This is a genomic window from Pseudomonas sp. 05L36, from assembly GCF_056398125.1.
Genome location: NZ_JBFTOU010000004.1, coordinates 1 through 55,500, shown reverse-complemented (window position 1 = coordinate 55,500; position 55,500 = coordinate 1). Strand labels below are relative to the sequence as shown.

The 55,500-nt window shown below is 60.1% G+C and carries 55 protein-coding genes and 1 pseudogene (1 of these 56 only partly in view); 32 read left to right on the top strand and 24 right to left on the bottom strand.

Annotated features, from left to right (window positions below; all coding sequences use genetic code 11):
- Positions 1 to 1,031 carry the 5' portion of a bifunctional phosphopantothenoylcysteine decarboxylase/phosphopantothenate--cysteine ligase CoaBC gene (gene coaBC, locus AC1DKH_RS05825; RefSeq protein WP_102700099.1) on the bottom strand. 178 nt of this gene lie to the left of the window's left edge, so only the first 1,031 of its 1,209 coding nucleotides appear in the window; the start codon lies at positions 1,029 to 1,031; its stop codon lies off the left edge, out of view.
- 135 nt (positions 1,032 to 1,166) lie between these two features.
- On the opposite strand from coaBC, the gene radC reads away from it, so the two are divergent.
- On the top strand, positions 1,167 to 1,841 hold the full coding sequence (gene radC / locus AC1DKH_RS05820; RefSeq protein WP_477763039.1) for a RadC family protein: 675 nt from the start codon (positions 1,167 to 1,169) through the stop codon (positions 1,839 to 1,841).
- 144 nt (positions 1,842 to 1,985) lie between these two features.
- Here the strand turns inward: radC and AC1DKH_RS05815 are convergent, their stop codons facing one another.
- Entirely contained in the window at positions 1,986 to 3,572 is a 1,587-nt protein-coding gene (locus tag AC1DKH_RS05815; protein ID WP_477797698.1) for an ABC transporter substrate-binding protein, read from the bottom strand.
- Positions 3,573 to 4,018: 446 nt separating this feature from the next.
- Here AC1DKH_RS05815 and rpmB point away from each other — a divergent pair, with 446 nt between their 5' ends.
- The gene (gene rpmB / locus AC1DKH_RS05810) at positions 4,019 to 4,252 is read left to right on the top strand and encodes a 50S ribosomal protein L28 (RefSeq protein WP_007975166.1); all 234 of its coding nucleotides are present in this window, start codon (positions 4,019 to 4,021) and stop codon (positions 4,250 to 4,252) included.
- Between the two features lie 11 nt (positions 4,253 to 4,263).
- On the top strand, positions 4,264 to 4,419 hold the full coding sequence (gene rpmG, locus AC1DKH_RS05805; protein WP_003177274.1) for a 50S ribosomal protein L33: 156 nt from the start codon (positions 4,264 to 4,266) through the stop codon (positions 4,417 to 4,419).
- A 116-nt stretch (positions 4,420 to 4,535) separates the two neighbouring features.
- On the opposite strand, the gene AC1DKH_RS05800 is transcribed toward rpmG, so the two are convergent.
- Complete coding sequence (locus AC1DKH_RS05800; RefSeq protein ID WP_108217231.1) at positions 4,536 to 4,898, bottom strand: cupin domain-containing protein; 363 nt, start codon at positions 4,896 to 4,898, stop codon at positions 4,536 to 4,538.
- 235 nt (positions 4,899 to 5,133) lie between these two features.
- Here AC1DKH_RS05800 and AC1DKH_RS05795 point away from each other — a divergent pair, with 235 nt between their 5' ends.
- Positions 5,134 to 6,627: an aldehyde dehydrogenase gene (locus AC1DKH_RS05795; RefSeq protein ID WP_007996504.1), complete on the top strand. Its 1,494-nt coding sequence runs from the start codon at positions 5,134 to 5,136 to the stop codon at positions 6,625 to 6,627.
- Between the two features lie 190 nt (positions 6,628 to 6,817).
- Positions 6,818 to 7,960 (top strand): MFS transporter, encoded by a 1,143-nt coding sequence (locus AC1DKH_RS05790; protein ID WP_477752269.1) that lies wholly within the window; start codon positions 6,818 to 6,820, stop codon positions 7,958 to 7,960.
- Between the two features lie 22 nt (positions 7,961 to 7,982).
- Here the strand turns inward: AC1DKH_RS05790 and AC1DKH_RS05785 are convergent, their stop codons facing one another.
- Entirely contained in the window at positions 7,983 to 9,557 is a 1,575-nt protein-coding gene (locus AC1DKH_RS05785; protein ID WP_477797697.1) for a phospholipase D-like domain-containing protein, read from the bottom strand.
- A 60-nt stretch (positions 9,558 to 9,617) separates the two neighbouring features.
- Entirely contained in the window at positions 9,618 to 11,051 is a 1,434-nt protein-coding gene (locus AC1DKH_RS05780) for an aminotransferase-like domain-containing protein (RefSeq protein WP_477797696.1), read from the bottom strand.
- 179 nt (positions 11,052 to 11,230) lie between these two features.
- Between AC1DKH_RS05780 and AC1DKH_RS05775 the strand changes: the two genes are divergently transcribed.
- The gene (locus tag AC1DKH_RS05775) at positions 11,231 to 11,476 is read left to right on the top strand and encodes a DUF1127 domain-containing protein (RefSeq protein ID WP_477787146.1); all 246 of its coding nucleotides are present in this window, start codon (positions 11,231 to 11,233) and stop codon (positions 11,474 to 11,476) included.
- Positions 11,477 to 11,508: 32 nt separating this feature from the next.
- Here the strand turns inward: AC1DKH_RS05775 and AC1DKH_RS05770 are convergent, their stop codons facing one another.
- Positions 11,509 to 12,816: an NAD(P)/FAD-dependent oxidoreductase gene (locus AC1DKH_RS05770; RefSeq protein ID WP_477797695.1), complete on the bottom strand. Its 1,308-nt coding sequence runs from the start codon at positions 12,814 to 12,816 to the stop codon at positions 11,509 to 11,511.
- 147 nt (positions 12,817 to 12,963) lie between these two features.
- Here AC1DKH_RS05770 and AC1DKH_RS05765 point away from each other — a divergent pair, with 147 nt between their 5' ends.
- Positions 12,964 to 13,317 carry a YkgJ family cysteine cluster protein gene (locus AC1DKH_RS05765; RefSeq protein WP_477752274.1) on the top strand — a complete coding sequence of 118 codons (354 nt, stop codon included), beginning with the start codon at positions 12,964 to 12,966 and terminating at the stop codon, positions 13,315 to 13,317.
- An 80-nt stretch (positions 13,318 to 13,397) separates the two neighbouring features.
- On the opposite strand, the gene AC1DKH_RS05760 is transcribed toward AC1DKH_RS05765, so the two are convergent.
- Positions 13,398 to 13,886, bottom strand: coding sequence for an Lrp/AsnC ligand binding domain-containing protein (locus AC1DKH_RS05760; protein ID WP_007975155.1), 489 nt, complete (start codon positions 13,884 to 13,886; stop codon positions 13,398 to 13,400).
- A gap of 157 nt (positions 13,887 to 14,043) precedes the next feature.
- Between AC1DKH_RS05760 and dadA the strand changes: the two genes are divergently transcribed.
- From dadA to AC1DKH_RS05730, 6 genes are all read left to right on the top strand, one after another.
- Positions 14,044 to 15,348 carry a D-amino acid dehydrogenase gene (gene dadA / locus AC1DKH_RS05755; protein WP_477752275.1) on the top strand — a complete coding sequence of 435 codons (1,305 nt, stop codon included), beginning with the start codon at positions 14,044 to 14,046 and terminating at the stop codon, positions 15,346 to 15,348.
- Positions 15,320 to 15,673 (top strand): RidA family protein, encoded by a 354-nt coding sequence (locus AC1DKH_RS05750; RefSeq protein WP_477763032.1) that lies wholly within the window; start codon positions 15,320 to 15,322, stop codon positions 15,671 to 15,673. Before dadA ends, AC1DKH_RS05750 begins: the two co-directional genes overlap by 29 nt.
- A 97-nt stretch (positions 15,674 to 15,770) precedes the next feature.
- The gene (gene alr, locus AC1DKH_RS05745; RefSeq protein ID WP_477797694.1) at positions 15,771 to 16,844 is read left to right on the top strand and encodes an alanine racemase; all 1,074 of its coding nucleotides are present in this window, start codon (positions 15,771 to 15,773) and stop codon (positions 16,842 to 16,844) included.
- Positions 16,845 to 16,972: 128 nt separating this feature from the next.
- Complete coding sequence (locus tag AC1DKH_RS05740) at positions 16,973 to 17,521, top strand: cupin domain-containing protein (RefSeq protein WP_008023455.1); 549 nt, start codon at positions 16,973 to 16,975, stop codon at positions 17,519 to 17,521.
- Positions 17,522 to 17,703: 182 nt separating this feature from the next.
- Positions 17,704 to 18,126, top strand: coding sequence for a c-type cytochrome (locus tag AC1DKH_RS05735; RefSeq protein WP_477752300.1), 423 nt, complete (start codon positions 17,704 to 17,706; stop codon positions 18,124 to 18,126).
- Positions 18,127 to 18,405: 279 nt separating this feature from the next.
- The gene (locus AC1DKH_RS05730; protein WP_477797693.1) at positions 18,406 to 20,337 is read left to right on the top strand and encodes an acetyl-CoA hydrolase/transferase C-terminal domain-containing protein; all 1,932 of its coding nucleotides are present in this window, start codon (positions 18,406 to 18,408) and stop codon (positions 20,335 to 20,337) included.
- Positions 20,338 to 20,442: 105 nt separating this feature from the next.
- Here AC1DKH_RS05730 and AC1DKH_RS05725 read toward each other — a convergent pair whose 3' ends face one another.
- Positions 20,443 to 21,015, bottom strand: coding sequence for a xanthine phosphoribosyltransferase (locus AC1DKH_RS05725; RefSeq protein ID WP_217829247.1), 573 nt, complete (start codon positions 21,013 to 21,015; stop codon positions 20,443 to 20,445).
- A 55-nt stretch (positions 21,016 to 21,070) separates the two neighbouring features.
- Positions 21,071 to 23,080, bottom strand: a complete 2,010-nt coding sequence (gene rep / locus AC1DKH_RS05720) for a DNA helicase Rep (protein ID WP_108217218.1) — start codon at positions 23,078 to 23,080, stop codon at positions 21,071 to 21,073.
- A gap of 264 nt (positions 23,081 to 23,344) precedes the next feature.
- Between rep and AC1DKH_RS05715 the strand changes: the two genes are divergently transcribed.
- Positions 23,345 to 25,018, top strand: a complete 1,674-nt coding sequence (locus AC1DKH_RS05715) for a putative bifunctional diguanylate cyclase/phosphodiesterase (RefSeq protein WP_477797692.1) — start codon at positions 23,345 to 23,347, stop codon at positions 25,016 to 25,018.
- A gap of 131 nt (positions 25,019 to 25,149) precedes the next feature.
- Here AC1DKH_RS05715 and AC1DKH_RS05710 read toward each other — a convergent pair whose 3' ends face one another.
- Positions 25,150 to 26,547 carry a NorM family multidrug efflux MATE transporter gene (locus AC1DKH_RS05710; protein WP_477797691.1) on the bottom strand — a complete coding sequence of 466 codons (1,398 nt, stop codon included), beginning with the start codon at positions 26,545 to 26,547 and terminating at the stop codon, positions 25,150 to 25,152.
- Positions 26,548 to 26,704: 157 nt separating this feature from the next.
- Here AC1DKH_RS05710 and AC1DKH_RS05705 point away from each other — a divergent pair, with 157 nt between their 5' ends.
- Positions 26,705 to 27,625 (top strand): LysR substrate-binding domain-containing protein, encoded by a 921-nt coding sequence (locus AC1DKH_RS05705; protein ID WP_477752281.1) that lies wholly within the window; start codon positions 26,705 to 26,707, stop codon positions 27,623 to 27,625.
- A gap of 150 nt (positions 27,626 to 27,775) precedes the next feature.
- The gene (locus tag AC1DKH_RS05700) at positions 27,776 to 28,990 is read left to right on the top strand and encodes an aldose 1-epimerase family protein (protein ID WP_477752282.1); all 1,215 of its coding nucleotides are present in this window, start codon (positions 27,776 to 27,778) and stop codon (positions 28,988 to 28,990) included.
- 6 nt (positions 28,991 to 28,996) lie between these two features.
- Here AC1DKH_RS05700 and AC1DKH_RS05695 read toward each other — a convergent pair whose 3' ends face one another.
- The 4 genes from AC1DKH_RS05695 to AC1DKH_RS05680 form a co-directional block, all read right to left on the bottom strand.
- Positions 28,997 to 30,490, bottom strand: a complete 1,494-nt coding sequence (locus tag AC1DKH_RS05695; protein WP_477752283.1) for a YifB family Mg chelatase-like AAA ATPase — start codon at positions 30,488 to 30,490, stop codon at positions 28,997 to 28,999.
- 272 nt (positions 30,491 to 30,762) lie between these two features.
- Positions 30,763 to 31,563 (bottom strand): hypothetical protein, encoded by an 801-nt coding sequence (locus tag AC1DKH_RS05690; RefSeq protein ID WP_477797690.1) that lies wholly within the window; start codon positions 31,561 to 31,563, stop codon positions 30,763 to 30,765.
- Positions 31,564 to 31,665: 102 nt separating this feature from the next.
- Entirely contained in the window at positions 31,666 to 32,112 is a 447-nt protein-coding gene (locus AC1DKH_RS05685) for a hypothetical protein (RefSeq protein ID WP_477787150.1), read from the bottom strand.
- A gap of 436 nt (positions 32,113 to 32,548) precedes the next feature.
- Positions 32,549 to 32,809 (bottom strand): accessory factor UbiK family protein, encoded by a 261-nt coding sequence (locus AC1DKH_RS05680; RefSeq protein ID WP_046038993.1) that lies wholly within the window; start codon positions 32,807 to 32,809, stop codon positions 32,549 to 32,551.
- A gap of 420 nt (positions 32,810 to 33,229) precedes the next feature.
- Between AC1DKH_RS05680 and glnK the strand changes: the two genes are divergently transcribed.
- The 4 genes from glnK (at position 33,230) to sutA (ending at position 36,003) form a co-directional block, all read left to right on the top strand.
- The gene (gene glnK / locus AC1DKH_RS05675; RefSeq protein ID WP_002555808.1) at positions 33,230 to 33,568 is read left to right on the top strand and encodes a P-II family nitrogen regulator; all 339 of its coding nucleotides are present in this window, start codon (positions 33,230 to 33,232) and stop codon (positions 33,566 to 33,568) included.
- A gap of 35 nt (positions 33,569 to 33,603) precedes the next feature.
- Positions 33,604 to 34,941 carry an ammonium transporter gene (locus AC1DKH_RS05670; RefSeq protein WP_477759735.1) on the top strand — a complete coding sequence of 446 codons (1,338 nt, stop codon included), beginning with the start codon at positions 33,604 to 33,606 and terminating at the stop codon, positions 34,939 to 34,941.
- A gap of 214 nt (positions 34,942 to 35,155) precedes the next feature.
- Positions 35,156 to 35,581 carry a secondary thiamine-phosphate synthase enzyme YjbQ gene (locus tag AC1DKH_RS05665; protein ID WP_477797689.1) on the top strand — a complete coding sequence of 142 codons (426 nt, stop codon included), beginning with the start codon at positions 35,156 to 35,158 and terminating at the stop codon, positions 35,579 to 35,581.
- Positions 35,582 to 35,682: 101 nt separating this feature from the next.
- Entirely contained in the window at positions 35,683 to 36,003 is a 321-nt protein-coding gene (gene sutA / locus AC1DKH_RS05660; protein ID WP_108217207.1) for a transcriptional regulator SutA, read from the top strand.
- A gap of 159 nt (positions 36,004 to 36,162) precedes the next feature.
- On the opposite strand, the gene AC1DKH_RS05655 is transcribed toward sutA, so the two are convergent.
- The 6 genes from AC1DKH_RS05655 to lptM are packed head-to-tail and all read right to left on the bottom strand — an operon-like array spanning position 36,163 to position 40,770.
- The gene (locus AC1DKH_RS05655) at positions 36,163 to 36,864 is read right to left on the bottom strand and encodes an HAD family hydrolase (RefSeq protein ID WP_477797688.1); all 702 of its coding nucleotides are present in this window, start codon (positions 36,862 to 36,864) and stop codon (positions 36,163 to 36,165) included.
- A complete protein-coding gene (gene xerC / locus AC1DKH_RS05650) occupies positions 36,861 to 37,760 on the bottom strand; it encodes a tyrosine recombinase XerC (RefSeq protein WP_477797687.1) in 900 nt (299 codons plus the stop codon). Before xerC ends, AC1DKH_RS05655 begins: the two co-directional genes overlap by 4 nt.
- Positions 37,761 to 37,762: 2 nt before the next feature.
- Positions 37,763 to 38,488 carry a DUF484 family protein gene (locus AC1DKH_RS05645; RefSeq protein WP_477752292.1) on the bottom strand — a complete coding sequence of 242 codons (726 nt, stop codon included), beginning with the start codon at positions 38,486 to 38,488 and terminating at the stop codon, positions 37,763 to 37,765.
- A 13-nt stretch (positions 38,489 to 38,501) separates the two neighbouring features.
- Positions 38,502 to 39,332, bottom strand: coding sequence for a diaminopimelate epimerase (dapF, locus tag AC1DKH_RS05640; protein ID WP_150671962.1), 831 nt, complete (start codon positions 39,330 to 39,332; stop codon positions 38,502 to 38,504).
- Between the two features lie 4 nt (positions 39,333 to 39,336).
- Positions 39,337 to 40,584 carry a diaminopimelate decarboxylase gene (gene lysA, locus AC1DKH_RS05635; RefSeq protein ID WP_477763021.1) on the bottom strand — a complete coding sequence of 416 codons (1,248 nt, stop codon included), beginning with the start codon at positions 40,582 to 40,584 and terminating at the stop codon, positions 39,337 to 39,339.
- A gap of 9 nt (positions 40,585 to 40,593) precedes the next feature.
- Positions 40,594 to 40,770 (bottom strand): LPS translocon maturation chaperone LptM, encoded by a 177-nt coding sequence (gene lptM, locus AC1DKH_RS05630; RefSeq protein ID WP_477752294.1) that lies wholly within the window; start codon positions 40,768 to 40,770, stop codon positions 40,594 to 40,596.
- A gap of 296 nt (positions 40,771 to 41,066) precedes the next feature.
- Here lptM and cyaY point away from each other — a divergent pair, with 296 nt between their 5' ends.
- The 3 genes from cyaY (at position 41,067) to rnk (ending at position 42,263) form a co-directional block, all read left to right on the top strand.
- Entirely contained in the window at positions 41,067 to 41,399 is a 333-nt protein-coding gene (cyaY, locus tag AC1DKH_RS05625; protein WP_477797686.1) for an iron donor protein CyaY, read from the top strand.
- Between the two features lie 4 nt (positions 41,400 to 41,403).
- A complete protein-coding gene (locus AC1DKH_RS05620; RefSeq protein WP_477752295.1) occupies positions 41,404 to 41,625 on the top strand; it encodes a DUF1289 domain-containing protein in 222 nt (73 codons plus the stop codon).
- A 227-nt stretch (positions 41,626 to 41,852) separates the two neighbouring features.
- Positions 41,853 to 42,263: a nucleoside diphosphate kinase regulator gene (rnk, locus tag AC1DKH_RS05615; protein ID WP_007992229.1), complete on the top strand. Its 411-nt coding sequence runs from the start codon at positions 41,853 to 41,855 to the stop codon at positions 42,261 to 42,263.
- A 7-nt stretch (positions 42,264 to 42,270) separates the two neighbouring features.
- Here the strand turns inward: rnk and AC1DKH_RS05610 are convergent, their stop codons facing one another.
- The 3 genes from AC1DKH_RS05610 to AC1DKH_RS05600 all read right to left on the bottom strand — a co-directional run bounded on the left by AC1DKH_RS05610 (position 42,271) and on the right by AC1DKH_RS05600 (position 46,045).
- Positions 42,271 to 45,114, bottom strand: a complete 2,844-nt coding sequence (locus tag AC1DKH_RS05610; RefSeq protein ID WP_477797685.1) for a class I adenylate cyclase — start codon at positions 45,112 to 45,114, stop codon at positions 42,271 to 42,273.
- A 190-nt stretch (positions 45,115 to 45,304) separates the two neighbouring features.
- Entirely contained in the window at positions 45,305 to 45,550 is a 246-nt protein-coding gene (locus AC1DKH_RS05605) for a TIGR02647 family protein (protein ID WP_007980796.1), read from the bottom strand.
- A gap of 210 nt (positions 45,551 to 45,760) precedes the next feature.
- A complete protein-coding gene (locus AC1DKH_RS05600; RefSeq protein WP_477797684.1) occupies positions 45,761 to 46,045 on the bottom strand; it encodes a hypothetical protein in 285 nt (94 codons plus the stop codon).
- Between the two features lie 124 nt (positions 46,046 to 46,169).
- Here AC1DKH_RS05600 and AC1DKH_RS05595 point away from each other — a divergent pair, with 124 nt between their 5' ends.
- A complete protein-coding gene (locus AC1DKH_RS05595; RefSeq protein WP_477752297.1) occupies positions 46,170 to 46,829 on the top strand; it encodes a glutathione S-transferase family protein in 660 nt (219 codons plus the stop codon).
- A gap of 138 nt (positions 46,830 to 46,967) precedes the next feature.
- Here the strand turns inward: AC1DKH_RS05595 and argH are convergent, their stop codons facing one another.
- Positions 46,968 to 48,362 (bottom strand): argininosuccinate lyase, encoded by a 1,395-nt coding sequence (gene argH, locus AC1DKH_RS05590; protein WP_477797683.1) that lies wholly within the window; start codon positions 48,360 to 48,362, stop codon positions 46,968 to 46,970.
- A 341-nt stretch (positions 48,363 to 48,703) separates the two neighbouring features.
- On the opposite strand from argH, the pseudogene AC1DKH_RS05585 reads away from it, so the two are divergent.
- The 8 genes and pseudogenes from AC1DKH_RS05585 to rsd all read left to right on the top strand — a co-directional run.
- Positions 48,704 to 48,826: pseudogene (locus AC1DKH_RS05585) on the top strand (sensor histidine kinase); the annotation flags it as partial.
- On the top strand, positions 48,823 to 49,569 hold the full coding sequence (locus tag AC1DKH_RS05580) for a LytR/AlgR family response regulator transcription factor (RefSeq protein ID WP_223456459.1): 747 nt from the start codon (positions 48,823 to 48,825) through the stop codon (positions 49,567 to 49,569). The pseudogene AC1DKH_RS05585 and the gene AC1DKH_RS05580, both read left to right, overlap by 4 nt.
- A gap of 138 nt (positions 49,570 to 49,707) precedes the next feature.
- Positions 49,708 to 50,649: a hydroxymethylbilane synthase gene (gene hemC, locus AC1DKH_RS05575; protein WP_477754314.1), complete on the top strand. Its 942-nt coding sequence runs from the start codon at positions 49,708 to 49,710 to the stop codon at positions 50,647 to 50,649.
- Entirely contained in the window at positions 50,646 to 51,413 is a 768-nt protein-coding gene (locus AC1DKH_RS05570; RefSeq protein ID WP_477797682.1) for a uroporphyrinogen-III synthase, read from the top strand. The genes hemC and AC1DKH_RS05570 overlap by 4 nt, the downstream gene beginning before the upstream one ends.
- A gap of 16 nt (positions 51,414 to 51,429) precedes the next feature.
- On the top strand, positions 51,430 to 52,620 hold the full coding sequence (locus AC1DKH_RS05565; RefSeq protein WP_477797681.1) for a uroporphyrinogen-III C-methyltransferase: 1,191 nt from the start codon (positions 51,430 to 51,432) through the stop codon (positions 52,618 to 52,620).
- The gene (locus AC1DKH_RS05560) at positions 52,617 to 53,855 is read left to right on the top strand and encodes a heme biosynthesis HemY N-terminal domain-containing protein (protein ID WP_477797680.1); all 1,239 of its coding nucleotides are present in this window, start codon (positions 52,617 to 52,619) and stop codon (positions 53,853 to 53,855) included. The genes AC1DKH_RS05565 and AC1DKH_RS05560 overlap by 4 nt, the downstream gene beginning before the upstream one ends.
- Positions 53,856 to 54,118: 263 nt before the next feature.
- Positions 54,119 to 54,670 (top strand): disulfide bond formation protein B, encoded by a 552-nt coding sequence (locus AC1DKH_RS05555; protein WP_477754318.1) that lies wholly within the window; start codon positions 54,119 to 54,121, stop codon positions 54,668 to 54,670.
- Positions 54,671 to 54,848: 178 nt separating this feature from the next.
- Positions 54,849 to 55,307, top strand: coding sequence for a sigma D regulator (rsd, locus tag AC1DKH_RS05550; protein WP_477754319.1), 459 nt, complete (start codon positions 54,849 to 54,851; stop codon positions 55,305 to 55,307).
- Positions 55,308 to 55,500 lie beyond the last annotated feature (193 nt).

The window sequence follows — 55,500 nt, the reverse complement described above, 5'->3', positions numbered from 1 at the left end:
TTCTTGTCTTTCAGCTTGCGCGCAGCGTAATCGAGCAGGTGTTCGGTCTCGGCGGCAAAACCGACACTGAACGGGCGGTCGGGGCGGGTGGCGATGGTGGCCAGGATGTCCGGGTTACGCACCATCTGTAGCAACAAGCCGTCGCCGTTCGTAGGGTCTTTCTTGAGTTTCTGTGGGGCAACGACTTCCGGGCGGTAGTCCGCAACGGCTGCCGAGGCGATGAACAGGTCGCAAGGGATCGCCGCTTCGCAGGCAGCGAGCATGTCGCGGGCGCTGACTACATCGATGCGAGTGACGCGATCCGGGGTCGGCAGATGCACGGGACCGGTGATCAGGGTCACACGGGCACCGGCTTCCACGGCGGCTTCGGCCAGGGCAAAGCCCATTTTCCCGGAACTATGGTTGGTGATGTAACGCACCGGGTCGATGTTTTCCTGGGTCGGGCCGGCCGTGATCAGCACGTGTTTACCGGTCAGCGCCTGACGCTGGAAGCAGTCGGCGGCGCACTGGGCCAGTTCAAGGGCTTCGAGCATGCGCCCCAGCCCGACGTCGCCGCAGGCCTGGCTGCCGGAGGCCGGGCCGAAGACCTTGATGTCGCGGCTTTCGAGGGTTTGCAGGTTGGCCTGGGTCGCCGGATCGCGCCACATGGCCTGGTTCATTGCCGGTGCAACGGCGACCACTGCGTCGGTGGCCAGCACCAGCGTGGTCAGCAGGTCGTCGGCAATGCCTTGGGCCAGACGGGCGATCAGGTCCGCTGTGGCGGGGGCGATCAGCACCAGGTCGGCCCATTTTGCCAGCTCGATGTGGCCCATGGCCGCTTCGGCCGCCGGGTCCAGCAGGTCCAGGTGGACCGGGTGCCCGGACAGGGCCTGCATGGTCAGTGGGGTGATGAACTCTGCGCCGCCACGGGTCATGACCACGCGCACTTCGGCGCCCTGGTCGATCAGGCGGCGAACCAGGTCGGCGCTCTTGTAGGCGGCGATACCGCCGCCGACGCCCAGAACAATGCGTTTCCGATACAGCCGCTGCATAGGCCTGCCTTTCAATTCGTTGGTGACTTACGTGGCGAAACCCCCTCCCCAGGGTGAATTCGCCCGCAAAAAAGATGGGCTACGATATCACAGCGACCGCTATGGAACAGCGGTGCCCACAGACAGGGAGGTGCTATGAGTATTCGCGATTGGCCGGCGGCGGAACGACCACGGGAGAGGTTGCTTGAACAGGGCGCGGGAAGCCTTTCGGACGCCGAATTGCTGGCGATTTTTTTACGCACGGGCGTGGTAGGTAAAAGCGCCGTAGATTTGGCGCGACACCTGTTGAATCAGTTTGGCAGCCTGCGTTTGCTGCTTGAGGCCGATCAGGAAACGTTCAGCAAGCAGTTGGGACTTGGACCAGCGAAATTTGCACAGTTGCAGGCTGCGCAAGAAATGAGCAGGCGTCATCTGGCCGAGCGTGCGCGCCAAAAATCGGCACTGGAGAATCCGCAGGCGGTTCGTGAGTACCTGAAGTCGATGCTGCGCCACGAGCCTCACGAGGTATTTGGTTGCCTGTTTCTCGATTCCAAGCATCAGGTACTAGGGTTTGAGACGCTGTTTCGCGGCTCCATCGACAACACCAGTGTTCATCCGCGAGAGGTGGTCAAGCGCGCCTTGGCCAACAACGCAGCGGCATTGATCCTCTGCCACAACCATCCTTCGGGCAACACCGACCCCAGTCAGTCCGACCGGGTGCTGACCAAGCGCCTGCAAAAGGCGCTGGAGTTGATTGATGTGCGGGTGCTTGACCATTTCATCATCGGCGACGGCGATCCGTTGTCGATGGCGGAGTATGGGTGGATGTAGTGCATGGCCCCTGTAGGAGCGAGCTTGCTCGCGATAAACCCGAGAACGCTGCAGGGTGTCTGGCTACCCGCGTTATCGTTCACGACCATCGTCGGATCGCCGCCCGGAGCAAGCTCGCTCCTACAGGGTTTTGCGTATGGCGGGTTATTTGAAGTTGACCCTGGAATAATCCTGCCGCCCAAACGGGCTGACCGAGTACCCCTCGACATCCTTGCGTGTCAGCGCGAAAGCAGTCGGGTGGGCCAGGGGCAGCCACAACGCCTGTTGCTGGATCTGCGCCTGCGCCTGTTCGTAGAGCTTGCTGCGCACACCTTGCTCGCCAGTGGTCTTGCCGGCGCTGATCAGCTTGTCCAGATCCTGGTTGCAGTAGCGGGCGAAGTTGGTCCCGGACTTGACCGCGGCGCAGGAAAACTGCGGCGTGAGGAAGTTGTCCGGGTCACCGTTGTCGCCAGCCCAGCCCATGAATAGCAAGTCGTGTTCACCGGCCTTGGCGCGGCGGATCAGCTCGCCCCATTCGATCACACGTATTTCTGCCTGAATGCCGATTTCGGCCAGATCGGACTGCAGCAGTTGCGCACCGAGGCTCGGGTTGGGGTTGAGCAGGCTGCCGGAAGGGCGGGTCCAGATGGTGGTCTGGAAGCCGTCCTTGAGTCCGGCCTTGGCCATCAAGGCTTTGGCCTTCGCGATGTCGTGAGGGTAACCCGGCAGGTTTTTCGCGTAGCTCCAGGTGTTGGGTGGGTACGGACCGTTGGCCGCCTCGGCGGTGTCCTCGAACACGGCTTTGACATAGCTGGCCTTGTCGAAGGCCAGGTTGATGGCCTGACGCACTTCTGGCTTGTCCAGCGGCGGATGCTGGCTGTTGATGCCGACGAATGCGGTCATGAACGCGTCAGTCTTTTCGACTTTCAGGGCCGGCTCTTTCAGCGCTTCCTGTACGTCCAGAGGCTTGGGCGACAGGGCGATCTGGCATTCGTTACGGCGCAATTTCTGCAGGCGCACGTTGGCATCCGGCGTGATGGCGAAGATCAGCGGGTCTACAGAAGGTTTGCCGCCGAAGTATTCGGGGTTGGCTTTGTAGCGAACCGAGGCGTCCTTCTGGAAGCGCGTGAATACGAACGGCCCCGTGCCGATCGGCTGGCTGTTGAGCTTCTCAGGCGTGCCGGCCTTCATCAGTTTGTCGGCGTACTCGGCCGAATAGATCGAGGCGAAGCCCATGGTCAGGGTCGCCAGGAAGGTCGAATCCGGGTGGTCGAGGGTGAAGCGCACGGTTTGTGGGTCAAGGGCGTCGATTTTCTTGATCAGTGCAGGCAACTGCATCGATTGCGCATGCGGGAAGCCGCTCTGGGCGACTTTGTGCCACGCATTGGCCGGGTCGAGCATGCGGTCGAAGCTGAAAATCACGTCTTCGGCGTTCAGGTCACGCGTCGGGGTGAAGTACTCGGTGCGATGGAATTTCACCTGCGGGTGCAACTTGAAGACGTAGGTCAGGCCGTCGGGGCTGACTTCCCAGCTGTCGGCGAGGCTGGCGACCACTTTGCCACTGGCCGTGTCGAAGTCCACCAGGCTGTTCATCAGCACATCGGCCGAAGCGTTGGTGGTGGTCAGCGAGTTGTACTGCACCACGTCGAACCCTTCAGGGCTGGCCTCGGTGCAGACGCTCAGTGCGGCGGCAAAGGCCTGTGGGCTCAGCAGAAGCGGGGCGAACAACAGCGGTAGGGCAGCAAGGCGCATGGTCGGCTTCCTTTTCAGGTCGAAGGCCCATCTGCAAGTGCAGTCTGGAAAAGGCTTACCCTAGTGGGCTCTTTTGCAAATGACTATCCCCTTTTTCATTTTAAGGGGACTATAGGCGACTGAATTTGCTGTGCCACGGCTGAGCAAACTCTCTGGTTGGCTCGGTTAGCGATACTCTGCGACGAGCGGTCGCCATCGACGATAGCCTTTGTCCAAGGCGCTCGGAGTCCGAAAAACGGGGTTTTTGTGAATTCAACGCACACCGAATGTTGTTGCTCTCCAGTCTTTCTGGTATAAAGCAGCGCTCTTTTCTAGGGGCCCGGTTCCTTCACTGTAGGTGTAGCCGGTAAGACCTCTAAAGAAACGCGGCGCCTGGCGCCAAATGACTGAGAGATTAAGCGGCCAACCCATGCCGGGTTGGGCATGTGGTTTTAGAGGGCTGAGGCATGTCTAGAGTATGTCAAGTTACCGGTAAGGGTCCGGTAACCGGGAATAACATTTCCCACGCAAACAACAAAACCCGTCGTCGTTTCCTGCCGAACCTGCAGCATCACCGCTTCTGGGTTGAAGAAGAGAAACGTTTTGTGCGTCTGCGCGTATCTGCCAAAGGCATGCGTATCATCGACAAGCGTGGCATCACTGTCGTGCTGGCCGAACTTCGCCGCGATGGCAAGGTTTAAGGGAGCTAATCATGCGTGAATTGATTCGTTTGATTTCGAGCGCCGGTACTGGTCACTTCTACACTACCGACAAGAACAAGCGTACTACCCCGGACAAAATCGAGATCAAGAAATATGATCCGGTTGTTCGCAAGCACGTGATCTACAAAGAAGGCAAAATCAAGTAATTGATTTTTCCCTCTTACAAAAAAGGCCCGTATCGCGAGATACGGGCCTTTTTTGTTGCCTGAGGGTTTTGTGTCGGCCTTCAGGGGCTTTTCGCCGGCTCAAACACCTGAAATCTTCAAGCCTTCTGTTCAAACGCCACATAGATCTTGCGGCATGGCTCCAGCACTTCCCAGGTGCCTTTGAACCCGGCCGGAATGACGAAGCGGTCTCCGGCGCGCAAGGTCTTGGCGTTGCCGTCGCTGTCGCGCAGCACCGAAACACCCTGAACGATTTCGCAGTATTCGTGTTCGGTGAAGTTCACCGTCCACTGGCCGACGGCACCTTCCCACACACCGGCGTTCAACTGACCACAAGGGCTATTGTAGTGGTTGTAAACCGCTTGCTCCGGGTCGCCCTTGAGCACTTTGGTCGGGTCCGGACGGTAGCGTTCGGCGGCGGTGGTAGCCTGGCTGAAGTCGACGACGTTCTGGATGTTCATTGTTGTTATCCCTCCGTGATTACGGCGCGAGTGGTTGGTCAGCCCAAAGTCTATGTTTATTAAAATGAACATCGCAAGGCCATTTGCCGGCGTTATGTCAAATATATTGAAACTTTATGGGCGGCTGGTTTAGGGTGGTGGATGCCTTGGGCCGATAAGCAGGCTGGCCGGGCAGAATTCCTGACAGCGCCCGCGAAGAACGCGGGTGTCGTATCAATAAGAGGAGGACACTCGCATGACCACCCTGACCCGTGCCGACTGGGAACAACGTGCCCGCGACCTGAAAATCGAAGGCCGCGCCTATATCAATGGCGAATACACCGACGCCGTCTCCGGCGAGACTTTCGAGTGCATCAGCCCGGTCGATGGCCGTCTGCTGGGCAAGATTGCCAGCTGTGACGCCGCCGACGCCCAGCGCGCCGTGGAAAACGCCCGCGCCACCTTCAATTCCGGTGTCTGGTCGCGCCTGGCGCCGACCAAGCGCAAATCCACCATGATCCGTTTCGCCGGCCTGCTCAAGCAGCACGCCGAAGAGCTGGCCCTGCTTGAAACCCTGGACATGGGCAAGCCGATCAGCGACTCCCTGTACATCGACGTTCCCGGCGCGGCGCAAGCCCTGAGCTGGAGCGGCGAAGCCATCGACAAGATCTACGACGAAGTCGCTGCAACCCCGCACGATCAACTGGGCCTGGTGACTCGTGAGCCCGTTGGCGTGGTCGGCGCCATCGTGCCGTGGAACTTCCCGCTGATGATGGCGTGCTGGAAACTGGGCCCGGCGCTGTCCACCGGTAACTCGGTGATCCTCAAGCCGTCGGAAAAATCGCCGCTGACGGCGATTCGCATCGCTGAGCTGGCTGTCGAAGCCGGCATCCCGAAAGGCGTTCTGAACGTGTTGCCGGGTTACGGTCACACCGTCGGCAAGGCCCTGGCCCTGCACAACGACGTCGACACCCTGGTGTTCACCGGTTCGACCAAGATCGCCAAGCAGCTGTTGATCTACTCCGGCGAGTCGAACATGAAGCGCGTCTGGCTCGAAGCAGGCGGCAAGAGCCCGAACATCGTGTTCGCCGATGCGCCGAACCTGCAAGACGCTGCCGAAGCGGCTGCCGGTGCCATCGCCTTTAACCAGGGCGAAGTTTGCACCGCCGGTTCGCGCCTGCTGGTGGAGCGTTCGATCAAAGATAAATTCCTGCCGCTGGTGATCGAAGCGCTGAAAACCTGGAAGCCGGGCAACCCGCTGGACCCGGCGACCAACGTTGGTGCGCTGGTTGATACCCAGCAGATGAACACCGTGCTGTCTTACATCGAGTCCGGTCATGCCGACGGCGCCAAGCTGGTGGCCGGTGGCAAGCGTACGCTCCAGGAAACGGGCGGCACTTACGTTGAGCCGACGATTTTCGACGGTGTGAGCAACGCGATGAAAATCGCCCAGGAAGAAATCTTCGGCCCGGTACTGTCGGTCATCGCATTCGACAGCGCAGAAGAAGCCATCGCCATTGCCAACGACACACCATATGGCTTGGCCGCTGCGGTCTGGACGGCCGACATTTCCAAGGCTCACCTCACCGCCCGCGCACTGCGTGCCGGTAGCGTGTGGGTCAACCAGTACGATGGCGGCGACATGACCGCTCCGTTCGGTGGCTTCAAGCAGTCCGGCAATGGTCGCGACAAGTCCCTGCACGCGTTCGACAAATACACCGAGCTGAAGGCGACCTGGATCAAGTTGTAAGCCGTCAAGGGAGGCCTGTTGTAGAGCGGGCCTCCTGACACGACATAGATCCCTGTGGGAGCGAGCTTGCTCGCGATAGCGGTGTAACAGTCGACTTCAATGTTGGATGTTGCACCGCTATCGCGAGCAAGCTCGCTCCCACTTTGTTTTGTGTGGCCTCAAAAAATATCAATCCACAGGAGCGTGGAACATGCGTTGGGCGACGTATTTCGCCGTTTTGGCATCTGTCCTGAGTGTCGGCCTGGCCCTGGGGGTCAGCATGCCGCTGGTGTCGTTTCGCCTGGAAAGCTGGGGCTACGGCTCGTTTGCCATTGGTGTGATGGCGGCGATGCCGGCCATCGGTGTCCTGTTGGGGGCGAAAATCTCCAGCCATCTGGCGGCGCGTTTCGGCACGGCCAATCTGATGCGCCTGTGCCTGTGGGCCGGGGCGGTTTCGATCGGTTTGCTGGCGCTGTTGCCGAGCTATCCGATCTGGTTGGTGTTGCGCCTGATGATCGGGGTGATCCTGACCCTCGTATTCATCATCGGTGAAAGCTGGATCAACCAACTGGTGGTCGAGCAATGGCGCGGGCGGTTGGTGGCGCTGTATGGCAGCAGCTACGCACTGAGTCAGCTGGCCGGGCCGGTGTTGTTGGGCTTCCTTGGCACCGAGCACAATTATGGTTTTTGGGTCGGCGTCGGTTTGCTGATGGCGGCTCCATTTCTGTTGCTGGGGCGCAGTGGTGCGCCGAGCAGCGAGGCCAGCAGCGTGACCCTGCGTGATTTGCTTGAGTTCTGCCGTGGCCTGCCGGCGATTGCCTGGGCGGTGTCGCTGTTCGCCGCGTTCGAGGCGATGATTCTGACGCTGTTGCCGGTCTATTGCCTGCGCCAGGGCTTCACCACGGAGATCGCCCTGGCGATGGTCAGTACGGTGGTGGTCGGCGATGCAGTGCTGCAATTGCCGATTGGTGCGTTGGCCGATCGCTTGTCACGCCGCGCATTGTTTACCGGCTGCGCAGTCGTCTTGCTGCTGTCGAGTCTGGCGATTCCGATGCTGATCGACACGCTGCTGATCTGGCCACTGTGGGTGTTGTTCGGCGCCAGCGCTGGCGGGTTATTCACCTTGTCGTTGATCCTGATCGGCGAACGTTATCGCGACGATGCACTGGTGCGGGCTAACGCCCATATCGCCCAGCTGTGGGGGATTGGTTGTCTGATCGGGCCGCTGCTGGCGGGCGCCGGCAGCCAGTGGATCAGCGGTCATGCGTTGCCGTTGCTGATGGCGGTGGGGGCCTTGGGCGTATTGATCGTGGTGTCGCGGCAAGGGGCGTTTGGTACCGCGCAACCGGCATAGCTCAAAAGATCTTTTGAGGGTTCTACAACATCTTCTCCAGCCCAACCGTATTGCTCAGCCACGCATTGAATCGCCGCCACCAACTCCCTGGCTCCTTGGTCAGGGTGTGCATTTTTCCGTCGTCTTCGGTGGTCCAGACGATCTGACCGTTTTCCAGCTCCACCTGATAACTCAGGGCCGGCGCCATACCCTGCAGTGCCAGTTCGCGGGCCCGTGCGGCCAACTCCGGACTGTCCACCAGCACGCCGACTTCGGTGTTCCACAGTACCGAGCGCGGATCGAAATTGAACGAGCCAATAAAGGACTTCTGCTGGTCGAAGATCATCGCCTTGCTGTGCAGGCTGGATTCAGAGCCGTGATAGGCGTTGCTGGGAAAAAGATACGGCCCGCTACCGCTGTCGCCTCCCTCGCCGGGTTGGCGACGCAATTCGTACAGCTTCACGCCGTGCTCCAGCAGTGCCCTGCGATAGGGCGCGTAACCACCGTGTACAGCGGGAACGTCCGTGGCTTCCAGTGAATTGGTCAGCAAGCTCACGGAAACGCCGGCATCGGCGCGCCCGGTCAGGTACACCAGTCCCGGCTGGCCGGGCACAAAGTAGGCCGAGATCATGATCAGCTCTTTGCTGACGTTATTGAGTTCAGGTGCGAGTTGCGTGGTCAGCAGCAACTGCGGATCGGGTTCGCCCTTGGCCAGTACCTTGCTCGGCGCATCCCACAATGCCTGGTTCCAGGCCCAGATCAGTTCGCGGCGCCAGATGTCCAGGCGTGGGTAGGTGGTGAAGGTCATCAGGTGTTTGTAGAGCGTGTGATTCTGTTTGCGCGTTTCCGCCAGGGACTCTTCCAGTCGGGCGCGAGTGTTTTCCAGGTCATGGGGTGTGGGTTTGCTCGACAGGAATTCGTCGATCGGTTTACTCAGGGCGCTGTTCCAGTACTGGTCGAAACTGTGCCCGAGTTGCTCGGCGACGGGGCCGACACCGAGCATGTCGATGTCAGTGAAATTCATGTTGGGCTTGGCATCGTAATACTCATCCCCCAGATTGCGTCCGCCGACGATGGCCATGCTGTTGTCCGCCAGCAACAGCTTGTTGTGCATCCGTCGATGTTGTTGCGACAGATTGAACAGCCGGCCCACGGTACGGGTCACGCCGGTGCTGCGGCCAAGATTCAGCGGATTGAACACGCGGATCTGGATTTTCGGATGCGCGGCGAGGGTGGCGATGAGGCGGTCCAGGCCGTCGCTGGCGGTGTCGTCGAGCAGTACCCGCACCCGCACGCCCCGGTCGGCGGCCTTGAGCAACTCCTCGATCAACATGCGCGTGCTGATGCCGTCGTGCACGATGTAGTACTGCAAGTCGAGGCTGCTTTGGGCGTTACGGATCAGTTCGGCGCGGGCGGTGAAGGCCTCGGTGCTGTCTGACAGCAGGCGAAAGCCCGATTGCCCCTTGTAAGGTGCAGCCTGTGCCTGGACCGAGCGACCGAATGCGGAGTCTGAAGCCGGCAACGCCTGGCTCGGCACACGCTGAGCGTCGAAGCTGGAGCAACCGCCCAGGAACGTGGCGAGCAGAAAAAGAGCAAGCAGGGGCTGTCTGACTCTCACGTAGGATCGTTCCGTTTGGCGGTGCAGATAGGCATATGGACGCTGATTCCCGAAGAAAAGTCAGTCGCTGAGCTGATCGGTTTCCGCCAGCAGTTTGATCGCTGTCGCACCGACCTTGCGCACCGCGTCTTCGATCTGCGGTGTTGGTTTGGCGGCGTAGTTCATGCGCAGGCAATTGCGGTACTTGCCCGAGGCGGAAAAGATGCTGCCCACGGCAATCTGTACGCCCTGGTCGTGCAATGCACGATTCAGTTTCAGGGTGTCGAAGCTGTCCGGTAGCTCCACCCACAGCATGAAGCTGCCTTGCGGACGACTGGCACGGGTGCCGGCCGGGAAGTAGCGGCTTACCCAATCGATCATCAGGTCGCGATTGCGCTGGTATTGCGTGCGCATCCGCCGCAAATGCGGTTCGAAGTGGCCACCTTTAAGGAATTCGGCGATGGCGATCTGCGGTTGTGGCGCGGTGGATCCGGTGCTGATGTATTTCATGTGCAGCACCCGTTCCAGATAGCGACCGGGCGCGACCCAACCGATGCGCAGGCCCGGGGCCAGGGTCTTGGAAAACGAACTGCACAACAGGACCCGACCGTCCTCGTCGAAGGATTTGATTGTGCGCGGGCGTGGATAGGTATAGGCCAGTTCGCCATACACATCGTCCTCGATGATCGCCACGTCAAACCGTTGTGCAAGCGTCAGTAACGCGCGTTTGCGCGACTCTGGCATGATGTAGCCCAACGGGTTGTTGCAGTTGGGGGTCAACTGTATGACCTTGATCGGCCACTGCTCCAGGGCCAGTTCCAGCGCTTCGAGGCTGATGCCGGTCAGCGGATCGGTGGGGATTTCCAGGGCTTTCATGCCCAGGCCCTTGAGGGTCTGCATGGCGCCGTGAAAGCTCGGCGAGTCCACCGCGACAATGTCTCCGGGCTCGCAGATCGCGCGAATGCTGGTGGACAGCGCTTCGTGGCAACCGGTGGTGACCACCAGTTCGCTGGCGCTCAACTGGCAGCCGGAATCGAGCATCAGGCGCGCGATCTGTTCGCGCAGTTCGAGGTTGCCGTGGATGTTGTCGTAATACAGGCCGGGCATGTCCTGCCGCCGACTGATTCGCGCCAGGTCGCGCAGCAGCGGTTTCATGGTCGGACTGGTGATGTCCGGCATGCCACGGCCCAGTTGCACCACGTCTTTGCGCGGCACGGCTCGAATCAACTCCAGCACTTGATCCCATTGGGATATGTCCACCGGCCGCTGGGCCGGGCGGCCGACTGCCGGCAAATCCGGCAGTTCGCGACTGGCCGGGACGAAGTACCCGGATTTCGGCCGTGGCATGGCCAGCCCGCTGTCTTCCAGCACCCGATAGGCCTGTTGCACCGTGCTCAGGCTGACGCCGTGCTCGACGCTCAGCGCCCGTACCGAGGGCAGCCGGTCACCGGGGCGATAGAAGCCCTGTTCGATACGTGTGCCGAGCAACTCGGCGAGGTTGACGTAAAGGGTCATGGTGCAGCCTCGATAGGGGTGATTCGGTTAACCGGTACAGATCAGGCGAAAAATCAGGATTCAGTGGCGGAATCGGCAAAACTGTATGGATTTAATACAGCTGTTTTGAATCTGTAATGCTTTTGCGCGCCCACGCATCATGGAGCCTCTGGCTACCCAAGTAAACAGGAGCATCCAAGATGAACGGTTTGAGCGATGTGCGGCTGACGTTACACAGTCAGGAACTGGCGGCAGAGCAGAACAACGGCGCGCGGGAGGCGGGTATGCGCAATGCGTCGTCCGGCCAGAGTCACTGGGACCGATTCTGGCGTCGCCTGCACACGCGCAAGGCCTTGCTGGCCCTGACGGCTGACCAGCTCAAGGATATCGGGCTGACGCGGGAGCAGGCGCGGGAGGAGGGGCTGAAGCCTTTCTGGCGCCTGTAAGATGAACCGCGTTCCCGACAGGTGAATGGAATTCAGCGAAGCTCTTTAAGCCGATGCCACAACATCCCCAACGCCAGCAACGGCGAACGCAAATGCTTGCCGCCGGGGAAGGTGATGTGTGGCACCTTGGCAAACAGATCGAAGCCGCCGCTGTGCTGGCCGCTGATAGCTTCGGCCAGCAGCTTGCCGGCCAGGTGCGTGGCATTCACGCCATGACCGGAATAGGCCTGGGCGTAGTACACGTTCGGCTGGTCCTTGAGTCGTCCGATCTGCGGCAGGCGATTGGCACCGATGCCGATCATGCCGCCCCATTGGTAATCGATCTTCACTGCGCTCAGTTGCGCAAAGACCTCCAGCATTTTCGGGCGCATATACGCGGCGATGTCTTTCGGGTCGCGGCCCGAGTAATGGCAGGCGCCGCCAAACAGCAGGCGCCGGTCCGCCGAGAGCCGGTAATAATCCAGCGCCACTCGCTGGTCACAGACCGCCATGTTCTGCGGCAGCAGGGCGTGGGCCAGTTCTTCGCTCAATGGTTCGGTGGCGATGATGTAACTGCCGGCGGGCAGGACTTTTCCGCTGAGTTCCGGATTGAGGTTGTTGAGGTAGGCATTGCAGCCCAGCACCAGGGTTTTGGCGCGCACCGAGCCCTCGGCGGTATGGACCTTGACCTCTGGGCCATAGTCGATGCGGGTCACGGCCGAGTGCTCGAACAACTGGACCCCCAGATGTTGTGCCGCGGCTGCTTCGCCCAAGGCCAGGTTCAGTGGATGCAGGTGCCCCGAGCCCATGTCGATCAGGCCGCCGACGTAACGCGTGGAGCCGACCACGGTGTGCATCTCATTGGCTTGCAGCAATCGGGTCTCGTAGCGATAACCGAGGCTGCGCAATTCTTCGGCATCCTCGGCGAATCCTTCAAGGTCACGGGGCTTGTTGGCGAGGTCGCAGTAACCCCAGGTCAGGTCGCAGGGGATCTGGAAGCGCTCGACCCGTTGCCGGACGATTTCCACGGCTTCCAGGCCCATGAGTTTCATCTGCCGTACGCCTTCGACGCCGATGATGTTAGCGAATTGATCGAGGCCGTGGCCGACGCCGCGAATCAGCTGCCCGCCGTTGCGTCCACTGGCGCCCCAACCAATTTTATGGGCTTCAAGCAACACCACGCTGAGGCCGCGCTCGGCCAGCTCAAGCGCCGTGTTCAACCCCGAAAACCCGCCGCCCACCACACAGACATCGGCCAGCACTTCGCCTTTGAGCGCCGCAAGTTCGGGCTGCGGCAGGCTGCTGGCGGCGTAGTAGGAAGCGGTGTGGTTCAGAGCAGGCTGTTGAGCACGGGCATTCATGTGCGTGATCCTGGTTCTTGCTTTTAGAAAACTTGACGGAGCATAAGCCGGACCTTTCCGGGCGGGCAACATTGGTCGGCTGGTACTGTCTGGATCGGAGCTTTTGCGTCAGAATCCCGCTCTATTCCGCTATTGGTCACCGCTGCAATGAGCTGCAACAGCCAGACAATCCGCACATTGCGACAACAGATTCCCTCGTTCGAGTGCGTTCCCGGCTGCCATGACTGCTGCGGGCCGGTGACCACCTCGCCGGAAGAAATGTCGCGTCTGCCACGCAAGACCCGCGCCGAGCAGGATGCCGCCATGGAAGAACTCAACTGCGTGCATCTGGGGCCGAATGGTTGCACGGTGTATGACGAGCGGCCGCTGATCTGCCGGTTGTTCGGCACCACCAAGACCTTGCCGTGCCCGAATGGGCGCGGGCCGGTGGAGCTGATTCATCCGCGGGTGGAGACGCAGGTGTTTGAGTACATGGCCAACACTCGGCAGGTGTTGGTTTAAAAGATCGCAGCCTGCGGTAGCTCCTACAAAAAGCGCGTGTACATCCGTAGGAGCTGCCGCAGGCTGCGATCTTTTGATCTTCAATCCGGAATCGGCAAGGTCAGGCTCTCCTTCACCTCTTCCATCACGATATAGCTCTTGGACTCGCGCACATGGGGCAACTTGAGCAGGATGTCGCCCAGCAACTTGCGGTACGACGCCATCTCGGAAATCCGCGCCTTCACCAGGTAGTCGAAATCCCCTGACACCAGATGACACTCCAGCACGTGGGGCAATTTCAGCACCGCACGTCGGAACTCTTCGAAAGTATCGCCGGATTTGTAATCCAGGCTGATCTCGACGAACACCAGCAGACTACCCTTCAGGTGCTGCGGATTGAGCCTGGCGTTGTAGCCCATGATGATCCCTTCGCGCTCCAGACGCCGGACCCGCTCAGTACAGGGCGTGGTCGAGAGCCCGACCTTTTCTCCAAGCTCCGTAAAGGAAATCCGCCCGTCCGCTTGCAGGATCCGCAGGATGTTGCGGTCGATCTTGTCCAGCTCACGTTTGGTCTGAGTGTTGGTACGCATAGGGGATGCGCCTCCGTGAAAAGGGTTTTTGCCGAGAATTGTCGCCAAATATAGGCGCTTATATAGTGAAAAGCACTGGCAAATCTTTTTTACACTGCGCGCATCTGAAGCTCTGAATAACAAACGTCAGCGGTTAGCCGCGATGAGGGATATGAAAATGCGCGTCATGGTCTTGGGTAGCGGCGTCATCGGTACCACCAGTGCTTATTATCTGGCCCGTGCCGGGTTCGAAGTGGTGGTGGTCGACCGGCAGCCGGCTGCTGCCATGGAGACCAGTTTCGCCAACGCCGGGCAGGTCTCGCCGGGTTATGCCTCGCCGTGGGCCGCGCCGGGCGTGCCGCTCAAGGCCATCAAGTGGCTGTTGCAGCGCCACGCGCCGCTGGCGATCAAGGCCACTGCCGACATCGACCAGTACCTGTGGATGGCACAGATGCTGCGCAACTGCACCGCCAGCCGTTACGCGGTGAACAAGGAGCGCATGGTCCGCCTGTCCGAGTACAGCCGTGACTGCCTCGACGAACTGCGTGCCGAAACCGGCATCGCCTACGAAGGCCGCAGCCTCGGTACTACCCAGTTGTTCCGCACCCAGGCCCAGCTCGACGGCGCGGCGAAAGACATCGCCGTGCTGAAAGAGTCCGGCGTGCCGTTCGAACTGCTCGACCGCGAAGGCATTGCCCGCGTTGAGCCGGCGCTGGCCAGCGTCACGGACATCCTCGCCGGTGCCCTGCGCCTGCCGAACGACCAGACTGGCGACTGCCAGATGTTCACCACCAAGCTTGCAGAAATGGCCGCAAACCTCGGTGTGCAATTCCGTTTCGGCCAGGACATTCAGCGCCTCGACTTCGCCGGTGACCGCATCAACGGTGTGTGGATCGACGGCAAGCTGGAAACCGCCGACCGCTACGTGCTGGCCCTCGGCAGCTATTCGCCGCAGCTGCTCAAGCCGCTGGGGATCAAGGCACCGGTGTATCCGCTCAAGGGCTACTCCCTGACCGTGCCGATCACCAACCCGGCGATGGCCCCGACTTCGACCATTCTCGATGAGACCTACAAGGTCGCGATCACCCGTTTCGACAACCGCATCCGCGTCGGCGGCATGGCTGAAATTGCCGGTTTTGACTTGTCGCTGAACCCGCGCCGGCGCGAAACCCTGGAGATGATCGTCAACGACCTTTATCCTCAGGGCGGCAATCTGGCCGAGGCCAGCTTCTGGACGGGCCTGCGTCCGACCACTCCGGACGGCACCCCGATTGTCGGCGGAACAAAGTTCAAGAACCTGTTCCTGAACACCGGTCACGGCACGCTCGGCTGGACCATGGCCTGTGGCTCCGGTCGCTTGCTGGCTGACCTGATGGCGAAGAAAAAGCCACAGATCAGCGCCGAAGGCCTCGATATTTCCCGTTATGACAACAAAACCCAGGAGCCTGCAAAGCATGTCAGTCCAGCGCCAGCTCACCAATGAGCGCATGAGTCAGATCGTCACCCATAACGGCACGGTTTACCTGGCCGGACAGGTCGGCGATGACATGAACGCCGGGATTGAACAGCAGACCCGTGAAACCCTCGCCAACATCGAGCGGTTGCTCGATCTGGCGGGCACCGACAAGCACAATCTGTTGTCGGTGACGATTTACCTGAAAGACATCGACGCGCATTTCGAAGGCATGAACGCGGTGTGGGACAAGTGGCTGCCAAAAGGCGTCGCCCCGGCCCGCGCCACGGTTGAATCGAAATTGTGCGAACCGCAAATCCTGGTCGAGCTGTCGGTTGTCGCCGCTCTGCCATAAGCTTTCAGACAGATCCCTCTCCCGGTGCTGCTGGCGGTTCACGCCGTCAGCCAGCGCCGGTTTTTCTTCCCGATAACCCGACCAGAAGTCTGCCGCCATGCGTCCTGCCCGTGCCCTGATCGACCTTCAAGCCCTGCGCAATAACTACCAAATCGCCCGTGAGCTCACGGGGGCCAAAGCCCTCGCGGTGATCAAGGCCGATGCCTATGGCCATGGCGCTGTGCGATGCGCACAAGCGCTGGAAGCCGAGGCGGACGGGTTTGCCGTGGCCTGCATTGAAGAGGCGTTGGAGCTGCGGGCGGCGGGCATTCGTGCGCCGATCCTGCTGCTGGAAGGTTTTTTCGAAGCCGACGAGCTGGCACTGATCGTCGAGCATGATTTCTGGTGCGTGGTGCATTCGCTGTGGCAACTCGAAGCCATCGAGAAAGCGGCGTTGAGCAAGCCGATCACGGTGTGGCTCAAGCTCGACTCGGGCATGCACCGGGTTGGCCTGCATCCGGCGGATTATCAGGCGGCCTATCAACGACTGCTGGCCAGCGGCAAGGTCGCGAAAGTGGTGTTGATGAGCCACTTTGCGCGCGCCGATGAGTTGCACGAACAGGCCAGCGCCGACCAGGTTGCGGTGTTCGAGGCCGCGCGCAAGGGCCTGGACGCCGAGGTCAGTCTGCGTAACTCGCCGGCAGTGCTCGGTTGGCCACAGATTCCGAGCGATTGGGTGCGTCCGGGCATCATGCTCTATGGCGCCACGCCGTTCGAAGAAGCCAATGAAGTGGCTGCGCGCCTGCAACCGGTGATGACGCTGGAATCGAAAGTGATCAGTGTGCGTGAACTGCCGGCCGGCGAGCCCGTCGGTTACGGCGCCAGATTCATCACCTCCAAACCGATGCGCATTGGCGTCGTGGCCATGGGGTACGCCGATGGCTACCCGCGTTCGGCACCGACCGGCACGCCGGTGTTGGTGGCTGGTCAGCGTAGCCAGCTGATTGGCCGGGTATCGATGGACATGCTCTGCATCGACCTGACCGATGTGCCGCAGGCCGGCCTCGGTTCGACCGTCGAATTGTGGGGCAAAAACATCCTCGCCAGTGATGTGGCCATGGCTGCCGGCACGATTCCATACCAGATATTCTGCAACCTGCGCCGAGTGCCACTGCTCTATTCCGGGGCTTAGTGCCCGAAGCTCCAGACCGGAAGTCGCCTCGCTGAACAGGATTCAGGTCAAAGTGTTGTAAATACTGAACGCTGTCGCCATGATAACGCTCACTATTCCAACAATTTTGAATCCTGGAGGCGCAAGCTTTGGACGTCGGTGAACGACTGCAATCCATCCGTAGGCTCAAAGGCCTTTCCCAGCGTGAACTCGCCAAACGGGCGGGGGTCACCAACAGCACGATTTCGATGATCGAAAAGAACAGCGTGAGCCCTTCGATCAGTTCGCTGCGCAAGGTGTTGGGCGGGATTCCCATGTCCATGGTCGAGTTCTTTTCCGAAGAAATCCTGCAGGAAAAACCGACTCAGATCGTCTACAAGGCCAACGAGCTGATCGATATTTCCGATGGCGCGGTGACCATGAAACTGGTCGGGCGTGCCCATCCGAGCCGGGCGATCGCGTTCCTCAATGAAATCTATCCGCCAGGCGCCGACACCGGTGACGAGATGCTCACCCATGAGGGTGAGGAAACCGGCATCCTGGTCGAAGGAAAACTGGAACTGGTGGTCGGTCTCGAAACTTTTGTCCTCGAAGCCGGCGATAGCTACTACTTTGAAAGTACCAAGCCACACCGTTTCCGTAATCCGTTCGACGTGCCGGCGCGACTAATCAGCGCAGCCACGCCGGCGAACTTCTAAGAAAAGAGGCGTCCTGCCAGCATCGCGGAGGCGCCCGGGCTGTATTTCCGCCGCAGCCTAAGACCCCTCCGACTTTGGGGTTGTTTCAGTGCGACGGGCTTACCGCTATACTTGCGCCCGCCTGCGAACCGTGGCCGTAGGCGTGACTAGCCACCATTGAGGGTGAACGCGTGAACCTAATTATGAAAATGCTGGCTGCACCAGCAACCGTATTGGCCCTATGGGCTGTCAGTGTCAGCGCTCAAGCTGTGACCAACGACGAAATCGCCAAACGCCTTGAGCCAGTCGGCCAGGTTTGTGTTCAGGGTAAAGAGTGCAAGGGCATGGAAGTGGCCGCTTCAGCCGGTGGTGGCGGTGGTGCGAAAACCCCGGATGAAGTGATTGCAAAACATTGCAACGCTTGCCACGGTTCAGGCCTGTTGGGCGCGCCGAAAATCGGTGATGCCGCCGCTTGGGGCGAGCGTGCCAAGAAAGAAGGTGGTGTTGACGGCCTGCTCGCCAAGGCGATCTCCGGCCTCAACTCGATGCCGCCAAAAGGCACCTGCGCCGATTGTGCAGACGCCGAGCTCAAAGGCGCCATCCAGAAGATGTCCGGCCTGAAGTAAGCCTGAGTCTTGCTGCTGAAAAGCCGCTTTCGAGCGGCTTTTTTGTGCCTGCAATCTCGATAAACGCCGCTGTTCTCTGTAGGAGCGAGCTTGCTCGCGAAGCATTCAAAGGCGCCGCAGGGTGTCAGGCTTGCCGCGTTATCGTTGACGACCATCGCGAGCAAGCTCGCTCCTACAAGGTTTTTTGTGCCTGCGATTTGACCGCTGTGACTGTTCATTGCGGCAAAGACCCGGCAAGCTCGGACCAACCCCAATTCATGGAACGTGAGGGAGGATCCGATGGTTCAGCTGTGTTCTATCGAGCAGGCGGTCGATGACGTACTGGCGCGGTTGCCGGTCCACATTCACATGGGCCTGCCCCTGGGCCTGGGCAAACCCAACCACTTCGTCAACGCGTTGTATCGACGTATCGCGCAACTGCCCGAGCGGCGGCTGACGATCTACACCGCGCTGTGCCTGGGCCGTCCGCCCTTGGGCGACGGATTGCAAAAGCGATTTCTCGAACCCTTTATCGAACGCGTGTTCGGCGATTATCCGGAGCTGGAATTTCTCGCCGACCTGCGTCGCGACCAACTGCCGGGCAACATCCACATCCAGCAATTCTTCATGCAGCCCGGCAGTCTGCTCAACAGTGCCGCGGCGCAGCAGGATTACGTCAGCAGCAACTACAGCCATGCGGCGCGGGACATCAACGCCGCCGGGTTGAACCTGGTGGCGCAATTGGTGGCCAGCGATGCCGAACATCCCGACCGCTTGAGCCTGAGCTGCAACCCGGACATCACCCTCGACCTGTTGCCGATGATCGCCAAGCGCCGCGCCGCCGGAGAAACCATCCTGATGGTCGGCCAGGTGCACAACGATCTGCCTTACATGCCCGGCGATGCGGAACTCGGCATCGACACCTTCGACTTGCTGATCGACCAGAAGGACAACACCACGCTGTTCTCCACGCCGAACATGCCGGTGGGGTGTCAGGACCATTTCATCGGCCTGCACGCCAGCACCCTGGTGCGTGACGGCGGCACCTTGCAGATCGGCATCGGTTCCATGGGCGATGCGCTGACGGCGGCGCTGCTGGCGCGGCAAGCCGACAACGACGGATACAGCGCTTTGCTGGCAGACGTAAACCTTAGCCAGTGGGCGCAACTGATCGAGCGCGAAGGCGGCATCGAAACCTTCGCCAACGGTCTGTACGGCTGCAGCGAAATGTTCGTCAATGGTTTGCTGGTGCTGGCCGATGCCGGGATCGTGCGGCGCAAGGTTTATCCAGACGTGGCTACCCAACAGCAGGCGAATGCCGGCACCCTCGACGAGACTGCGCAAACCGATGGCATCTCGGTGCACGGCGGATTTTTCCTCGGTCCGCGCAGCTACTACGAGCGCTTACGCGAGTTGCCGCAAAGCAAGCGGCTTGCATTCAATATGACCCGCATCAGCTACATCAACGAGCTCTACGGCCAGGAAGAACTCAAGCGCTTGCAACGCCTGGATGCGCGGTTCATCAACACCGCGTTCACCGTGACCTTGCTCGGTGCGGCGGTGGCGGATCAGCTCGAAGACGGACGTGTGCTCAGCGGCGTAGGCGGGCAATACAACTTCGTGGTTCAGGGCCATGCGCTGGCAGGCGCGCGCTCGGTGTTGCTGCTGCGCAGCTGGCGCGAGTCCGGCGGCGACGCCAGCTCGAACATCGTCTGGGAGTATGGTCACTGCACGATTCCGCGGCATCTGCGGGACATCGTGGTCACCGAGTACGGCATCGCCGATCTTCGCGGCAAAACCGATGCGGCAGTGATTGAGGCCTTGCTCAATATCAGCGACTCGCGTTTTCAATCGGGATTGATCGAGCAGGCGCAGAAAGTCGGCAAATTGCCCAAGGACTTTCGTCTCGAACCACGCTTTACCGATAACAGTCCGCAGCGTTTGCAGGCGATTCAGGCACGGCATCCACTGCTGTTTCCAGAGTATCCGCTGGGCTGCGATTTCACCGAGGTCGAGCGTGATCTGTTGCGGGCACTGAACTGGCTCAAGAGCAAGTTCAAGCTGAGCGAGGTGCTGGAGTTGGGCAAGGCAGCGCTGGATGCGCCGGAGGCGGCAGCATTTCCGGAACATCTGGAACGCATGCAACTGGCTAACCCGGAGGGGATGAAGGAGGATTTGTATCAGCGGTTGCTGCTCACAGGCCTCAAGGCGACTGCACGCGCTCGCTTGTAGGAGCTGGCTTGCCAGCGAAGGCGGCGTGACAAACAACAAAGATGTTGGATGTGATGGCCTCTTCGCTGGCAAGCCAGCTCCTACAGGGGGCATTGCGGTGTGGCTTTATTCGATGAAGGTCACAACGCCATCTTTCAGCGACTTCACGCGAGCCAGGGACTCTACGCGATAACCCTGCGAGTCCAGTTCCGCACGGCCGCCCTGGAATGACTTCTCGATCACGATCCCCAAACCGGCAACGGTAGCGCCGGCCTGCTTGATGATCGAAATCAGCGCCTGGGACGCCTTACCGTTGGCCAGGAAGTCATCGATGATCAGCACACGGTCGCTGCTGGTCAGGTGGCGCGGGGAGATCGCGACGGTGCTTTCGGTCTGCTTGGTGAACGAGTACACGGTTGCCGACAGCAGGTTTTCGGTCAGGGTCAGGGACTGGTGCTTGCGGGCGAAAATCACCGGCACGCCGAGGTTCAGGCCGGTCATGATCGCCGGGGCGATGCCCGAGGCTTCGATGGTGACGATCTTGGTGATGCCCGAATCCTTGAACAGCGTGGCGAATTCGTCGCCGATCAGCTTCATCAGGGCCGGGTCGATCTGGTGGTTCAAAAAGGCGTCGACTTTCAGGACCTGGTCGGAAAGCACGATGCCTTCTTCGCGAATTTTCTTGTGCAGGGCTTCCATGAAGCTGTCCTCTTTTGGCGCCTGTGCGCCGAAGGTCATGTAAAAGTGGTCAATTCTAGCGCTTTAACATCGCGCGTATATCCGCCAATGCGTTGTTGCCTCGCACGGCTTTGACTTCGGTCGGTGTGTCGTCGTTACCTTCCCAGGCCAGATCGTCCGGCGGCAGCTCATCGAGGAAACGGCTCGGCGCGCAATCGATGATCTCGCCGTACTGCTTGCGCTTGGCGGCGAAGGTGAAGGCCAGGGTCTGGCGCGCGCGGGTAATGCCCACGTAGGCCAGGCGACGTTCTTCTTCGATGGTGTCGGCTTCGATGCTGGAGCGGTGCGGGAGGATTTCCTCTTCCATGCCCATGATGAACACGTAGGGGAATTCCAGGCCCTTGGAGGCATGCAAGGTCATCATCTGCACGCCTTCGGCGCCGTCTTCCTCTTCCTGCTGACGCTCCAGCATGTCGCGCAGCACGAGTTTGCCGATGGCGTCCTCGACGGTCATCTCGCCTTCTTCGTCTTTCTCCAGGGTGTTCTTGAGCGCCTCGATCAGGAACCAGACGTTACCCATGCGGTAGTCGGCGGCCTTGTCGCTGGAGCTGTTGGTGCGCAGCCAGTTCTCATAGTCGATGTCCATGACCATGCTGCGCAGGGCCGAGATCGGGTCTTCGCCGGCGCACTGCTCGCGCACCCTGTCCATGAAGCGCTTGAAGCGCGACAGGCGATCGGTGAAGCGGCTGTCCAGATGCTCGCCCAAACCCATCTCGTCGGTGGCGGCGTACATCGAGATCTTGCGCTCGGTCGCATAGTTGCCCAGCTTCTCCAGCGTGGTCGAGCCGATCTCGCGGCGCGGCACGTTGATCACCCGCAGGAAGGCGTTATCGTCATCCGGGTTCACGATCAGGCGGAAGTAGGCCATCAGGTCCTTCACTTCCTGACGTCCGAAAAAGCTGTTGCCGCCAGACAGGCGATACGGCACCTGGTGATGCTGCAACTTCAGCTCGATCAGCTTGGCCTGGTAGTTGCCGCGATAGAGGATCGCGAAATCACTGTACGGGCGGTCGGTGCGCAAGTGCAGGCTGAGGATTTCCATGGCCACGCGCTCGGCCTCGGCGTCCTCGTTGCGGCAGCGGATCACGCGGATCTCGTCGCCGTGGCCCATTTCACTCCACAGCTGCTTTTCGAATTCGTGGGGGTTGTTCGAGATCAGCACGTTGGCGCAACGCAGGATGCGGCTGGTGGAGCGGTAATTCTGCTCCAGCATCACCACTTTCAAGGACGGGTAGTCTTCCTTGAGCAGCATCAGGTTTTCCGGGCGGGCACCACGCCAGGCATAGATCGACTGGTCGTCGTCACCTACCACGGTGAACTGGTTGCGTTTGCCGATGAGCATTTTTACCAGCAGGTACTGGCTGGCGTTGGTGTCCTGGTATTCATCGACCAGCAGGTAGCGCACCTTGTTCTGCCACTTTTCCAGGATGTCGGCGTGCTCTTCGAACAGCTTCACCGGCAGCAGGATCAGGTCGTCGAAGTCCACCGCGTTGAACGCCTTGAGCGTGCGCTGATAGTGGGTGTAGACGATGGCGGCAGTCTGTTCCTTGGGGTTGCGCGCGTTTTCCAGGGCCTGGGCCGGCAGGATCAGGTCGTTTTTCCAGGCGCCAATCATGTTCTTGATCTCGTCGACGCCGTCGTCGCCCGAGTATTCCTTCTGCATGATGTCGGTCATCAGGGCTTTGACGTCAGTCTCGTCGAAGATCGAGAAGCCCGGTTTGTAGCCCAGCCGCACGTGTTCCTTGCGGATGATGTTCAGGCCCAGGTTGTGGAACGTGCAGACCGTCAGCCCACGACCTTCACCGGCACGCAGCAGAGTGCCAACCCGTTCCTTCATCTCGCGGGCGGCCTTGTTGGTAAAGGTCATGGCGACGATGTACTGGGCGCGAATGCCACAGTTCTGGATCAGGTGCGCGATTTTGCGCGTGATCACGCTGGTCTTGCCGGAGCCGGCGCCGGCGAGCACCAAAAGAGGGCCGCCGACGTAGCTCACGGCTTCTTGCTGCCGGGGATTGAGTCGGGACATAGGTAAATTCAGGAGTCAGTCACAAAATGGGCCGGCATTTTAACAGGCTCAGCGAATTGTGCTGCTCTGTCCGACTTGTGACGTACCACGCTATCTGTAATTGCCGGTTTTGTTACTTTCACGCAGGATGCGCAATGAATTTGCGGCTAATGTTCGTAATTCCAGATGCAAAGGGCTCGATTTGATAACTGATGTCATTGTCATTAGTTATCGGAACGGCATAATGCCCGTCGCCTACATCTTTGCAGAGTCTAGGGAGCTAGCTTGTCTACGCCTGTCGAACCCTTGCGTTTGCTGCTACTGGCCGAAGAGCCAGCGTGGGCAGCGTTGTTGCGCGAGTGTCTGGTTCCTATGGGGAGCTCGGCCGTTCTCATCAGCGCGCCGAGTTGGGAGTCGGTCAGCAGCCTGTTCGATGACAACCGCAGCGCGGTGTTATTGACCATCCCGCAACTTCAACCGGCGCCGGGCCGTTGCGGCCTGCCGACGGTGTTGCTGCTCGACCATGAGCCGCTGACCCCGCCCGACGGTGTGAGTGACTGGCTGGTGCGCGATCTGCTCGATACCGGCATGTTGCGCCGCTGCCTGCGTCATGTGCGCGAGCGTGGCGTCCTGGAAAACACTCTGCAACGCCTGGCCGAGCAAGATCCGCTCACTGGCATCGCCAATCGCCAGGGCTTCCAGACCCTGCTGACCGCGCGGCTGGCGGAAAACGACGGGCGCGGCCTGGCCCTCGGTCATCTCGACCTCGACAACTTTCGTTATGCCAACGATGCCCTTGGCCATCAGGCCGGTGACCGTTTGATCCTGCAAGTGGTGGCGCGGCTCAAGAGCCAGCTCGAGACCGGCGATCAACTGGCACGCCTGGGCAGCGATGAATTCGCTTTGCTGATCGACACCCGTCGCGCTCCCCAGCGTGCCGAGTGGATGGCCGAACGCATCAGCGAAGCATTGGCCGAGCCTTATTGGGTCGACGGCGAAAGCCTGCTGATCGGTTCCAGCCTGGGCATCGCCTACGCCCGGGCCCAGACCGATGCGGATCCGCTGATGTGGCATGCACATATCGCCATGCAGCAGGCCAAAAGCACCCAGGGCTGCACCTTTCACATTTTCAACGAACGCATCAACCGCAATGCCCGCAGCATCGCCGACCTCGAAACCGAGCTGCGCCGGGCGCTGCGCCGCGATGAGCTGGAGCTGCACTACCAGCCACGGCTGAACCTCGCAGACGGGCAAATCGTCGGCCTCGAAGCCCTGGTGCGCTGGCGCCATGCCGAGCGCGGCTTGTTGCCGCCGAGTGAGTTCGTGCCGCTGGCTGAGCAAAGCGGTCTGATCGTGCCGCTGGGCTACTGGGTGATTTCCCGGGCCTTGCGCGACATGCAGGCGCTGCTTGAGCTGGGTTTGCCGCCGTTGCACATGGCAATCAACCTGTCGTTCCGGCAATTCCAGGACAGTCAGTTGCTTTCGACCTTGAGTCGCCTGATTGCCGAGCGTGGCGTCGAGGCGCAGTGGCTGGAATTCGAGCTGACCGAAACCGCCGTGATGCGCCGCAGCGATCTGGTCAAGCAGACCATGGACGCTCTCGGGCGTCTCGGTGTGCGCTTCTCCCTCGACGACTTCGGCACCGGTTTCTCGTCCTTCGTGCACCTCAACAGTCTGCCGATCACCTTGCTGAAGATCGACAAGAGCTTTGTCGGCGGCATGGAACAGCGTGAGGAAAACCGCAAGCTGGTCCACGCGATGATCAACCTGGCGCACAACCTCAACCTTGAGGTGGTCGCAGAAGGTGTGGAAACGCCGGAGCAACTGGATCTGCTGCGCGGATTTGAATGCGATCAGGTGCAGGGATATTTGATCAGCAAGCCTTTGCCGTTGGCTGAGCTGGTGGAGTATCTGGCGATTGGCTCCAGCGAGCAGCCGATGCTGGAAGTGGTGGTTTAACCACCACCGCACCTGCGCTACAGCGACCACACCTTTGTAGGAGCTGGCTTGCCAGCGAAAGCGGTGTGCCAGACAACAACCATGGCGACTGACACGACGCCTTCGCTGGCAAGCCAGCTCCTACAGGGGTCTCAATCCGGCTGGGCGATGGGGAAGCCGTTCTGTTGCGCTGGCTCCCGCCGAATCATCCGCTTCATCTTCCATTCAAATCCCAGCGTCAGGCTCACCGCCGCGCACGCCAGCCCCAGCGCCAGGCCCCACCAGACACCCGTTGGCCCCCACTGCAAATGGAACGCCATCCACCACGCCGCCGGTGCGCCGATCAGCCAGTAGCAACCCAGGCCGACGAGGAAAGTGGTCTTGGCATCCTTGAGTCCGCGAATGCAGCCCATGGCAATGGTTTGCACGCCGTCGAACAGCTCGAACCAGGCCGCCACCGCCAACAGGCTCACGGCAAGGTTGATGACATCGCGAAACGCCGGGTCATTGTGGTCGAGAAACAAACCGACCAACTGGTTTGGCAGCAACCAGAAGACCATGGCGAAACACAGCATCGCCGCCGCCCCGAATGCAATACCGACCCGCCCGGCCAGCCGTGCATCCAACAGTTGCCCGGCACCGTAGTGCTGACCGATACGCATGGTGATCGCGTAGGAAATACCCGCCGGGACCATGAATGCCACCGAGACGATTTGCAGGGCGATCTGGTGCGCGCCCAGTTGTGTGCTGCCCATGGTGCCCATGCACAGCGCAGCGAAGGCAAACAGCCCGACCTCCACGGCATAGGTACCGCCAATCGGCAGGCCCAGACGCCACAGCTCCTTCAGGTACTGGCGGTTCAGCCGAGACAGGCCCTGACGCAGCGGATAGGCCTCATAAGCCGGATGCCGCCGAATGTGCCACGCCAGTGCGAGTGCCATCAGGTTGGCGACAATCGCCGTGACCAGCCCGATGCCCATCAATCCCGGTTTCGGCAGGCCGAACATCCCGGTAATCAGCGCATAGTTGAGCAGGAAATTGGCCACGGTTCCGCCCAGGCTGATGACCATCACCGGTGTCGCACGGCCAATGGCACTGGTGAACCCGCGCAGGGCCATGAAGCTCAGGTAGCCGGGCAGGGCGAACGGCAGGAAGATCAAAAACTGCCCGGCCATCTGGACGTTGCTTTCGGTCTGGCCGAATAACAACAGTACCGGTTTGAGGTTCCACAGCAGCAAACCGGCGGCCAGCGCCATCAGCCATGCCAGCCACAACCCGGCCTGGGTCAGCCGGGTAGCCCCGACAATATCGCCGGCACCCTGACGGATCGCCACCAGTGTGCCGACCGCCGCGATCACGCCGATGCAGAAAATCGACACGAACGAATAGGTCGCTGCACCGAGCCCGCCACCGGCCAGTGCTTCGGGACTCAGGCGCGCCATCATCAGGGTGTCGGTGAGGACCATCAGCATGTGCGCCAACTGCGAGGCAATCAGCGGCCCCGCCAGCCGCAGGATGGCCCGGAGTTCAGTACGTGCTGGATGCTGCATGATCATCACGCTCGATTGTCAGAGAAAACAGGAAGCGTCGATTCTCGGCGCTCTGCGGGGTTTGCACAAAGGGATAAAAAGGATGGGTGGCATGATTAAAACTCATGTGAGAGAGTTTCCGATAAGTTGAAGCAATCGTGCTGTAGGAGCTTTCCTGATGTCCCGTCGTCTTCCTCCCTTGTATGCCCTTCGAGCATTCGAAGCGGCGGCGCGGCATAGCTCGTTTACTCGCGCCGCCGAAGAACTGTCGATTACCCAGAGTGCGGTCAGCCGACATATTCGTACGCTCGAAGAGCATTTTGCCTGCCGCTTGTTTCACCGCAGTGGCCGCAACCTGCAACTGACCGAGTCGGCCCGTTTGCTGTTGCCGGGCATCCGCGAAGGCTTCACCGCCCTGGAGCGCGCCTGCAATACCTTGCGCGCCGAGGACGACATCCTGCGCATGAAAGCCCCGTCGACCTTGACCATGCGTTGGCTGTTGGCGCGGCTCAGTCGTTTCCGGCACCTGCGACCGGGGAACGAAGTGCAATTGACCAGCGCCTGGATGGACATCGATACGGTGGACTTCAACCACGAACCCTTTGACTGCGCTGTCATCCTCAGCAACGGGCATTTTCCCCCGGACTGGGAGGCGACTTTCCTGTTCCCCGAAGAGCTGATTCCGGTGGGCGCGCCGAATCTTCTGAAGGATCAACCGTGGGACGTTACGCGTCTGGCCAGTACCGAGCTGCTGCATCCGACACCGGACCGCCGTGACTGGCGCAACTGGCTGGAGCGCATGGGCCTGACCGATCGAATCTCGCTCAAGGGCGGGCAAGTGTTCGATACGCTGGAGCTGGGCATGATCGCTGCCGCTCGAGGTTACGGCGTGTCCATGGGCGATTTGCTGATGGTGGCGGAGGATGTTGCGCAGGGACGTCTGAGTTTGCCGTGGCCGACCGCCGTCGCCAGTGGTGAGAATTATTACCTGGTCTGGCCGAAAACCCGGCCCGGTGGCGAGCGTTTGCGTCGCCTCAGTGATTTCCTGCAAGGCGAGGTCCGGGCCATGGAGTTACCGGATGTCGAACGCCTGGACTGAATCGATGGCATCGACTCAATTTCCGTTTGTCGCACAACTGCGGATCAATTGTCTTTCTTGGCATTTGCCACCGATGTCTCCACTTTTATGCTTGCTGAAACGTTTCTTCAGGTCTATAAAAATGGAACAACTCCAAGAAAGGCTATTGCCATGACCCCACTCAAACTCTTCGTTGCCCTCAGCGCACTGTCCGCTGCCTCCCAAGCCCTAGCCTGGGATTACGTCCTGCTCGACACCGACAAAGCCGCCCAGAACTGGCAAATCACCAGCCAGCAACTCGGCGTAAAAACCGACAAACCTTTCAGCGTGACCCTGCGCACCTTGCACGGCGGTCGGCAGGAAGGCGTCAGCATCGTCGACATCGATAACGGCACGATGAAACTTTCGGTAGTTCCAACTCGCGGCATGAACGTCCTGCAGGCCTCGGTCGGTAACGTGCGCATGGGTTGGGATTCGCCAGTCAAGGAAGTGGTCAATCCGTCCTTCATCGAGCTCAACGGCCGTGGTGGCCTGGGCTGGCTGGAAGGCTTCAATGAATTGGTCACCCGCTGCGGCTACGAATGGGTCGGCCACCCCGGCATCGACAACGGCGAACTGCTGACCCTGCACGGTCGCGCTGCCAATATCCCGGCCAACAAAGTCACTCTGCACATCGATGAAAAACCGCCGTACGCCATCAGCCTGCGCGGCGAGCTGAAAGAACAGGCTTTCAAGAAGGTCGACTTCTCGGTCGCGACCGAACTGGTCACCGAGCCCGGCAGCGTAGCGTTCGCCCTCAACGACACCCTGACCAACAACGGCGACTATCCGAAGGAATACCAGGCGCTGTATCACAGCAACTTCAGCACCCCATTCCTGGAGCAGGGCGCCCGCTTCGCCGCGCCGGTGAAACAGGTGTCGCCGTTCAACGATAAAGCCAAAAGCGATTTGCCGGACTGGCAAACCTATCGTGCACCGACCAAGGACTACGACGAAACGGTTTACAACGTAGTGCCGTACGCCGATGCCAAGGGCGATACATTGACCGTCCTGCATAACAAGGCCGGCAGCCTGGGCGTCTCGGTCGGTTTCAACACTCAAACACTGCCCGTGTTCTCCCTGTGGAAAAACACCGATACCCAAGGGCAGGGCTATGTCACGGGGCTGGAGCCAGGCACAAGTTTTTCCTACAACCGCCGGTATCAGCGGCCACTGAACCTGGTGCCAATGATTGGGCCGAAGGAGCAGAAGCAGTTCCGCATCAGCTACGGCTTGCTCGCGGATAAGACCGCTGTGGATAAGGCGCTGAAGCAGGTGAGCGAGATTCAGGGTGGGCGGGAGACTGAGGTGCGGCAGACGCCGTTGGTTGATCTCAGCAAGGGGTGATGCTGACTAGAGTGTTGTTGGCCGATATTGCAGCGCTTCGGCCAAGTGCTCGCGTCTGATCTCATCGACTTGTTCAAGGTCCGCCAGAGTGCGCGCTACTTTGAGCAGTCGATGGGCCGCTCGCAGCGACAAGGTCAGCCGTTCACACGCCGTTTCCAGCCAGGTTTCGTCGACTGTGGATAACTTGCAGTGTCTGCGCAGGCCCGGCAAATCGAGAAATGCATTGGCACAGCCCTGGCGTTTTTGTTGCCGTTCTCGTGCATTGGCAACCAACTCGGCGGCGGTGGCAGTGTCGTCACCGGGTTTTAACGCAGGATTCAACGCCGTGGCTTCGCGTGCGACGGTTAGATGCAGATCAATGCGGTCCAGCAGCGGCCCCGACAGTTTGTTGCGATAGCGCTGCACCATGTCCGGCGTACAGGAACAGCGGCCGCTCGGTTCGCCAAGATATCCACAGGGGCAGGGATTCATCGCAGCGACCAGTTGAAAGCGAGCCGGGAAGCGTACGCGGTCCTTGGCGCGGGAAATCACGATGTGGCCGGATTCCAGCGGTTCTCTCAGTACCTCCAGTACCTTGCGATCAAATTCCGGGAGTTCATCAAGGAACAGCACACCGTGGTGGGCGAGGGTGATTTCGCCGGGTTGCGGTTTCGAGCCGCCACCGACCAGTGCAGGACCTGATGCAGAGTGATGTGGCTGGCGAAACGGTCGCTGCGGCCAGTGGCTCAGCGGCACACAGCTGGCGACTGACTGAATCGCCGCGACCTCCAGTGCTTCGTTTTCGGCCAAGGGTGGCAACAGCCCTGGTAATCGGCTCGCCAGAAGTGTCTTGCCCGTACCTGGTGGCCCGCTGAACAGCAGGTTATGCGCACCCGCTGCCGCAATCAGCAGCGCGCGTTTGGCTGCCATTTGCCCCTGAACTTCATTCAAGTCGGGATAGGGTTTACTGGCGTAGAGCAAACCATTGGAAACGTAAGGCTCGATGGGCGTGTGCCCATTGAAATGTGCCACTGCCTGCAGCAGATGGTCCACTGCAATGACCTTCAACCCCGACGCCAGGCAAGCCTCCTCGGCATTCGCCTGCGGCACCATCAACCAGCGCCCGGCCTTGCGCGCCGCCAATGCCGCCGGCAGCACCCCACGGACGGGCCGCACTGCACCGGAAAGCGCCAGCTCCCCCAGGCACTCCACGTCATCCAGTGTCAGCGTCGGCACCTGCACGCTGGCCGAGAGAATCCCCAAGGCAATCGCCAGATCGAACCGCCCGCCATCCTTGGGCAAATCCGCGGGCGCCAGATTCAACGTGATCCGTCGCGCCGGAAATTGCAGCCCCGAATTGATGATCGCGCTGCGCACCCGGTCCTTGCTTTCCTTCACCGCCGCCTCGGGCAGGCCGACCATGGTCAGCGACGGCAAACCATTGGCCAGATGGACTTCAACAGTAACGGCTGGCGCCTCCACGCCGACCTGGGCGCGGCTGTGGACGATGGAGAGGGACATGGTCGTTCCTTGAGCTAAACGGGGGCCGCTTCCTGCGGGTTTTTGAAGGGTAGTCGTGGAGTCTTGCCGGAGAGGACGGAAACTTTCGCAGAATGTTGCTGAGGTCACGATCTGTAACATCAGCCAAACGCTGCGTTCGGCTGCGGTGGCAAATCCACCTCCTGAGCAATCGCACTACTCAACGCTGTTTGCGAGTTGCATAAGGAGTGTCTGCAAAACATATCGCAGGTATTTGATTTCTCGAATTTATTCTGCGTGCAAAATCAAATAATTTATGTTGAAGCAGCTTCTTTGGAAGAGGTTGTGTCGTCAAACAAACTACTGTCACCGTCCAGGATTTTGCTGGCGAAGCGCTCGGTATCCATCTTTTTTTTGCCTTCTGCGATATTCGTAAAATAGTTGAAGTCTAAATCTATCCAGTCCTTGAGTTTGGTTTCGTAGTTGTTTGGATACTGTGCTTGCTCCACGGGAGGCAGGCCCTTGTAATGGTCAAGGACATTTTGGAAGAAGTTGGTAAGCTTTCCAGTGCTGTTATATTCAAATTCTGCTTGGGCCACCACTTTCTGTCGCCATGCAAATTCTTGTTTGGCCGATTCTTCCAATGCTGCCCGTCTTTCATTGACGGTAAAGGTGCTGCTGCCATCGTAGGTTATTAAGGCCAGTTGATCCATGGGCATCCCCGAAAACGGATTTTTGCCGAGCCCGTTTGTATACTGTGTCGCACTTTTGGCGCGCGCTAGTAATGTGGAATTATCTGTGTCGGGAGCTTCAGAGTCGTATTTTAATTTATTGGCAGTATAATTAGCACTCTCCAATTCGTTGAATGTGTTTTTAGCTATCGAACTCAGTTCCATTTTAGTCAGGCGTACATCCCGGGCCTGCGCACGTACTGAGGCTTCGCTCAATTGGCTCGCTAGCGTGGAAACGGTACTGCTATCTCGTGCGTTGCCATACGGGCCCTGGGGGCTACTTTGGTTGACACCTGGGTTTTTGCTGGGAGTCGCTGTCAGTTTTTTAGTTCCAGCCAGCGTTTGGCCGCTGTTAACTGCAGAATTGTTTAGTGAATTAAACATTTTTTGCAACTCCCATGTTTGATGACTAAAATATAATCTATCGCCTGATAATATTGATACTTATGCAAGATTTTGCAAACCACTTAAGGCCCGCAACATGCTTCATTTCATGGTGATTACTACTGACCAGGCATAGGAGGACGGATTTGTTCTAGTTACCTTGATGTTGCAGGTGGCGCCGCCGCTAGGCGTTGCCGTATTATTCCATTTTGGGATTTTGGTCGCGCCTGGGCCAACAGTCTCCACAAATGTAGTTAGATAAATACATTTCTTTCTACCCATTTGATATCGCAAATTAGCATAGTTGTGGCCAGGAAACATCCGGCTTTGTATGGTGTACGTATCCGAGCCATTTGCAATTACGGACTCTTGTGGAGTAGGTGATGCGTTTACTTTTGTTATAACCTCATTGTTGGTTGTGGGGGTGTACGTAGCGGTCTGTGTTCCAAGGTTCTTGAATGTGACTGTCACAGGCGGCCCGGCGACAGCTGAACTTATGTGAAATGCAGTCAGCGCGAAAGCCGCAATTAAAGACTTATACAGTTTCATGGGTGTTGCTCCTTGTGGTGTTGGTAACAGCATTCCATTTAGAAGATTTTGTTCATCGCAAACTATTATCCAAGCCATGTAGCATGGGCTTGAACTTTCTCGAGCGGGTGCAGCTCCCGCATTCGAATGAAGGAAACTGCCTCTGATTTTCGTCAAACGAATCGGGTGGCAGTGATGCGCGGGTTGGCGAACCGGTGCCTCCGGAAAAAACCGGCAGACCCGAAGGTCTTCAGCTGAGAGTGAGCTTAGGAACCGGAGCTTTGCGACGCAATCGGACGGCGAATGAGATCTTTGTAGGAAGTTGCCGGGATTCTTGCGGGCTTGAAGATCACAGACTGCGGCAATTCCTACAGGTGATTCTGAAGGTCGTTCCGACCTTATCGCGAGCAAGCTCGCGCCCAAATTGGATCGGGTTTGATGGTGGGAGCTGGGGGGGTTACTCGGTCGGCGGATTCAGCTTCGCTTCCAGCTCCGCCACCTTCGCCTCAAGGCTCTCCAGCCGCGCCCGAGTGCGCGCCAGTACAACCATCTGGCTATCGAATTCTTCCCGACTCACCAGATCCAGTTTGCTGAAGCCACTTTGCAGCAACATTTTGAACTGGCTTTCGATTTCTGCTTTCGGCAGAGGCGTGTCGCCGCTGAAGAGGCGGGAGGCGGTACCGGTGAGGGCGTCGAGGAAGTCTTTGGGCGCGAGCATGGGCAATGTCCTGGAAACAATGGCGGGCAGTGTATCACGCAGTGTCTATAGTTCTTTGCGCAGGCGAAGGGCGCACACTTTTCGCGCATGGGGACGGACGGCGTCGCACCGTTATTGTGCGTAACCCGGCGAGTGTTGTTGCGATATGGCGGACATCTGCCGGCAAAAGATTGAAAACTATGAGTTTTGTGGAGATGGCAAGGTTTCTGCTTAGATGCTGGTGACCCATGCACTGATGCAGTCGCTGTGACGAATGCAGTGCGCCAAGCGAAACACGGGGGAGTGCTTCGTGAGGAGCGGTTAGCTGGCGTCGAACGGGCAGGTAAGGCCGACGATGCGTTACAAAGCCAGGCACTGCGCTTAGACTTGAGACGGGTTTGTTTTCCTGGGGCAAGTTCACCAATTCGGGAGAGAGTTTTCATGAAGCTAGTCACTGCCATCATCAAGCCGTTCAAGCTGGACGACGTACGCGAGTCGCTGTCCGAGATCGGCGTGCAGGGCATTACCGTCACTGAAGTCAAAGGCTTTGGTCGGCAGAAGGGTCACACCGAGCTGTATCGCGGCGCGGAATACGTGGTCGATTTCCTGCCCAAGGTGAAGATCGACGTCGCCATCGACGACAAGGATCTGGACCGGGTAATCGAGGCCATCACCAAGGCTGCCAACACCGGCAAGATCGGTGACGGCAAGATCTTCGTGGTCAATCTGGAACAGGCGATTCGCATCCGTACCGGCGAAACCGATACCGACGCTATCTAAGCCGCCACAAACCCAACGCCCCAGGAGAAAACAATATGACTCTGCGTAAATTCGCAGGGCTAGGAGCCCTGTTGTCCATCGTAATGCCCAGCCTTGCCTTGGCGGCAGACGAAGTGGCGGCACCCGTCCTCAACTCCGGCGATACCGCCTGGATGATGACCTCTACAGCCTTGGTGCTGTTCATGACCATTCCCGGCCTTGCGCTGTTCTACGGCGGTATGGTCCGGTCGAAAAACATTCTTTCCGTGATGATGCAGTGCTTCGCCATTACTGGTCTGATCAGCGTCCTGTGGGTCATTTATGGCTACAGCATCGCGTTCGACACCACGGGCATGGAGCAGGGCGTCATCAACTTCAACTCGTTCTTCGGCGGCATGGGCAAGGCATTCCTCGCCGGCATCACGCCTGCCAGCCTGACCGGTCCTGCGGCGCTGTTCCCCGAGGCGGTGTTCGTCACCTTCCAGATGACCTTCGCGATCATCACCCCGGCGTTGATCGTCGGCGCCTTCGCCGAGCGGATGAAGTTCTCCGCGATGCTGGTTTTCATGGGCGTGTGGTTCACCCTGGTTTACGCGCCGATTGCGCACATGGTCTGGTCCGGTAACGGCGGCCTGTTGTGGGACTGGGGTGTTCTGGACTTCGCCGGTGGCACGGTGGTGCACATCAACGCCGGTGTGGCCGGTCTGGTTGCCTGCCTGGTGCTGGGCAAGCGTAAGGGCTTCCCGACCACGCCGATGGCGCCGCACAACCTCGGTTACACCTTGATGGGCGCGGCCATGCTGTGGGTCGGCTGGTTCGGTTTCAACGCCGGTTCCGCCGCTGCGGCCAACGGCACCGCCGGTATGGCGATGCTGGTGACGCAAATCGCTACCGCCGCTGCGGCGCTGGGCTGGATGTTTGCCGAGTGGATCACCCATGGCAAACCTAGCGCACTGGGTATCGCTTCGGGCGTGGTTGCCGGTCTGGTGGCAATCACCCCGGCTGCCGGCACCGTTGGCCCGATGGGCGCGCTGGTCATCGGTCTGGCGGCTGGCGTGGTGTGCTTCTTCTGCGCCACCACCCTGAAGCGCAAGCTTGGCTATGACGACTCCCTGGACGCCTTCGGCGTGCACGGTATCGGCGGTATCCTCGGCGCAATCCTGACCGGTGTGTTCGCAGCGCCGTCCCTGGGTGGCTTCGGCACCGTCACCGACATCGCCGCACAAGTGTGGATTCAGTGCAAAGGCGTGGGCTTCACGGTGATCTACACCGCGATCGCCACATTCATCATCCTCAAGGTGCTGGATGCGGTCATGGGCCTGCGCATTAACGAAGAAGAAGAAGCGGTCGGCATCGATCTGGCGCTTCACAACGAACGCGGCTACAACTTGTAAGCACGCGCATAAAAAACTTGCCCGGCTTGCCGGGCATTTTTTTGTCTGAAATTTGTCGTTGGAGGAACAGCTGAATGGTTTTTTCCTACAGGTTTTGCGATGTTTGCGTCGGGTGTTTTTGTGCGGTCGAAGGCTTACAGGATTGAAGGAATATTAGGGCCTTTGTTTTTTCCCAGAGCGCGCTAGAATGCGCCCCGAACGTGCGGAGAACTGTATGTGGCAACAGACTCTGATTACCTTGCGGGCGAGGCCTCGGGGCTTTCATCTGGTAACGGACGAGTTACTCGCCGGCCTGCCTGAACTCAAGGCGTGTCGGGTCGGTCTGTTGCATTTGTGGCTGCAGCATACCTCGGCGTCGTTGACCCTCAACGAGAACGCCGATCCGGCGGTACGTCGCGACTTCGAACGATTTTTCAATCGTCTGATCCCACAAGGAACAGACGGCTATGAGCATAACGACGAAGGCCTGGACGACCTCCCGGCGCACTTCAAGGCCAGCGTGCTTGGCTGTCAGCTCAGTTTGCCGATTTCGGCAGGCCGGCTGGCGTTGGGGACCTGGCAAGGCGTTTACCTGGGCGAGCACCGTGATCATGGCGGTGCCCGCAAAGTCCTCGCCACCGTGCACGGTGAAGAGGCATAACCGCTGGTCAGCAGCGGCTGTTGATTTTTTTCCGGCAGCCTTCGACAGAGGGCAAAGCTGGGCTATAACTAATCTGCTTTTCGCAAGTCATGAGGTAGAACATGAGCGACGATGATCTGGAAAACGACGACCTCGAAGTAGGCGACGACGAAACTGAAGAAGGTCTGGAAGCAGCGGCGGAAGACGTCGCTGAAGACGACGGCGGTGATGCGCCGGTTCCGACCGCCAAAGGCAAGGCCAAGGCAGCGGTATCGGTCGATGAGCTGCCGAGTGTCGAAGCCAAGAACAAGGAACGCGATGCTCTCGCGCGGGCCATGGAGGAGTTTTTGGCCAAGGGTGGCAAGGTGCAGGAAGTGGAGGCCAATGTGGTCGCCGATCCGCCCAAGAAGCCAGACAACAAGTACGGCAGCCGGCCTATCTGAGCCTGCTACCCGCTTGCTGAAAAAGCCCGCCGTCGCTGCGGGCTTTTTCGTGCCTCATGGAAAAGCAAAAGATCGCAGCCTTCGGCAGCTCCTACAGGTATACGCAAATTTCTGTAGGAGCTGCCGAAGGCTGCGATCTTTGTGAAATCACCCTCGAAACTAAACGGTATTCCACCGCGCCAGCAACGCCGGCAAATCGGTCAGGCTGCGAATCTCCGCATCCGGCAACCGTTCGGCTTCCCAGACCTTGCCCGCCGGGTTGAACCAGATCGCCCGCATTCCCGCCTGCTGCGCACCGGCAATATCGTCTCCTGGATGATCGCCAATATGCACCGCCGTTTGAGCGGTCGCACCACCCCGTTGCAACGCCTCATGAAACAGTCGCGCATCGGGTTTGGCGATGCCGATGTCTTCGGCACACAACGCAAACTTGAAGTAGTCCGCCAGCCCCAGCCGACGCACATCGGCGTTGCCATTGGTGACCACGCCGAGGGCGTAATGGTTGGCGAGGATTTCCAGGGTCGGTTCGACCTCCGGAAACACATCGATCTGATGGCGAGCGTGCAGAAACACTTCAAAACTCTTGTCCGCCAGATCCGACGCCTCGTGATGTCCGTAACCGGACTCTTCCAGCGCATGGAACAGCACTCGCCGACGCAGGGCGCTGATGCGGTGCTTGAGGCTTGGCTCGTTGCTCAATACGCGCTCACGAATAGCCCACAGATGCTCCACCGGCACCGCGCCCAGGTTGGGTGCGTGCTCGGTCAGCCATTCACGCAAAACGGCTTCGGCGCTGACGATCACGGGGGCGGTGTCCCACAGAGTGTCGTCGAGGTCGAAGGTGATCAACTGAATGCTCATGAATCGTCGCCCTTAATGCGTTTGGCCCGTGGGTGGGCGCTGTCGTAGACCGTGGCCAGATGCTGGAAGTCCAGGTGGGTGTAGATCTGCGTGGTCTTGATGTCCGAGTGGCCGAGCAGTTCCTGCACCGCGCGCAGGTCCTGGGAGGATTCCAGCAAATGGCTGGCAAAAGAGTGCCGCAGCATGTGCGGGTGCAGGTTCTGCCCCAGTTCGCGCTCACCCGCAGCCTTGACCCGCACCTGGATCGCCCGCGGGCCGAGACGCCGGCCTTGCTGGCTGACAAACACCGCATCGTCTGCCGGGTTGGCCATGGCCCGCAGAGGCAGCCACTGTTCCAGCGCCTCGCGGGCCTTTTTGCCTACCGGCAGCAGGCGGGTCTTGCTGCCTTTACCGAGTACCTGGACCATGCCGTCAGCCAGGTCGAGTTGATCGAGATTGAGCCCCGTCAGCTCCGACAGCCGCAGCCCGGAGGAATAGAACAACTCGAGAATCGCCTGATCCCGGCGAGCCAGAAAGTCATCCTCCACACCACCTTCCAGCAGTTGCAAGGCGCGGTCGGTATCGAGGGTTTTCGGCAGACGGCGTTCGCCTTTGGGTGGTGCGAGGCCATTGGCCGGATCGTGGTCGCACAGGCCTTCGCGGTTCAGGTAGTGATAGAGCCCGCGAACGGCCGACAGCAATCGCGCCAGGCTACGGGACGATTGACCCTGGGCATGCAGGCGGGCAATCAGGCTGCGCAGGCGCTGGATGTCCAGCGCCGCCCAACTGCCGATGCTCTGTTTGACGCACCAGCCCAGCACTTTATCGAGGTCGCGGCGGTAGGCCGACAGCGTGTGCGGCGACACTTGCCGCTCACTGCGCAGGTGTTCGCAGTAAGCGTCCAGTTGCCGTTCCATGTTCAGCGTACCGAGCGCAGGGAGTTGTTGACCCGTGGCAGCACGCGACCCATGACTTCAGCGATGTAGCTCAGGAACAGGGTGCCCACCGAGCTTTTGTAGTGCTGCGGATCACGGCTGGCGATGGCCAGGATGCCGTGGATGCCTTGGTGGCTGATGACAACGACCGCGGTGGAGCCAATCTGCTTGCGCTGTTCTTCACCGAACAGGAAGTCCAGTTCGTGCTCGCGCAGGCTGCCGCTGACGCTTTTGTCTTCCGAGAGCAAGCCGCCGATGGCCACTTGTGCTTCGGCGTGAGTGGCCCAGCGGCCGACCGGCATGGCGTTGTCGCCGAGCAGGATGAGGCTGACGAAGGGCACCTGGAACTCTTGGCGCAGACTGTCTTCGACGCACATCACCACGTCTTCGAGGCTGGCGGCATCCATCAACGCCAGGATCAGGCGACGGGTCTTGTCGAACAGCCGGTCGTTGTCCCGGGCCACGTCCATCAAATGCGAAAGGCGATGACGCAGTTCAATGTTGCGGTCGCGCAGGATCGTCATCTGTCGTTCCACCAGCGACACGGTATCGCCGCGTCGATGGGGAATACGCAGGGACGGGAGCAGTTCTTCGTGCTCGACGAAGAAGTCCGGATGAGCCTCCAGGTAGGCGGCAACAGCCGCCGCCTCCAGGCTTTCGGACGGTGATTCGTCAGCTTGTCGTGCGGGTACCTGAGGCTTGTCGGTCATGGATTTCGCTCACTCAAAGACGCACTTGTCCTTCATATACGCGCACTGCCGGGCCGGTCATCATCACCGGTTGGCCAGGGCCTGCCCATTCGATGGACAGACGCCCGCCTGGCAGGTCGATCAATAGCGGCGAATCCATCCACCCCTGGCTGATCGCGGCCACTGCGGCAGCACAGGCGCCGGTTCCGCAGGCCTGGGTTTCCCCGGCGCCACGCTCCCAGACGCGCAACTGCGCGCGGCTCCGGTCGATGACCTGGAGAAAACCGACATTGACCCGTGCCGGGAAGCGCGGGTGATGTTCGATTTTCGGCCCCAGTTCATGCACCGGCGCATTGTTGATATCGCTGACCCGCAGCACGGCATGGGGGTTGCCCATGGACACGGCAGCCAGATCGACCGGGGTGCCGTCGACGTCGACCTGATAACTCTTGGCCTGCTCCGGCGCCTGGAACGGAATATCCGCAGGCACCAGACGCGGGGCGCCCATGTTGACGCCGATCTGGCCGTCGTTTCGCACGTCCAGTTCGATGACGCCGCTTTTGGTCTCGACGCGGATCTGCCGTTTTGCGGTCAGGCGCTTGTCCAGTACGAAGCGGGCGAAGCAGCGCGCGCCGTTACCGCACTGTTCCACTTCGGAACCGTCGGAGTTGAAGATCCGATAGCGGAAGTCCACGTCCGGGTTACTCGGCGCCTCGACGATCAGCAACTGGTCGAAACCGATGCCGGTGTGCCGGTCACCCCATTGCTTGGCGTGCTTGGGCAGAATATGTGCGTGCTGGCTGACCAGGTCGAGGACCATGAAGTCATTGCCCAGGCCGTGCATCTTGGTAAAACGCAGCAGCATGGTTTTACTCCGGCAGCAGGCTTTCGCCAGCAAACAACTCGGCTACCGTCTCACGGCGACGCACTTCAAATGCCTGATCACCGTCCACCAACACTTCAGCGGTACGGCCGCGGGTGTTGTAGTTGGAGCTCATGACAAACCCATAGGCACCGGCCGAATGCACGGCCAGCAGGTCGCCTTCTTCCAGTGCAAGTTGACGATCCTTGGCCAGGAAGTCGCCGGTCTCGCAGATCGGGCCGACGATGTCGTAGGCGCGAGCAGCAGAGGTGCGCGGGCGCACGGCAGTGACGTCCATCCAGGCTTGATACAGCGCCGGGCGGATCAGGTCGTTCATGGCGGCGTCGACGATAGCGAAGTCTTTGTGCTCGGTGTGCTTGAGGTACTCGACCTGGGTCAGCAATACACCGGCATTGGCCACGATGAAGCGGCCCGGCTCGAACACCAGCGCCAGGTCGCGGCCGTCGAGGCGTTCACGCACGGCTTTGATGTAGTCGGCAGCCAGTGGTGGCTCCTCGTCCTTGTATCGCACGCCCAGGCCACCACCGAGATCGATGTGGCGCAGGTAGATGCCACAATCGCCGAGGCGGTCAACCAGGCCCAGCAGGCGGTCGAGAGCGTCGATGAACGGCGGCAGGGTGGTCAGTTGCGAGCCGATGTGGCAATCGACGCCGACCACTTCCAGGTTCGGCAGCTGCGCGGCACGCACGTACACGTCTTCGGCGTCGGCGATGGCGATGCCGAACTTGTTCTCTTTGAGACCGGTGGAAATGTACGGGTGGGTGCCGGCATCGACATCCGGGTTCACGCGCAGCGAAATCGGCGCGCTAACGCCCAGTTCGGCGGCGACCACTTGCAGGCGTTCCAGCTCGTCGGTGGATTCGACATTGAAGCAGTGCACGCCGACTTCCAGGGCGCGACGCATGTCGTCACGGGTCTTGCCGACGCCGGAAAACACAATCTTGTCGGCGCTGCCGCCAGCGGCCAGTACGCGTTCCAGTTCGCCACGGGAGACGATGTCGAAACCGGCGCCCAAACGCGCCAGGACATTCAGGACACCCAGGTTGGAGTTGGCCTTGACCGCGAAGCACACCAGGTGCGGCGTGCCGGCCAGTGCATCGGCGTAAGCCAGGTATTGGGCTTCGATGTGTGCACGGGAGTAAACGTAAGTCGGTGTGCCAAAGCGCTCGGCGATTGCAGAGAGGGCAACACCTTCCGCGAACAGTTCACCGTCACGGTAGTTAAAAGCGTCCATGAGGTTCCCTTATTGGTAGACGTCGTGCTTGTGTGCTTTGGAGGCAGGCTGCTGCTGTGACGATTTGGCCTGCTCGGCAGGGTCCTGATTTTCGTCAGGCAGGTACAGCGGGCCTTTTTGACCGCAGGCAGACAGCAGGCAGGCAACCGCGAGGAGCGCAGCAAGGGAGGAGATCAGGCGCTTCATGGCGAAATCCTTGAAAATGCATTAATTGCGCCGGAGTATACCGGCCACCCGGCAGCTTGCCTATGCAACGGACCGCCCGTCCGGCGGGGCTTGGCCGCAAGCACATCGAACCCTGTGGGAGCGGGCTTGCCCGCGATGGGGCCATAACAGGCGCATTGATGTTGAATGTGAGGCCGCCATCGCGAGCAAGCTCGCTCCCACAGTTAGGCAACTGGGCGTTATCCTTTGCAATCGACGGGGCTCGGTCGTATCTTGCGGCGCTTGAGCCTGATCAGACACTTTTTGAGGTTGCCGTAATGAGTTTGTCCGAAGCGCGTTTCCATGACCTGGTCGATGCCACCCAGCAAACCCTGGAGGACATCTTTGACGACAGCGATCTGGATATCGATCTGGAGAGCTCGGCCGGTGTGCTGACCGTCAAGTTCGAGAACGGCAGCCAGTTGATCTTCAGTCGCCAGGAGCCGCTGCGTCAGCTGTGGCTGGCAGCGGTTTCCGGCGGTTTCCACTTCGACTACGACGAAGAAAGCGAGCGCTGGATGTGCGACAAGAGCGAAGAGCAGTTGGGTGAAATGCTCGAGCGTATCGTCCAGCAACAGGCTGGCGACGAGCTCGATTTCGAAGGCCTGTGAGATCGTGACCCAGCCTGCGCCTGTCCGTGCGCCCAAGCCGCTCTACAGCAATGTCAGCCTGGCGGTGCCGTCGCCCTGCAGCGGTGTCTGTCGGCTGGACGAACAGAAAGTCTGCCTGGGGTGCTTTCGTCATGTCGAAGATATTCGTGAGTGGCGTTCGGCCGATGACGAACGTCGGCGGGTGATTTGCGCGCAGGCTTCGAATCGCAAGGCTGGCGCTCTGTAGGAGCTGCCGAAGGCTGCGATCTTTTGGCAGCTCTGAAGATTGCCGAAGAACAAGATCAAAAGATCGCAGCCTGCGGCAGCTCCTACGCCGCCGCGTGGCGGCTTGTATATTTTTTGAGCTGTGATAGTGTCCGGAAACGCCTCAACCCACCGAGGCTTATGAAAACCCCGCCTTTTTCTGGCGGGGTTTTGCTTTTTTCGTGCAGAAGAAAGGAGTCTGCCCAGATCATGACCGCACCTTCCATCACCCTTACCCGTCTGGACGTCCAGCGTCTGGAGCGTCTGATCGACAGCCTGGACGAGACGCTGCCGGGCGTTATTGCGCTGCAAACCGAACTGGATCGCGCTGATACCGTGGTCGGCCACGATGAAGTGCCGGCGGATGTCGTGACCATGAATTCCCGTGTGCATTGTCGAGAAGAAGGCAGTGGCAAGGACTACCACCTGACCCTGGTGTACCCCAAGGATGCGAATGCCGACGAAGGCAAGGTCTCGATCCTGGCGCCGGTGGGTAGCGCGCTGCTTGGCCTGAAGGTTGGTCAGCATATCGATTGGCCGGCTCCGGGCGGCAAGACCCTGAAGCTGACGCTGCTGGAAGTCGAATCGCAGCCGGCCAATGGCGGCGCGTTCCCCGAGTGACACCCCCTCAGACCTGATCGAGCGCCTCGTTCAACGCGTGCTCCAGGTCGGCTTTGTAGCGCAGGTACAGATGGGTGGAACTCTGACCTTCGCCCAGCAGGCCTGACAGGTCGAGGTCGGTGATGTAGCAGCGGTAGCGTTCGGCTTCCCGGCGCTGCCCGACGATTTCCCGGGCGACCACGCTGAACAGCTGGTCGCCATGCTCCAACTCGGAAAACTCCCGTTGATTGCAATACAGCGTGACCTGCACCTGACCCGGTGCGGCTTTGCCGACGATCGCCTGCACGTCGTAGAGCGGCTTGTTCACCGGTGTCTGCGGTACCGGTCGGGCTTCGATGCGGCGCGCCCGGCCAGGGCCTGACGGCAGCAACTGGCAATACAGGGTGTCGAGGTTCAAGGGGTGGGCAGCATCCATTGGCAACAGGGTATCGCGACGGTGCTGGATCGATTGCAGGAAACGTTGCAGCGGCACCAGCAGGCTTTGCTCGTCGTGCCAGGGCAGGCGTTGCTGCCACAGGGCATTGAACTCATCGAGCACGTACAGATCGGCCTGATTTTCGTTGACCCGATAGAACACTTGTATGCAGTCCGGCTGGCCCGTCGGCAGGAACAGCGCGAGGTCGTGGTCTTCCAGTGCCTTCGGATCCAGGTGCAACGGGCTGTAGCTGGCCATTTCCTCGCCCAGGTAATCGATCAGCGCCGGTAGAGTGGCCAGCGCGATGTGCTGGACCTGGCCGGGCACCAGCTCCAGCACGTGGTAGTGCTGCTGGACCTGGATCAGGTAGCGATGATTGAGCCGGCTCAACAGCAGGTTCTGCGCGGTATCGAGGATTTCCTCCACCCGTTGGGCAATGAATTGCGCGCGGTTATGGCAGAAGCAACGTACCCGCAGCTTCGGCTGATGTGGCCCGGCCGGCAGGTTGTTGAGGTAATCGCGGATGCAGTCGAGCAGGGCGTGGGGGCCGTCGTAGCGACCGACCAGCACTTCATTCCAGCTGTTGAGTGTGACCTGGTCCAGGGTCAGCACCAGGTTTTCCCGGACACCGGCGTAGCTCAGGGAATCGGTGCGCTCGGTGGTCATCAGGATGTTCAGGTCGCGATGGTGCTTGAGCGGATCGATGCCGACATTCACCAGAATCAGCACTTCACGCGGCACGCTGGCGCGCAGCAGCGGTTCTTCGGCGACGGTGGGCAAGGGCAGGGCGATGGTCTGTTGCAGGCTGCGGAGCAAGTTGAACAGTTCGAATTCGCTCAAGTCGCTGGTGCCGGGGTGTAAGGCCAGGCGGGTACTGCTGTCGATCACGCCATTGCGGTGGCACCAGGTCAACAGTTCCAGCAAGTGGCGGCTGCGTTTGATCGGCGCGAAATGTTCCCACTCCAGCGCCGTCAGGTTGCCGTTGTACAAGCCCCACTGGCTTTGCCCCGGTTCTTTCCTGTTCGGTGCCTGCACCAGCGTCAGGGTGTCTTCAGCCAGGTCCGGGGCGATACCGGGGTTGATGAACTCGACTTTGCCGGCCTTGCGCTCGAACGCGGCGTACAGGCGACGGCCGAGGACACTCAGGTCGCGCTTGTTGATGCGGCTGACAGTTTGTTCGTGACGGGCAAACTGTGTGAGAAAGCGGTAGCTGTAGTTCAGTTCATTGACCAGCGCCCGCCGCTCGGAGCTGACCTGGCGGATTTTCCACTGACTGCGGCTATCGAGCAGGGCCAGTTGGCGCTGGTCCCAGTGCCATTCGCGGGTCAGGCGCTCGAGCAAAGAGCGTTGCCAGCTCTGGGTGCGGCTGCTGCCGGTCAGTTTGCGATTGACCTTCAGGTACAGCGCGCGACGCACCAGCTCCAGCCTTTCCGGTTCGTTGCGGGCGACCAGGTATTCCTCGATGCGCCGGTACACCACGACATACGGGTCCAGCTCGTCGAGGTCGAGCCGGTTGGCGAATACCGCTTGTTTGAAGCGCAGGCTCAGGCAATGGACCCTTGGGTGTTCACTGGCGTAAACCTCGGTCAGCAACAGCTTGAGTACCGATTTGTAGGGTGACTCGATGCCCTTGAACAACTGCCAGAGCCCGGCGCCGATAAATTCACCGGGCGGGATGAAGGCCAGGTTGCCGAGGTCGAGGGTTTCATCTGCGCGGATGAAGCGTTTGGAGATCAAGGTATGGGTGTATCGGTCGTAGCTCGACTCTTCGTAGACCGGCACCAGCCACCAGATCGGTGTACGTCCGGCCAGCCAGATCGCGGTGCGGTAAAACTCGTCCAGCAACAGGTAGTGCTGGGTGGTGCCGCAATCTTCCGAACTCAGCTGGGTATCGCGCTCGCCCCGGACGAAACGGGTCGGGTCGATCAGAAAGAAGTGCGCCTCGGCACCCTGGCTGGCGGCCCAGACTTCCAGCAACTGGCATTTTTTGTGCAGTTCGGCGAGTTCGTTCTCGGTCAGGTCCGGCCCATGGCAGACCCACACATCCATGTCGCTCTGGTCGGCCTGAGCCAGGGTGCCGAGGCTGCCCATCAGGAACAGTCCGTGAATCGGCCGGGGCGGGTTGCTGCCGTGGCGCGGTTTGTAGGAAAACGATCGGGTCAGGCGCTGGGCTTCAGCGAGGACATTGGCATCCGGTTCGAAATTCGACAGCCCGGCCGGCGTACTGCCGCAAACGTAGCCGGGCAACAGCGGATGGTTCACGTGGAAAAACAGCGGCAGCAAGGTCAGGACCTCTTGCTGGCGGGTCGACAACCCTTCCATGGCGCGAGCCATGCGTCCTTCGTTGAGTTTCAGAAAGCGTGCGCGCAGCTGGCTGAGAACCTTGCGGTCGATTCCCTCGTCCAGATCGGGGCGGATTTCATGGTTGCGGGTCATGTCAGCTCAAACCGGCTCGCAGGGCTCGGACGTGGGGCTCTTCGGATGAGGGGCAGTTTAGCGTCTTGAGGCGAGGACCTTTAAGCTGATTTTTTCTTGCGTCAGAATTCTATCGGCTGGAGACGGAAATCAGGGGAATGTGCCCGCGGAAATCCCTGGCTCGGGGTCTCCGTGGGCGATGCGGCAGAATTCAGGCTGTTACTTCGGCGTTAAGAATGGTCAGCACGGATTGCACATTTTGCGCGGCGTCACGACCCAGGCTGGTCAGGTAACCGCCATCAGGCTGGTCGGTCAGTTCTTTTTCAAAGAGGCGTTTGGCGGCGGCAATGTGTTTCGGGGCAGCGGTCTGATGAATTTTCAGACCTTCCTGGGAACTGTCCAGGTTGAAGAGTGCGAGGACTTCCAGTTCGGCAACCAACTCAGGGGTAAGCGACATAAGGACTCCAGACTTTCTAGGAATTGGACGACAGCGCCCCTAAGGTGAACCCGCTTGTCCGGCATGTCCAGTGCCCGCGACAGGGTTTTTTTCTCTGTAGGAGCGAGCTTGCTCGCGAAGGTCATCAACGATGACGCTGGAAACCTGACGCCCCGCGGCGCTCTCGGGTTTTTCGCGAGCGAGCTCGCTCCTACAGGGAGCGGGTAGGGCTTACTGCTTTTCCGGCGGCAGCTCGGGCAGCGTGCGCAACGCCGCTTCATACCATTCGGTGTTGAACGCGCGGTCTTCTTCGAGGATCGCGTCGATTTCTACCGCCAAAACGTGAGCCATCAAGTTGAGGATTTCTTCCCGCTCGTAACCCACCAGCGTCAGCTTGTTGAACGTCGCCTTGGCCGCTGGCGGGTTGTCGCTTTCGATCTGGTTTTCGATGGCCTGGATCAGGGTACTTTCGGCGAACTCTTCTTCGTCGTTGTCGATATCGTTCAGCTCGCTCATGGCAGGCTCCTCAGGGAAAGGTGGTCAGTTTACCCGCATTCAACCGCGTGATGCTGCTGGCAAGAATCCCGGCAGCGTTCTATAAACAGGCACTGCCCACCCCGCATGGTCTGGAGGCTTTGTGATGATCAAGCTTTATGGATTCTCCGTCAGTAACTACTACAACATGGTCAAGCTGGCGCTGCTGGAAAAAGGTCTGCCTTTCGAAGAAGTACCGTTTTACGCCGGCACCAGCCCCGAGGCACTGGCCATCAGCCCCCGCGGAAAGGTCCCGGTGTTGCACGTAGAACAGGGCTTCATCAATGAAACCAGCGTGATCCTCGAATACATCGAGCAAAGTCAGAACGGCACGCCGCTGCTACCGAGCGATCCGTTCGAACGCGCGCAGGTGCTGGCACTGGCCAAAGAGATCGAGCTGTATATCGAATTGCCGGGGCGGGCCTGTTACGGCGAAGCATTCTTCGGCATGACCGTACCGGAAGCGATCAAGGAAAAAACCAAGGCCGAACTGTTGTTGGGGATGGCAGCCCTGGGCCGGCACGGCAAATTCAGCCCTTACGTGGCTGGCGACAGCTTGAGCGTGGCGGATCTGTATTTCCTGTTCAGCGTGCCGCTGGCGTGTGGGGTCGCCAAGAAGTTGTTTGACATCGACCTGTTGGCCGAGCTGCCGGCGGCCAAGGCGCTGTTGCAGCGGTTGGGGGAAAACCCGAACGTTCAGCGAGTGGCGGCGGACAGGGAAGCGGCGATGCCGGCGTTCATGGCGATGATTGCTGCCAAGAAGTAGTTCTGCGGGGTTTTGAAGTCAGTCATCGTCGGAACGCCGCCCGGAGCCGGCTCGCTCCCACAGGGTTGGATGTGCGAACACTATCCAGTGTGGGAGCGAGCCGGCTCCGGGCGGCGATCCGACGATGCATTTGACGATTTAGCGACTGGCCAGAAGTGCGTGGCCGCGCACTACAGCAGCCTTCACCTGCGCCGGCGCAGTACCGCCGATGTGGTTACGGGCATTGACCGAGCCTTCGAGGGTCAGCACGGCGAACACGTCCTGATCGATCTGGTCGCTGAACTTGCGCAGCTCTTCCAGGCTCATTTCCGCCAGGTCCTTGCCGCTGTCCACGCCGTACTTCACGGCATGACCGACGATTTCGTGGCAATCACGGAATGGCAGGCCGCGACGCACCAGGTAGTCGGCCAGGTCGGTGGCGGTGGAGAACCCGCGCAGGGCCGCTTCGCGCATCATCGCGTGCTTGGGCTTGATCGCCGGAACCATGTCGGCAAAGGCCCGCAGCGAGTCGCGCAGGGTATCGGCGGCGTCGAACAGCGGTTCCTTGTCTTCCTGGTTGTCCTTGTTGTAGGCCAGAGGCTGGCCTTTCATCAGGGTCAACAGGCCCATCAGCGCGCCGAATACGCGACCGGTCTTGCCACGCACGAGCTCCGGTACGTCCGGGTTTTTCTTTTGCGGCATGATCGAGCTGCCGGTGCAGAAACGGTCCGGCAGATCGATGAACTGGAACTGCGCACTGGTCCACAGCACCAACTCTTCGGAGAAGCGCGACAGGTGCATCATCGCGATGCTGGCGGCCGAGCAGAATTCGATGGCGAAATCGCGATCGGAGACGTTATCCAGCGAATTGCCGCCTACCGCGTCGAAACCCAGCAGTTGAGCGGTGTATTCACGATCGATCGGATAGGTAGTGCCGGCCAGTGCGGCGCTGCCCAGCGGCATGCGGTTGGTGCGCTTGCGGCAGTCGACCAGGCGCTCGTAGTCGCGGCTGAGCATTTCGAACCAGGCCAGCATGTGGTGCCCGAACGTCACCGGCTGTGCAGTCTGCAGGTGGGTGAACCCCGGCATGATGCTGGCGGCTTCGCGCTCGGCTTGCTCCAGCAGGCCATTTTGCAGGCGGGTGATTTCGGCCAGGATCAGGTCGATTTCGTCACGCAGCCACAGGCGGATGTCGGTAGCGACCTGATCGTTACGGCTGCGGCCGGTGTGCAGTTTTTTACCGGTCACGCCGATGCGGTCGGTCAGCCGCGCCTCGATGTTCATGTGGACGTCTTCGAGGTCGATGCGCCAGTCGAACTGGCCGGCCTCGATTTCACCCTGGATGGTCTTCAGGCCATCGATGATGCTGTCGCGCTCGGCATCGGTCAGCACGCCGACCTTGGCCAGCATGGTGGCGTGGGCAATCGAGCCCATGATGTCGTGGCGATACAGGCGCTGGTCGAAGGTGACGGAGGCGGTGAAGCGGGCGACGAAGGCGTCGACGGGTTCACTGAAGCGGCCGCCCCAGGACTGATTGGTCTTGTCAGTGCTCATGAATTCGCTCGTATCGGCTTGAAGTAGGAAGGCGTGGAACGCTGACGCGGATAATAACAGGGTTGCCAATCCTGTCGCTGACACTGGTCGACAGGTTTTTTTGGGGGGACGAGTCCAGGCTTGGGTAAGCCCCGCGCATTTTTGCGGAACGATATTTTCCAATTGAGCTGTATCGTCCCGGCAACCGTCTACAGTTGGACAGTAGGATCAGCGCACTTTTCGTTGCAGCCGCTGATTATAAAAAGAGGGGAGTGTTCAGATTGCGTAACAGCAAACCCTGTGGCGACGTGTCGCCAATGCGGGCCTGGGCCGCCAATCGCCCGGCAGATGAAAATTTAGCCGCCGGACCAGCGGCACTTTTTGACGCTCGCGCTAGTCTTAGCGTGGATCGCGGTGACGGACGTCACTTCACCTGTCTACGCTATCCTTGTGCGAGACTCACGCAGGAATCCAGCGCAATATGAATGTCCTGATCGTTGATGACGAACCCTTGGCCCGCGAGCGCCTGAGCCGAATGGTTGGCGAACTCGAGGGATACAGTGTCCTGGAGCCTAGTGCCACGAATGGCGAAGAGGCGTTGGCACTGATCGACAGCCACAAACCGGATATCGTGCTGCTTGATATCCGCATGCCCGGCCTGGATGGCCTGCAAGTGGCTGCGCGGTTGTGCGAACGCGAAACCCCTCCCGCCGTGGTGTTCTGCGCCGGGCCCGATGAATTTGCCGTGGAAGCCTTACAGGCCAGCGCCGTAGGCTATCTGGTGAAACCTGTGAGAACTGAACAATTACATGACGCATTAAAGAGAGCCGAGCGCCCCAATCGTGCCCAGCTCGCCGCCCTGACCCGCCCTGCTGCCGAAAGCGGCAACGGACCGCGCAGCCATATCAGCGCCCGAACCCGTAAAGGGATCGAGCTGATTCCGCTGGATCAGGTGGTGTATTTCATTGCCGACCACAAATACGTGACCTTGCGCCACGAAGGCGGCGAAGTGCTACTCGATGAGCCGCTCAAGGCCCTCGAAGACGAATTCGGTGACCGTTTCGTGCGTATCCATCGCAATGCGCTGGTCGCCCGCGAGCGTATCGAGCGACTGCAACGCACACCCCTGGGGCATTTTCAGCTGTTCCTCAAAGGCCTCAATGGTGATGCGCTGATCGTCAGCCGGCGTCATGTGGCTGGCGTGCGCAAAATGATGCAACAGCTTTAAACAGCTGTTCGCAGGCGAATTTCACACCCGATTGCCGGACATCCGGGGCCAGGGAGGCCGAGTAGTATCTGATACAAGTCAAAGTGGATTTGGCTGAGCTGTTATTATCCGCCGTATCTATTCAGTACGGATTGATCCATGTCCTCTCGCCAGATCCGCATCGCCACCCGCAAAAGCGCTCTCGCCCTGTGGCAGGCCGAATTCGTCAAAGCCCGTCTTGAAGCGGCTCATCCGGGCCTGCTGGTGACACTCGTCCCCATGGTCAGTCGTGGTGACAAGCTGCTTGACTCACCGCTGTCGAAAATCGGCGGCAAGGGCCTGTTCGTCAAGGAACTCGAAACCGCTCTATTGGACAATGAAGCAGACATCGCCGTGCACTCCATGAAGGACGTGCCGATGGACTTCCCCGAAGGCCTTGGCCTGTTCTGCATTTGCGAAAGGGAAGACCCGCGCGACGCCTTCGTTTCCAACACCTACACCAGTCTCGATGAGTTGCCCCATGGCAGCATCGTCGGCACCTCCAGCCTGCGCCGCCAGGCTCAATTGCTGACCCGTCGCCCGGACCTGGAAATCCGCTTCCTGCGCGGCAACGTCAACACTCGCCTGGCCAAGCTCGATGCCGGCGAATACGACGCCATCATCCTCGCCGCTGCCGGCCTGATACGCCTGGGATTTGAAGATCGCATTACCTCGGCCATCAGCGTCGACGACAGCCTTCCAGCCGGTGGCCAGGGCGCGGTGGGTATCGAATGCCGCAGCGCCGACCGTGAAATCCACGCTCTGCTGGCGCCCCTGCATCACCAGGACACCGCCACCCGCGTGACCGCCGAACGCTCTCTCAACAAGCACCTCAATGGTGGCTGCCAGGTGCCGATTGCCTGCTACGCCGTGCTGGAAGGTGAGCAGGTGTGGTTGCGCGGGCTGGTGGGCGATCCAAAGGGTGGTCTGCTGCTCAGCGCAGAGGCCCGCGCTCCTCGCGGCGATGCCGAAGCGCTGGGAGTGCGAGTGGCCGAAGACCTTCTCAGCCAGGGTGCCGACGCCATACTCAAAGCGGTCTATGGCGAGGCTGGTCACGAGTGATCGGCTGGCGCTTGCTGCTGACGCGTCCCGCCGATGAGTCGGCGGCGCTGAGCAGTCTTTTGGCCGAGCAGGGGATATTCAGTAACAGTCTGCCGCTTTTGGACATCATGCCCATTGCGGCCACTGACACAATGCGCCAGGTGATTCTGGCGCTGGATCAGTTCTGCGCGGTCATTGTGGTCAGCAAGCCGGCCGCCCGGATCGGCGTCGAACTGCTCGAGCGGTATTGGCCAACACCGCCCGGTGTGAAGTGGTTCAGCGTCGGCGCGGCGACTGCGCAGATCCTCGAGGATCACGGATTGGACGTGAGCTTCCCGGCAGAGGGCGATGACAGTGAAGCCTTGCTCGAACTTTCCCGACTGCGCGAGGCTATCGCACAACCCCATGCGCGAGTGCTGATCCTGCGCGGGGAGGGCGGGCGCGAGTTGCTGGCGGAGCGTTTGCGTGAGCTTGGTGCTAGTGTCGAGTATCTGGAACTGTACCGTCGGGCATTGCCGATTTACCCGCCGACAGCGCTGCCGGAACGGATCCAGGCGGAACGCCTGAACGGGCTGGTGGTCAGCAGTGGACAAGGTTTTGAGCACCTGCACCAATTGGCCGGCGACGCCTGGCCGCAGTTGGCGCAGTTGCCGTTGTTTGTACCAAGCCCCAGGGTTGCCGAGCTGGCGCGTGCCGCCGGGGCCAAAACAGTTGTGGATTGTCGCGGTGCGAGTGCCGCGGCCTTGCTGACGGCGTTACGGGAGCATCCCGTACCCGTTTTCTAATGCAAAGGATGGATACGTGAGCGAAACAGCCTTGCCTAAAGATGACTCGCGACGGGTGCTCGATGCACCTGTTGATGCACCTGTTGATGCTCCTGTTGATGAAATGCCGCCGCCGCCGCCGCCGCCGCCGCCACCTGCTGCCGAGCAGCGTCGAGGCAATGGTCTGGCAATCATTGCGCTGCTGTTGGGAGCGGCCGGTGTCGCGGTGGGCGGTTGGGGTGTCTGGCAGGTGCGTCACCTGCAAGCCAATAATCAGCAGCAACTGAGCCAGATGCAGGTGCTGAATGACCAGGCGCAAAACCTCAAGCTCAATGAGGAGCGCCTGAGCGCACGCCTGGCGCAATTACCTCCCGCGGATGAACTGGAAGCACGTAGCCGTCTGGTGATTCAGCTGCAAGGTGATCAGCAGCGGTTGAACCAACGGCTGGAAACCGTACTCGGCGCCAGTCGCAAGGACTGGCGTCTGGCCGAGGCCGAGCACCTGCTGCGTCTGGCCAGCCTGCGACTGTCGGCCTTGCAGGACATCAGCAGCGCCCAGGCACTGGTCCAGGGTGCCGATGAGATACTGCGCGAGCAGAACGACCCAGGCTCTTTTGCCGCTCGCGAGCAGGTGGCCAAGACCCTGATTGCCTTGCGCAGTACCGAACAACCGGATCGCACCGGGCTGTTTCTGCGTCTGGGCGCGCTGCGCGATCAAGTGGCCAGCCTCACCGAGCTGGCGCCGGAGTACAAGGACCGTGGCGATTCGTTGCTGGGTCTGACCGCCGATGGCGACGGTGCCAGCCGCTGGGCGCAATGGTGGGATCAGATTTCCCGCTACATCCGTATCGATTTCAGTGCCGACAAAAACGTTCGCCCATTGCTGGCCGGCCAGAGCCTTAGTCAGGTACGCCTGGCCCTGAGCCTGGCGCTGGAGCAAGCGCAGTGGGCCGCACTCAATGGCCAGGCGGCGGTTTACTCCCAGGTGCTGGACGAAGCGCGGGACATCCTCAAGGGCAACTTCAACCCGGACAACGCACAAAGCAAAGTAATGCTTGAGCAGGTGGCCGAGTTGAGCAAGCAACCTGTCACCGTAGTCACTCCGGACATGACCGGCACCCTGAGCGCGGTGCAGGGGTATCTGGAGCGGCGCAACCTCAATGCCGAAGATTCGGTCAAGCCAATGGCCAGGCCTGCCGCGAACACCGCGCCGGAGGCCACGCCATGAAACGCCTCTATGTGATCGTGTTCCTCGTGATCGCCGCTGCCGCTGCGCTGGGGCTGGCGATTGCCGAACACTCCGGTTACGTGCTGATTGCCTACAAGACCTTCCGCTACGAGTCGAGCCTGTGGGCTACTTTGGCGCTGGTGGCTGTGCTCTGGCTGGTGATCTGGGGCGTCAAATCGCTGGTCGAACTGGTGATGACATCCAGTGGCGTGGTCAACCCGTGGTCTCGGCGTAACCGCAGTCGTCGGGTGCAGGTGGCGATCGAGCACGGTCAACTGGACCTGGCCGAGGGTCGCTGGGCCAGTGCGCAACGTCACTTGCATCGGGCCGCCGAAGCCGAGCGCCAGCCGCTGCTTTACTACCTCGGTGCGGCCCGTGCCGCGAACGAACAAGGCCATTACGAAGAAAGCGACAACTTGCTGGAGCGCGCCCTGGAGCGTCAGCCTCAGGCCGAGTTGGCTATCGCCTTGAGCCACGCTCAGTTGCAGACCGATCGCGGTGATACCGAAGGTGCCCTCGCCACCCTGCAAGCCATGCGTGAACGCCATCCTCATAACGCACAGACCCTGCGGCAGTTGCAGCGCTTGCTTGAGCAGCGTGGTGACTGGTCGGCAGTGATTCGCCTGCTGCCGGAGCTGCGCAAAGACAAAATCCTGCCGGCGGCCGAGCTCGCCGAGCTGGAGCGTCGGGCCTGGGGGGCGAACCTGTCTCTGGCAGCGCAACGGGAAGAAAACGGAACGGAGGGGCAGCAATCGCTTGAACGTGCCTGGCAACAACTGACCTCGGCACAGCGTCAGGAGCCGCAACTGGTGCTCGCGTATGCCGAACAACTGCGTCAATTGGGGGCTCAGGTCGAGGCCGAAGAAGTGCTGCATACTGCTCTCAAACGCAGTTACGACAGTCATCTGGCACGACTCTACGGACTGGTTCGCGGCAATGATCCGGCCCGCCAGTTGCAGGCCGCCGAAGGCTGGCTCAAGGACCATCCGGCCGATCCGGGCCTGCTACTGACACTGGGTCGTCTATGTCTGCAAAACAGTTTGTGGGGCAAGGCCCGGGACTATCTGGAAAGCAGCCTGCGTGTACAACGCAATCCGGAAGCCTGTGCGGAACTGGCACGCTTGCTGGCGCAAATGGGCGATACCGAGCGCAGCAACCAGCTGTTTCAGGAAGGCCTGGGGTTATTGGATGAACGCTTGCTCGCGGCCCCTCTGCCAGTGCCAGTCCGCGCTTGACCCGTTCGCTGGCGCCAGGTTTCGGCGTCTGAGCGATGACCTGCGGCGAAGGAGTGATCGCCCTCGCCGCAGTGCGATGAATAGTTGAAATTCAGTTGCCGCATCTCGTCGCAGACAAAGTCCTACAGAGGACTACATTTTATCCTCTCGCCTGCGTCGGGATTTCCCTACGCCTGTGCTGAAGTCTCTGTGAGCACTTGCCTTGTAAGGCCGTCGTGCTTTCCTCTACCGTAATGGTCTGTCACTACTTTTACGGAAAAGCCATGTCTTTGGCCTGCTCACGCTCCTTGTTTTTCATGGCTTTCATTGCGGGCGCTCTGGCGATAGGAGTTTCCTACTACCTGGAATATGCAGTCGGCCTGCGGCCTTGTGGATTGTGTCTGTTGCAACGGTTTTGCATGGCGCTCTTTGCCGGTGTCTGCCTGTTGGCTTCGGTCCATGGCCCCGGTCGCATCGGAAACGTTCTGTATTGGCTGCTCAGTCTTTGTTGCAGCCTCGCGGGCACTGTCACGGCGTGGCGACAGGTCCTGCTGCAAAGCCTTCCGATGGAACAGGCAGCGGCGTGCTCGACCCATCTGGCGGACCTGTTGGCCAGTTCTCCGTGGCTATCCGTCGTACAACAAATGTTCAAGGGCGCTGCCGATTGTGTGGAAATTTCCTGGACGCTGTTCGATCTGAGTCTCACCGAGTGGAGCCTGCTGTTCTTCGTCGCGATGATGATTCTGGCCGTTTACCAGTCGTTGCGACTGGTCTGGACCAGCTATCAGCGACCACTCAGCGGCGAGTCGTCGCACCGGGCCTTTGCGGGCGATTAAACACTTGTATGAACTTTATCGCCTGCGTACCTTGAAGCCAGTGTCGTGCGGGCATAATCTGGCCCGCACGTGTCATTGGAATTATGTTGCTCGATGACGCTCTGCCTGAAATCGCCCCCGACGTAACAAGAGGGCGACGGGCATTGAGCAGCTGACCCACAAGGGAAGAGAGATCACCATGCTCGAAAGTTGTCAGAATGCTCAGGAACGCTGGGGTGGAGTGCACCTGCTGATCGATCGCTGGTTGCAGGAGCGCGAAGAGCTGATCGATGCATACGACAAGCTCGGTGCCGATCCAGAGGCACTGTCCACGAATCGCAAGCCATTGCAGGAGTTCTGCGGCGTGTTGGTCGATTATGTATCGGCCGGGCATTTCGAGATCTACGAACAGCTGACGGGGGAGGCCAAGGCCTTCAACGACAAGCGTGGGCTGGAGCTCGCCGAGACCATCTACCCGCGCATCGATGTCATCACTGAAAAGCTGCTTGCGTTCAATGACCTTTGCGACGAAGGCAAATGCGTTGCCGAGAAGTTCAAGGAACTGGGTAGCCTGTTGCACGAACGCTTCGAACTGGAAGACTGCCTGATCGAAGTGCTGCACACAGCCCACAAGGAAGCCGATTCGGTTCAGGCCTGAAGCACTTCCTGCAAGACCCCGAAACGGCGTGCCAAGGCACGCCGTTTTTCATTGTGCGCCAGGCATGGCGCGTTGCGCATAAGCGCAACCAGTTTGGCTGTGGTGGCCACGCTGGTGACTTGGAGGTGAAAGTCCTCTACACACCCGGCAAGGGGAAGTGTTAGCCAGAGGCAAGGGTGTCGCGGGTGACTGC

Coding starts and splice junctions, on each gene's coding strand:
- radC (WP_477763039.1), top strand. CDS start 1,167: ATGAGTATTCGCGATTGGCCGGCGGCGGAACGACCACGGGAGAGGTTG.
- AC1DKH_RS05815 (WP_477797698.1), bottom strand. CDS start 3,572: ATGCGCCTTGCTGCCCTACCGCTGTTGTTCGCCCCGCTTCTGCTGAGC.
- rpmB (WP_007975166.1), top strand. CDS start 4,019: ATGTCTAGAGTATGTCAAGTTACCGGTAAGGGTCCGGTAACCGGGAAT.
- rpmG (WP_003177274.1), top strand. CDS start 4,264: ATGCGTGAATTGATTCGTTTGATTTCGAGCGCCGGTACTGGTCACTTC.
- AC1DKH_RS05800 (WP_108217231.1), bottom strand. CDS start 4,898: ATGAACATCCAGAACGTCGTCGACTTCAGCCAGGCTACCACCGCCGCC.
- AC1DKH_RS05795 (WP_007996504.1), top strand. CDS start 5,134: ATGACCACCCTGACCCGTGCCGACTGGGAACAACGTGCCCGCGACCTG.
- AC1DKH_RS05790 (WP_477752269.1), top strand. CDS start 6,818: ATGCGTTGGGCGACGTATTTCGCCGTTTTGGCATCTGTCCTGAGTGTC.
- AC1DKH_RS05780 (WP_477797696.1), bottom strand. CDS start 11,051: ATGACCCTTTACGTCAACCTCGCCGAGTTGCTCGGCACACGTATCGAA.
- AC1DKH_RS05775 (WP_477787146.1), top strand. CDS start 11,231: ATGAACGGTTTGAGCGATGTGCGGCTGACGTTACACAGTCAGGAACTG.
- AC1DKH_RS05770 (WP_477797695.1), bottom strand. CDS start 12,816: ATGAATGCCCGTGCTCAACAGCCTGCTCTGAACCACACCGCTTCCTAC.
- AC1DKH_RS05765 (WP_477752274.1), top strand. CDS start 12,964: ATGAGCTGCAACAGCCAGACAATCCGCACATTGCGACAACAGATTCCC.
- AC1DKH_RS05760 (WP_007975155.1), bottom strand. CDS start 13,886: ATGCGTACCAACACTCAGACCAAACGTGAGCTGGACAAGATCGACCGC.
- dadA (WP_477752275.1), top strand. CDS start 14,044: ATGCGCGTCATGGTCTTGGGTAGCGGCGTCATCGGTACCACCAGTGCT.
- AC1DKH_RS05750 (WP_477763032.1), top strand. CDS start 15,320: ATGTCAGTCCAGCGCCAGCTCACCAATGAGCGCATGAGTCAGATCGTC.
- alr (WP_477797694.1), top strand. CDS start 15,771: ATGCGTCCTGCCCGTGCCCTGATCGACCTTCAAGCCCTGCGCAATAAC.
- AC1DKH_RS05735 (WP_477752300.1), top strand. CDS start 17,704: ATGAAAATGCTGGCTGCACCAGCAACCGTATTGGCCCTATGGGCTGTC.
- AC1DKH_RS05730 (WP_477797693.1), top strand. CDS start 18,406: ATGGTTCAGCTGTGTTCTATCGAGCAGGCGGTCGATGACGTACTGGCG.
- AC1DKH_RS05725 (WP_217829247.1), bottom strand. CDS start 21,015: ATGGAAGCCCTGCACAAGAAAATTCGCGAAGAAGGCATCGTGCTTTCC.
- rep (WP_108217218.1), bottom strand. CDS start 23,080: ATGTCCCGACTCAATCCCCGGCAGCAAGAAGCCGTGAGCTACGTCGGC.
- AC1DKH_RS05710 (WP_477797691.1), bottom strand. CDS start 26,547: ATGCAGCATCCAGCACGTACTGAACTCCGGGCCATCCTGCGGCTGGCG.
- AC1DKH_RS05705 (WP_477752281.1), top strand. CDS start 26,705: ATGTCCCGTCGTCTTCCTCCCTTGTATGCCCTTCGAGCATTCGAAGCG.
- AC1DKH_RS05700 (WP_477752282.1), top strand. CDS start 27,776: ATGACCCCACTCAAACTCTTCGTTGCCCTCAGCGCACTGTCCGCTGCC.
- AC1DKH_RS05695 (WP_477752283.1), bottom strand. CDS start 30,490: ATGTCCCTCTCCATCGTCCACAGCCGCGCCCAGGTCGGCGTGGAGGCG.
- AC1DKH_RS05690 (WP_477797690.1), bottom strand. CDS start 31,563: ATGTTTAATTCACTAAACAATTCTGCAGTTAACAGCGGCCAAACGCTG.
- AC1DKH_RS05685 (WP_477787150.1), bottom strand. CDS start 32,112: ATGAAACTGTATAAGTCTTTAATTGCGGCTTTCGCGCTGACTGCATTT.
- AC1DKH_RS05680 (WP_046038993.1), bottom strand. CDS start 32,809: ATGCTCGCGCCCAAAGACTTCCTCGACGCCCTCACCGGTACCGCCTCC.
- glnK (WP_002555808.1), top strand. CDS start 33,230: ATGAAGCTAGTCACTGCCATCATCAAGCCGTTCAAGCTGGACGACGTA.
- AC1DKH_RS05670 (WP_477759735.1), top strand. CDS start 33,604: ATGACTCTGCGTAAATTCGCAGGGCTAGGAGCCCTGTTGTCCATCGTA.
- AC1DKH_RS05665 (WP_477797689.1), top strand. CDS start 35,156: ATGTGGCAACAGACTCTGATTACCTTGCGGGCGAGGCCTCGGGGCTTT.
- sutA (WP_108217207.1), top strand. CDS start 35,683: ATGAGCGACGATGATCTGGAAAACGACGACCTCGAAGTAGGCGACGAC.
- AC1DKH_RS05655 (WP_477797688.1), bottom strand. CDS start 36,864: ATGAGCATTCAGTTGATCACCTTCGACCTCGACGACACTCTGTGGGAC.
- xerC (WP_477797687.1), bottom strand. CDS start 37,760: ATGGAACGGCAACTGGACGCTTACTGCGAACACCTGCGCAGTGAGCGG.
- AC1DKH_RS05645 (WP_477752292.1), bottom strand. CDS start 38,488: ATGACCGACAAGCCTCAGGTACCCGCACGACAAGCTGACGAATCACCG.
- dapF (WP_150671962.1), bottom strand. CDS start 39,332: ATGCTGCTGCGTTTTACCAAGATGCACGGCCTGGGCAATGACTTCATG.
- lysA (WP_477763021.1), bottom strand. CDS start 40,584: ATGGACGCTTTTAACTACCGTGACGGTGAACTGTTCGCGGAAGGTGTT.
- lptM (WP_477752294.1), bottom strand. CDS start 40,770: ATGAAGCGCCTGATCTCCTCCCTTGCTGCGCTCCTCGCGGTTGCCTGC.
- cyaY (WP_477797686.1), top strand. CDS start 41,067: ATGAGTTTGTCCGAAGCGCGTTTCCATGACCTGGTCGATGCCACCCAG.
- rnk (WP_007992229.1), top strand. CDS start 41,853: ATGACCGCACCTTCCATCACCCTTACCCGTCTGGACGTCCAGCGTCTG.
- AC1DKH_RS05610 (WP_477797685.1), bottom strand. CDS start 45,114: ATGACCCGCAACCATGAAATCCGCCCCGATCTGGACGAGGGAATCGAC.
- AC1DKH_RS05605 (WP_007980796.1), bottom strand. CDS start 45,550: ATGTCGCTTACCCCTGAGTTGGTTGCCGAACTGGAAGTCCTCGCACTC.
- AC1DKH_RS05600 (WP_477797684.1), bottom strand. CDS start 46,045: ATGAGCGAGCTGAACGATATCGACAACGACGAAGAAGAGTTCGCCGAA.
- AC1DKH_RS05595 (WP_477752297.1), top strand. CDS start 46,170: ATGATCAAGCTTTATGGATTCTCCGTCAGTAACTACTACAACATGGTC.
- argH (WP_477797683.1), bottom strand. CDS start 48,362: ATGAGCACTGACAAGACCAATCAGTCCTGGGGCGGCCGCTTCAGTGAA.
- AC1DKH_RS05580 (WP_223456459.1), top strand. CDS start 48,823: ATGAATGTCCTGATCGTTGATGACGAACCCTTGGCCCGCGAGCGCCTG.
- hemC (WP_477754314.1), top strand. CDS start 49,708: ATGTCCTCTCGCCAGATCCGCATCGCCACCCGCAAAAGCGCTCTCGCC.
- AC1DKH_RS05560 (WP_477797680.1), top strand. CDS start 52,617: ATGAAACGCCTCTATGTGATCGTGTTCCTCGTGATCGCCGCTGCCGCT.
- AC1DKH_RS05555 (WP_477754318.1), top strand. CDS start 54,119: ATGTCTTTGGCCTGCTCACGCTCCTTGTTTTTCATGGCTTTCATTGCG.
- rsd (WP_477754319.1), top strand. CDS start 54,849: ATGCTCGAAAGTTGTCAGAATGCTCAGGAACGCTGGGGTGGAGTGCAC.